Genomic DNA, 57,671 nt, shown 5'->3' with positions numbered 1-57,671 from the left:
GGAAGACTCGGAGCGGAACCCTTTCATCCTCTGCATCACCGCCTTGGAGAGGAGGAACGATCGGTAAGAGCTCGTCATCGCTTGCACGACTCGCCCCATCGCTCGAGCTGCCTATGTTTTGCAGCGGCGGACTTGCGATGAGCTCCTGAAAATCTGCAAATGCATTGAGGACGTCTTCGCTCGATCCGCTCGCAGAAAAGCTTGCTTGACCAAGGGTGACATCAAGGTTGAATGGGACTGTGGCGTCGTTCATGTATGAAAAATACGCCCATCGATACACTCTGTCAATACAAATACAGAAATTCATACAGGAGTATTTGCCAGGGACCGTGACTGGCTGATTAAGCGCCTCATGTGGGTGCGCTGTCCGCGACAAGGCGCTGAATTAACATCGAGCTCATTTGACGGTCCTGGCTACATGGTCTTGCGCACTCGGGAAAGTTACAAAAATTTCTTACGGATAGCAATTTTTGTAACTGCGCTAGATGTCGGTGTTGGAAGATACATTTCTGCCATGACCCATGAAGCGAAGTCCGCCAAGAAGCGCACGGCAGCCGTTCGCCAATGCCCTGTGTGCGGGCACGAATCCTGGCGCATCATCTATGGCATGGTCATGCGTGACACAGTCGAGCAAAACCCAAAGGCGGAATTTGCTGGTTGCGTCATGATGCATGAACAGCGTATCTATCCCGCAACCGGCCGCGTTGAGTGGGGCTTGCCGAAGTGGGCTTGCCAGAGTGCCGAGTGCCGGCACCGCTGGTGGTAGACGGCACCCGGCAATCTATAAGTCGTCGCCGGCTTTACTCTGCCGAGACTGTCGCACGACCTCGGCTTCTCCTGCCCGGCAGAAAATCAACACCAGCTCGCTCACTGTCTGTCCCGTAATGCGCTCCACCATGCGGGCATAGGTGGATAGCTGGCGCCAATAAGACATGAGCCTCTCCTGCGTGACGCTGATGTCCGTCTTGAAGTCGGCGATGACCAACGCCCCATTGTCCTCGCGGTACATCAGGTCGATGATGCCCTCCAACGTCATGCCGTCGACGGACGTGACAACAGGCAGCTCCAGCCAGTGCTCCCTCTCCGCCGCACGCTGAACCGGCGCGCTCCTCAGCGCGGAGCGGGCCCGTTCCGTGAGGCCGGCGGGGTCTTCGAGGCCGGCTGCGCTGGCGATCCTCCCGGCCAGCGCATCGAAGTTTTCAGTCTCCTTGAGGTCGCTCAGTTCGAGCAGTCGGTGCAGTGCAGTACCGAAGTCCGTGCCATGCTCCGCGCCGGGCTCAGCGAAAGACGGTACCTTTCCGGCCTCTTCCAGGCTCACAAACCGAGCAGCGCCTTCCGTGTCCAGGCCTGCCATGTCGCTCTCCGTGCCCTTTGCAGTCGCGGTGACCGAAGTCGAGGAGGCTTTCGCTGAGGACTTCTGCCAGGCCTCGCGATCCTGCTGCCAAACATCGAACTCTTCTACTGGCCGGACCTCATGGGGCGTTCTGGCCTGTCCCGGCATGTCCTCCGGAATTTTCAGATCCGGTGCTGAAGCTCCCTCGGCTGCATCCTTGAGGAGCTGGCCGAGGCTGTTCTTGGCGTTCACGTAGTGGGAGACCACAAGATGGCTTTCCGCGCGCGTGCAGGCAACGTAGAGCAGGCGGCGACGCTCGGCGTCGTCGAACTGCTTCTCCACTTCCTCAGCGGTGCCATATCCAGCCGACCGGATGTCGCCAATGAAGTGCACTTGCAGTTGTGCGCTTTGATCCCAAAGGGCTGCGGCTTTCTGGTTGCTGGGGCCGGACCCGGTACCGGCCAGAATCACCATGGGGAATTCCAGGCCCTTCGATGCATGGATGGTCATGATCCTTACGGCCTGGACATCGGTCTCAGGCACCACAGCTTCCTTAACCCGCGAGTTTTCCTCCTGCTGCACCCCGGCCCATACGAGGTAATCGCGCAGGCCGCCATGCGTGGCCTCCGTCCAGGCCCTGGCCTGGTCGATCACGAAACGTAGCCTGCGCCAGACGTCCCGGTAACGGGGGGCGTCGATTGCCGCCTCCAACATGCGTCGGTCGTTGACCAACCGCTCCATGAGTTCAGCGGGCGTCAGGACTTCGATGTCGCGGCACAGCGTGGCAAGGTACTGAAGGGAATGCGCCACAGTGGACTCTTTGAGCCGATCCGGCGCGGAGGAGAACAGGTTCCACCGGCCGCCCGCCTTCTTCCACTCGAACAGTTCGTCATCGCCGCAGCCAAACATCGCCGACCGCAGGGTTAACACAAGAGCAGCTTCGTCCGCCGTATTTGAGATGGCCCGCAACGCGAGCAGCAAGTCGGTGACCTCCTGTGTCGAGTAGACAAGGGACGATGCCTCCGCCCGGTACTCGATACCGGCGTCGTCCAGCGCATCCTCCAGCGCGGCGAGGGACGTGCGGGTTGGGATCAGTACGCATATGTCCTTCAGTTCGACCGGAGAAGGCTCGAAACCGCCGGACCGCTTGCTTTGCTTTTGCCAGGCTGGCTGTCCTGCGGTCCCGGTCGCGATTCTGATCGCGGCGGCAACGTCGGCTGCCTCCTGCCGGCGCATGCCGTCAGCCGAGACCTTTCCGGACTCGCCAGGCTGGGCACCGGCGCGGCCGATGACTGCGACCGCCGGGCCGTGCTCGAGGTCCCATTCCGGGCGCTGTGGATCGGGCGTCAGCGCGCGGTATTGAGGCTGAATGGTGCCTCTCGCCGTGATGAGCTCACCGAATGTGGCGTTGATCCAATCGAGGAGGCTTCCGGTTGACCGGAAATTGGTCTTAAGCGACGCGATGTTCGAATTTTGGTCGTCGGCGAAGCGTCGCTGGGCCCCCAAGTAGGTGGCGATGTCGGCCCTGCGGAAACGGTAGATCGACTGCTTGGGATCGCCGACGGTGAACAGCCGGCCCGGAGGGATGCTTAGATGCTCCCACCCGTCGGGTCCGCAGACGTCTTCGGCTGTAATCCGGGTGGCCAGTTCGGCCTGGACGGGGTCGGTGTCCTGGAATTCGTCAAGCATGATGCAGCGGTAGCGATTGTGGAGCGCCGCGTGGACGGCCCGTTTGTCGTCGCCGACAAGAAGGTCCCGGGCATGGATGAGGAGGTCGTGATACTCGAGTTCGCCGCTGTGCTGGCGTTCGCGGGCAGCCTCGACGAGTACTTCAGCCATGGCGGCAGTGACCGTTTCTACGGCGGGCTGGACAAAGCTGTTGCGCAGTGCTTTCGCCTGTTCAGCCAGGTCTTTGCACGAGCTCCTCACGTCGGCGACGTTGATGGACCAGTTGCCCTTTTGTCCGCCGCTGAGCCCCTTCTGCGGAACAGAATGCAGGAGCTCGAGAACCAAGCCCAGCTCGCCGGTTTCGGCCTCGGCTAGACGGCCGTGCCAGCTCTGGATCTGTTCGAAGGCGGTAAACAACTTGTCGGCGGGGTCCGTGCAGTGATCAGCGTGTGCGAGGACCTCGGACGTCTGGCGCAGGAGCGGCCCCAGGTCCACGGCCGGGATCCGGCGCTTCCGGGGAGGGTGGCTTTCCAGCCTGTCCCAGTTCGCGTCCAAATCAGCCGCCACGTTCTGCAGGTGGTCCAAGGAAACGCCGACGGCGAGGAGGATGCGGAGGGCGTCGTCGATGGACGGGTCGGTGAAGAGTTTCTGCCGGGCCGCTTCCCATCGTCGTGTGAACGCAATCTGGGACCTCAGCTCGTCCACCACTGTGATCAGGGGCGGAACCCCGGCCTCTATCGGGTGTTCGCTGATGATCCGCGCCGCGAACGAGTGGATGGTGCCGATGGGAGCAGTGTCCAGCTGGTCCAGTGCCCGCCGGCGCAGCTCCGTGGGGCTTGCTTCGTTCAGCTGCCGGCGGACCCGTTCCCGCAGCTCACCCGCCGCTTTCTCCGTGAAGGTGATGGCGGCGACGCTCTTCAGTTCCACTCCGGCGTCCACCATTGCGCAGATGCGCTCCACAAGTTCGTGAGTCTTGCCGCTGCCCGCGCCCGCTTCGACGAAAATGTTCGTGTCGAGGTCTTGCTCAATCAGGGTGCGGTCGGTCTGGTCTACGAGTTCCAGGACTTCGGTTTTCATTTCTCCGCCTTCAGGAGCTGGGCATAGGGCTGAAGTTCGTGGGCGTTTTGAAGCTTAAGCCAGCGCTGGCCAAGCTCCTGGGCCCCCATCATGGTGGTGAAGTTGACGTACCGGTCAGACTCGGGCCGAAGGGGGAATATCCCGTTCCGCAGTGCGGACATAATGAGACCGGCGTCCGCTCGAAGCTGTTCAATGACATCGTCAGTCACGTAGTAGCCGATCCTGGCGAAGTTGCCGGCCTTGGAGATGAACCAGTACTCCGCCGCGACGGGTGAGTGAGGGGCTGCGAGGGTCCGCGCAAACAGGCCGTAGACCGGAAGCTGGTACCGGGTGCCGTCTGCGGTGGGGTGGTCGTTGAGCGGCTTGAACTTGTCGGCCTTGCCGGTTTTGTAATCGATGACCTTGACCGTGCCGTCGACATTCCGGTCGATCCGGTCCACCTTGCCCCGGAACCGGACCACAGTGCCGTCGTCAAGGGTCAGTTCGACCGGCGGGTGGCTGTCGGTGTTCTCCGGCCCGAAGCTGGCCTCCTCAGCGAGGTAGCTCCAGCCCTCGGCGGACCTCGCATCATCGTCGGCCAAAACCCGTTCCAGGTCCTGGCGGATCATGGCCTGGTTCCGCTCCCAGACGTGCCGGAGCCACGCCGGGTTGGCGAATTCCGCAAAGGCAGCAGTGGCAAGCTCCGTTAGGCGGCTCGACGACGTTGGAAGCCCATCCTTGGTGATGCTGCGGACGTAGTCTTCCAGCACCTGGTGGACGAGGATGCCTCGCTGCTGTGGCGAAATCTGAACCTCCAGTTCGACGTCCTCCAGGATGCTCACCTTAAGAACGTGCTTTAGGAAGTAGCTGAATGGACTTGTCACCCAGTCCTCGAGGCGGGTCGGGGACAACGCCTTGTCGGAATCAACGATAGTTCCGGCGTGGGCGCCGAGGTTGCCGTTGAACCTGGAGAAGATGCCGTCGCGCCGGTCGCGGGTGACATCGAGTGCGCGCTGCAGCGCAGCATCGTCGCGAAGCGCCGCTGAGCGGTCCTCCGCACTGAGGATGTGACGCAGCCTCCACTCCTGGGCAGTCGGAGGGAGCGCGGCCGATGTGGGGGCGCCGTTCTCGACGCCGTGGGCAAAGGAATGCAGTTCCTTGTAAGGCTTGGCGGTGATCCATCGGGAGATCTGGTAACTGCCGGATCCGCGCAGATCGCCGCGGGGGCTGGTGATGATCCGCTCGGATCCTGCGGCGAGGGCGTCGAAAAACTGTTCCCTCCTGGCTTCTGCACGCTGCTCCACAGTGGGGAGGTTCCCGCCCATCATGATCCGGACACTGTCCGGGAGGAGCGGGTTTTCCTTGATTCTTGCCGGTGCCAGCCCTTCCGCCGCGCCAAGCAGAAACAGGGAATCCAGGTCCCTGGCGACGGCGTCGGCGTAGCTGCCGATGACGACGCCGGTGCCGCTTTTCCCGGTCCAGCCTCCCTTCGCAGCGATCCCGTCTTCCATTGCGCTGCGGATGAGCGAGGGGGTGGGCGGCAGGCCGACGAGGTCGAGGTGGCTGAGGTCGCGGGCGGTCTGGGCCAACGCGTCGCGGGCAGCAGCCTTTTCCGGTCGTTCGGTGGTTGTCCGCGGGCCCATGAAGCCTTCAAGGAGTCGGACCAGCCCGGCTGATGCTTCGCCCCAGGTCGTGGCAGTCTGGATCTCCCCAAGCCGAGATGCAAGGTCTGCCACAAAGGATCGCAGCGTTCCGAGCTGTTCCCGTTGAATGGCCCGCGTAGTGGATGCCTTCTCCCCGGCGCCTTCATCGGCGTCCTCTTCGGCCGGGGGACTGGCATGAAGCCTCTCGCAGGCGGCGCTGCTGGGCAGCTTTCCCCCCTGCCAGACGAACGTTCCTTCGGCGTGGATGTTCAGGATGGCCCGCATGTCGGGATCCTGTGGGTCGAGCGTCAGCAGTTGCAGGAGTCCGCGCGCAAGCGGTGAGTCCGCGAGACGGTGGGCTGCCGGACCGACGAAAGTTATGCCCGCCTGGCCAAGGCGCTGGGTCAGCAGAGCGGCGTATGGCAGGGAGGCTGAGTGGAATATCCCGATGCGGTGGCCGGCTGTGCCTGCTGCCAGCCTTTCGACGACAAGGCGGACGACGGCGCGGACTTCGTCGTCAGCGTCGGAGGCCGTCATGAGGGTTGTGCGGTCAGCCCCGGTACCTGACGCGGAGATGCCTCGCATTCCGGCTTCTTCGAGGCTCCGTCTGAACAAGGATTCGGAGGGATGCGTATCGGTGCCCAGCATGAAGCCTATGACGGTGCCGAGCCGTCGCATCGCCGCCATGGTTTCAAGTTTGCGGCTAGCGAGAGTGAAAGCTTCGTGGTCGGTGTACCAGCGCGGGCCCAGCAGCTCCCTGGCTTTGCCGTGGATGCGCAGCACTTCATGCATGAGCTCAGGGAGTTCCGAGTCGGAGGAGCAAGGTACGGCGTCCAGCAGCTCCGCCGTCTTGGCGATGGCGCGGGCTGTAGCGGGCTGTTCGGCGACATCTTTGAAGAGACCTGGATTATCGATCAGGACCTTGCTGACTGCTCCAAGCCTGAGGACCGGCAGGAGGGGGCGTTTTCCCGCCAGGGCGGGCTCGTCGGCGATGAGTTCGGTTGCCAGATCCTTTAGGGTGAGTGCCTTGATGCCCGCACTTCCTGCGCCCGAGTTGAGGGTTCTGCCGAGGAACCGGGTCACATCCCTCCCGGACGCGTGGGATGGGACCAGGACGGTGACGGGCGCTAGCGGATCCTTGGCTTGGGCCTGGCTGATCATTGCTGCAAGCCCGGCCAGAGCATCGCTCACCGACGGAAAAGTACTGCAGGTCATGCTGTCCCCCTCATCCTGACATTTCACACAACATAGCAACCGGCAACGACAAAACTGCTACGAAGCTCCCGAGCCGCTGTTTCCGCCTGCTTCTGCGGCGGCCGCAAGCAGCCGGTCAAAGCTCGATATTCCATAATCAGGCGGCGTGACTATGACGACGACTCGCGTCGTCCGGACCACGTTGTTTACCCGTTTCACCACAGGATTCTGGGCCGGGGGCGGCAGCTGTTCGCTGACTGCCTGAAGCTCCAGCCCGGGAACCCCATTGACGATTAACGGGCGGGGCCTGCCGTTTTCGATGAGCGCCCTGAACTGCTGGGCGGATAGATTGTGCGTGGAATTTCCGGTCAGTCCCGCGATTATGTCGTTCACTCTTGAGGTGATGCCTGCCAGGAATCTTCTTTCGGCGGAGGCTCTTCCTTTGATGGACAGAGCCGTGAAGAGGATGGCGAAGATAGCAGTAAACAGCGTCACTGCCCCGAAACTCCGGAGCCCGGGCAAAAAGATCATGAGGATGAGGCACAGCACCGCACCGATCACGGCGAAGCCGATGAACATGTTTCCGCCGCCCTGAGCCGGCCGGCCGCTCCACTGGTCGGACGTAAAGCTGCAGAGGACGCGCTGTTCGGCCTTGGGTTTTGGCATTATCTGTCCCGCTTCGCTTCGAGTAGGGCCTCCGCCAAGATGATGGCGTGCCGCGCGTCCTGGAGGTCGCTACGCAGACCGGGGTCCGGGTTGACCGCTGCGGCCGCGTCCGGCGTCCCCACAAGTTCTCCGATGACCCTGCTGAGGTTTTCGCGCTCTTGCGCGAGCATCCGCGACGATGTCAGCTTCATTCTGCTCTTCTCGAGGCCGGCCAACGATTTGTTGATCTCGTCGCGGCGGGCGCGGACCACAGTTGATCGGTCGCCGATCCGCTGTGTCCGGTTCCTGAAGAGGGGCTCCATCTTCAGCGCAATCTCGTGGAGCTCGCCCAAGGCAGCTTCCCGCTCGGGGACCTTGGCAGAGTCAGCCAAGAGGGCGTCGCAACGGATAAGCCGCTCCTCCCAAAGCTGAAGGCCGGCGTTGTTGTGCCGAAACAGCACAGTCAGGATCTCAAGGGTCGTGTCCAGGCTGTCGCGTCGTACTGTGAGCTTAGCGCTGGCGGCATCGAGGCGTCCGATGAACTCCTCATAGTTGTCCACCTTTGCGGCCGTCCTGGCCGACCATGCTGGCTTCTTTGGCTCCGCCATCAGTCTGAGTCCGATTCGGTGCTGTCCGCGACCGCGAAGCCTCCGCAGTAATCGCGAAGGGACGCGGACCGCTCTGGTTCTTTGAGCAGTGCCATGGTCTTGGATTCGATCTGGCGGATACGTTCACGGGTGACGCCGTAGACTTTCCCGATCGCGTCCAGCGTCTTTTCCTCACCGTCGTCAATGCCGAAGCGCATCGCGATGACGCCGGCCTCCCGCTCTGTCAGGGTGTCCAGCACCGCATGCACCTCGGCCTTCAGCTGTTCACCGGCAATGCGGTCCACCACGTCCACATCAGTTGGGTCCACCAGCTGGTCCGCCAGCGGCTCCAGGCCGCCCTTGCCATCGGGTACCAAATAGTCCAAAGAGTGTGCTGGCCTGGTGAGACTCAGGAGATACTCCACCTTCTCCGCTGAGTGGCCGGTGGCCTTTCCGAGTTCCGCAGGAGTTAGCGCGAGTCCCTGCACAGTCGCTTCACGCTGCGCGGCCAAGACTTTTTGTATCTGCTCCACCATGTGAACAGGCAGACGGATCATGCGCCCCTGGTCAGCCAGGCCCCGCGTCACGGCCTGGCGAATCCACCAAGTCGCATATGTCGAGAACTTGTTGCCCAATGTGTAATCGAACTTGCACACAGCCCGGTGAAGGCCGATGTTGCCCTCCTGAATCAGGTCCAGGAAATCCATGCCGTGGTTCATGTAGCGCTTGGCGATGGACACCACCAGCCGAAGGTTAGCCTCAAGAAGCGCGTTGGCGGCGCGGCTACCCAGGAGGGCCATCTCGCGGAGCTCCCGGGATTCCCGACGCCCGCGGGGAACACCGTCCGTCAGGAGGTGCGACGCATACAGGCCGGCTTCAATCTCCTGGGCGAGCTCCACTTCCTGCTCAGCCGTCAGAAGATCCGCGCGTCCTGCGCGACGTAAGTAGTCCTGCACGGCGTCCTCGCTGAAGCCCTCCAATCCGGCGAGTTCTTCCGGCCAGTCGGAATCTTCCAGATCGAAGTGCGTCGGCGCGCTCTCCTCGCTTTCCTCGCTCTCGTCGACTGCGTCGCGGCCGGGCTCGGCAACCACAACTTCCGGGTCACCAAGCGCTTCACCGTCAGCTTGGTCCGCCTCGCCACCTGACTCCGTCTCAACCACATCCTCGCTGACAAGGAACTCCTGCAGCCGGTCCAGATCCGTCTTGATGTCGAAGAAGTCCACGTTGCGTGCGAAAGGCAGCACCTTGCCGAGGAATTCCTCGCCCTGGACGTTGGGATCCTCAACGGTGCCTGTCGAGTAGAGGACAACGAGCCGGCCAACGCGGCCGTTCGCCTTCTTGCGGATGACTCGGCCGAGCCGCTGCACCATCTGGCGCTGGCTCCGGTTGGCCGCCACGATGATCCCGAGGTCGGCTTCTGGAACGTCGATGCCTTCGTCGAGGAGCCTTGGTGCCGCAAGGATCTGGGAGGCGCCGCTGTGGAAATCCTCCATGCCCTGCCGGCGGTCGTCCTTGGCCATCCCGCTGAACAACGCGGAGGCCTTGGAACCCATAGTGGTGTACAGCTCCTGTGCACGGCGGGCAGATTCTTGGGTCTGGGTGAAGATGAGCGTGCCGTGGGACCCATCGACCGTTTCCTTCAGGGCTGCGAGCGCGTGATACTTCGTCTTTGCCTCGGCCAGGAGGGTGAGCCGGGACGCCATGGCCCTCATGTACTTGCGGGCAATCGTCGCTTCCCTGCTCGGTGAATCCGATCCCGCGAGGGTGGCCACCGCGGCTATGAACTGATGGAAGGGCCGCCTGGGGATTCCGGCGTAGGACTCCAGGTTTCGGGCCGCTTCGAACATCGTGTTCGAGAATTCCTCGTAGTTGATCTGTTCCGACGGGGTCAGATCAACGCCGACCAGCGCGATGTCGAAAGGCGCAATGACCTCGTCCTTCAGAGCACGGTCATACCAAAGCGAGTAGATGACGCCGCCGAAGTAGGGCGTCAAGAGGTTCTCGTGCTCGCCGTCGGACCGTTCGTACGTAGCCGTCAGCCCAAGCCGCCAGGCGTACCCTTCCTGCAGTGCGCCGGTGAACATCGGTGCGGCGTAGCGGTGGCACTCGTCAGCGATGATCAGGCCGGCCTTGTGGGTGCGAAGCGTCTGGCGGTTGGACGCCGAATGGACGATCGCCACCAGGATGTCGACGTGGTCGAGGGAGTCGAGGCGGCCGTCGCCGAGTGCTCCGCGCCGTGCTTTCGGCAGGTCGCGCTGCAGTGACGCCAGCCATTGGCGTTGGAGTTCGGCGGTTGGCACGAGGATGAGTACCTTGATGCCTTGGCGGACTGCCTCGAACGCTGCGGCGATGCCGACGCGTGTCTTGCCGGAACCGGTGACGGCTTCCACCACGCCGCGGCGGGCGTTCGCGTGCCATGCCTTCAATGCCTCCTGCTGCCACGCGTACAGAAGGCGTAGTCGTAAGAAGTCGGCACTGGCGCGGGCGCAGCCTGGGCCGGCACCTGCGGAAGCGTCATGACCGGGCTTGTCCCGGCGTCGACCAGTTCTGGCATTTCATCCCCCATTGGACGGTTCTGAATCTAGTGACTGCAGGCTATGCGGTGGCTCCGACAATTTACGTGGGCCACGTCACCTATCGCTCCTGCAGCATCGGATTCCACGCCTGCGCACGTGACAACGCCACCTTCAACTCCCGGCCTCCGGCTTCCTCCAGCAAGCCCGAGTCGCCAACAACGACCAGCAGGCTCCTTGCCCGGGACAGCCCGACGTAGAGCTGTTCGGCAGCCCGGTCCATGTCCTTGAAGCCGTTGATGCACAGCACCACCACGGACCGTTCCAGCCCCTTGAAGCCCAGAACGTGGCCGTAGAATTCGGCTTCACTGGCGTGGAATTCGCGCCAGTAGTCTTCGGTGGCGCCGCGCTCGAAGAAGTCCCGGTGCACCGGGTGCCGTTCCTTGGTGGTGAGGAGGGCGATCTGGTTGTTGGCCCAGCCTTCGGCGATGAGGGCGTCCACGCAGTCTCCGGCGACGTCGAGGGCCTCGTCGGTGGGGCAATCCACCACCCGGACCGGCAATCCCGTGCTGCCGCGGGGAGTGAAGTGCTCGCCGGCGAAGGGTCTGAACGTTTCGGCGATTTTGCGGGTGTTGCGGAGGTTCTCATCAATGTGGATGGGCACGAAGGCGGCCATGGGGCCGGAGGTGAGGTCCGCCGTCGCGCCGCCCCACCGGCGGTAGACGTCCTGGCGGTCGTCCATGAAGGCGTACACCTCGCCGCCGTCGGGGTCCTTCGTGCAGGCCAGCAGCGCATTCCACCACAGCGGGGCGAAGTCCTGGGCTTCGTCGACGACGACGGCATCCAGCCGCTCGTGTGGCTTCATGGTTGCTGCAAGTTCCTTCAGCAGGCGGGGCATCTCCACGTCGAAGTACTCCTGCCCCGATCCGTCCGGAACCCCCAGCCCGCGCACGTATTCGTGGAACTCGCCGGTGAACACGGGCTTGGCCTGGCGCCAGGTGGAAACGCGGTCCTGCAGATACTGCCCGAGGCCTTTGTTGTAGCAGAAGAGGCCGACGCGTTTGCCCTGCCTGCTGAGCAGGCGGGCCTTCTCCACAGCCAGCCAGGTCTTGCCGCTTCCTGCACCGCCGGTGAACCGGATCCGGGGGAGTGAGCGGGTTGCTTGCAGCAGGACGACCTGGCGCTCCGTGAGGTGGTCCTGGGCGTCTTCATCCTCCTGGGGATTGCCGGAGGGTCCGACGGCGGTGTCGAGGTTTCCGCCCAGTTTGCGGACGATTCGCTCCAGGAAGGCCGGGGCCAGCGGGGCGGTACCTCCGCCTTCGTTTTCGATTGCCTGGCGGACAAGCTCGGCGGGCGACTTGCTGTCCGTCTGGTCGAGGATCAGCGACCGGGGGCAGCCGGCCATGGTCCAGTCCCTCGGTACATCGGTGTAGGGCAGACTCACCATGTAGACGCAGCGGCTGCTGACCCGGGAACCGAGCTGGATCTCCAGCCAATTCTTGAGGGCATGAAGTGAGCTCTGGGACTGCGCCACCGGGCTCAGTATCTTGCGCTTGTTGCTCCTGTCCGACTGATACCACTGGCCGTCTGCGATGGTGACCTGGCCGCCTTTGACCTCGATGGCCGCCATGCCCACTCCGGGCCAGAGGACCAGCAGGTCAATTTCGTATTCCTTCCGGCCGTCGCGGATGTGGACGGAGTGGGCCAGGACAACGTCATCCGGAAGGCTTTTCTTCAGTGCGTCCCAGACGGCCTTTTCTGCCTGCTGCCCCTCGCCGAATTCCGGTTCCTCCGGTATGCACCTCAATGTTTCCCCCAAACTGTTGAACCGGTGGATCGGTTTTGCGCTGATCCAACGTTAGCCGTGGAAGCCGAGTTCGTCGTGGCGACACGAATACGGCCCGCACTTAGTAACGTGTTGGGGCATGCTGTTGGAGAAGTCGCTTGCGCTTTTCTTTCGCAATGTAGGCCATGATCCGGTGAAGTTCCACGTCATATAGTTCCGTGACAAGTGTGATTCGATGGCCTGTGCCCTTTAGCAGCACCATCCGTGCCTCTTCGACGCTCCCCAATCGAAGCGCAACCATGACTTCGTTGATTTGTTTAGCATTGAGTCTTTGATGTCTCCGAACCAGCTTGTTGTGTCCACTATCAAAGACCTCGTACCCGTCTGCCATGACGCTCTCCTGAATGCTTTCCCTTAGGCATCTCTGCGAGGCCTCGAAAGCATTATGAATACGGGGTCGGACAATGCTTGATAAGCATGTCACTTCCTGGCAATACACTGTCTTCCAGCACTCACAATCCGATCGGAGAATTGCCATGGACCACCGCCCGATAATGCTCGGGACGCTGCCTGACGGCCGTCGTCTCCACCTCGGTGATGCGGCTGAATTTTGGTTAGCAGGCGGAGGTGTTCTACTGATCCGCGGTGATGGGCCAGTCACGAGGGGCATGACGTACCTCGACGAGATCATCAGTCAGTTTTGCCGTACGAGTGCTACACACGTCGTAGACCTCGTGGAAGGTGACTACAGCTGGATGTTGGAAGGGATGAGGACACTCTCCAGATCCATGGGGGAAGCCTGCATGACACTTGGTGAAATTCGCGCGGGCATGCACGAGGATCCCCGGGGTACCACTGTCATCATCAATGGCGCCGAGTTTCTCTGCTCTGATGCTCACGAATACTCAAGCTTGCTTGCCGCTAAGCTCAGCGAGCTGATCGTCTCCCAGCCCCGAGGAGGTGTGACCGTGGTGCTGGCTGGTGGCGACTTCGACATGACCGAGCTTTTAGTGACCGGGGTGGACGGTGGTCATCGGATCGAGTTCGGCAGTTGCGACCAGGTGAACGCCCCTCAGTATCTGCTAGGCGACCTGCAAGATGCTGTTATTCCTGCGGGGGCTGCCATTTATGAAGGACCATTTGGGTCCCTGTCAACATTCTTCAGCCCTCGTGTAGGCCCCGATGGCCGGTCTGTGGGGGATGCGTTTCTGGAGCTGCCAATCGGGATTGAAGGAGCCAATTTCTCGACGGCGTGGGAACAAAACCTGGTGGTATGCGGCGGTTCACGTTATGACAGGTCTCGAGTGATTGCAGCGATGGCAAAGGATGCACAGGAATCTGGAGCGCTCATATGGGTCGCCACGTCAGCTCCAGATTCTGATCTCAGTGCCGATTGGCGGCACCATCGAGGAAGTATGGCCACCGGAGTCGTTCAGGCGGCTGAACTCCTGCGGCTCGTCTGCGATCGGGTGTTTCCGCGTATCGATGCCTGCAGGGCCTTGAATACCACTGATGTGAGGGACGTACGGATTCCTGCCAACTTGGCAAGTCCTCTCGTAATCTTCGTTGACGATCTTGATGCCATGAAGAAAGACAGCGCCAACCGGCCCGAACTTGAGGAAGCAGCTGAAGCCGTAGAAACCTTGATCGACTTCATAGCCAAGACCGCCAATCAAACTAACGTCACGCTGGTTGTCGGTACTGCAGTTACTGGCTTGGCGGAATTTGATGGCTTTGAGTCGCTGTGGAACAGCGCCGCGCGGCTACAGCTGGCCCCGTCCGGTACCGATGTCACGTCAGATGAGGCACCGCTGTACTTTGCTGCACCGGGACTTCCTCCCATCCCGCTTGAGGCGGCGAGGGTGCAATAGGCACCCTCAGGGGTAGCGGGTCGATCCTTCGCCGTGTCAGCTCGCATTCCGCAGGGTCTGAACTTCGCCTTCCAGCGCCCGTTCTATTGTGACGCCGCCTTCCGGGCCTGGTCCCGATGGAAACTCGCCAGTGCTCCAGCGCAGGTTTTTTGCGTCCGTGCAACTCCGTCCATGTCTCAACCCGGAAACAATCTCGTGACCGGCAGCGGCCAGCGGTACCCTTGCTTTCAACCAGTTAGGCACCTCGTCATCCGGGGCCACCCAGCCATTGTTCGTTAGAAATCGTCTGTTGATGGGCCACTCAGCTGCGGGTAGGTATTGCTCAGAGACAATCTCGCACCACACGCCGTCGGCGCTTGGTGTTGCTTGAGCATAAGGCCGAGTCGTGATCTCCTCATTTCCGTCATACTCGACGCGCAGAAAGCTGTTCCATGGCATCTTTGCCAAGAGTTGACCAATGAGTTTGCCTGCCTTGTGCCACTCTTCAGCTACGCGTTGGGATTTCGCCTCATTGATGGCCAAGCTTTCATCCTCGAGTCCAAACGGAAAGCCCCAGTAAGACTCATGGCTATACGGTTCCTCGTCGCCTTCCTCCTCCTCTTCCTCCTGAGGAAGAACAGCTTCTATGGCTTCGTCCCAGCTGCCGTAATGGCGGATCACCTCCACTGCGGACGGGCATTCCGTTTTCACGGCGGCTGCGGCAATGATCCACTGATCGTAAAGCTCTACGTTCATGGGAATTCCGAGATCAATGCACTCCTCGGTGAAGTGATCCAGGGTCTCCAGGTAATCCACCCCGCTGAAACGATGGTCACTGGCGATAAGCCGCATGCCCACCGAGCGAAGTGCGCTCTCCCACGATCCGGAACCGTAACGTGTCCTTAGCTTGTCTGCCGGAACGGGCCAAGGTTCAGCAGCATCGTTTGCTATCGAACCAAGACGCCTCGATGTTGCCTCCATGGCATTCTTGTAGTCCGCGTACGAGAGCGTACTGATGGTTCTGGCCCGGATTGCAAGAGCCGTAGTTTCGATAATGGCCAGGATCTCTGCCATTCTCCGATACGGCAAGCGTGAATTCAGCAAGCCTCGGAGCTTGGATACAGCAGCAAGCGACATCTTGCCCAACGCCAACTGGTAATCCGGTTCGATTTTATGGTGGATTCCCGCTATATACAGCAGGCTCAGCTTGTCACCTATCTGCGGGGACGGAACTTCTTCGACTGGTTGGCCACCGGGAATTCCAGGAATGTGCAGAAGCTCCGCGGCGATCTGAATGTCTATTGAGATTCCCAATGCTTTCAAGACTTTAGGTATTTCGTCGCGGTCTATTCCCGAACCGTAAAGCCGCTCGATCATTGCCTCGTTTGCCAACATGATCTCGTTTGTAGAGAGACAGCGCCGCCGGATCGCACGCGAGCGCTCCAGCTCGTCATCGGTGTCTGTTTGGTTCAAGACGAGAAGTGAGACCTCTTCGGTAGAGCACTCCTTTGCTGCAGCGATGAAGCGGAGCGGATCGCCCCTTCTGTAGAGTTCGCGAATGTCAACCGTAGCTGTGCCTTGCGTGGGCGCGTCCTCATGCTGTGCCAACAAGCTTTCCCCCATTTCCAAGCATCTACTCCTGCACTGAGCGGATGGCGTCCATCCATGTGCCGTATATGTTCCGAACTGACGCTACGGATGGCCTTTCGCGCCCAGCAGCGAACTCTTCCTTTACCCAAGCCTCGTAGCCGGAATTCGTTGCCTTCATTTCAGCTGTCGTGGCGAAGAAGCAATAGTCTCGCAGAGCGTGGTCGTATTCTTCACGAGTGAATTTGACGAGGCCTTTCGGGCGGCCCTTTGACGCGAGCCCGATTCCCATGACTTCCAACGCTTCATTCCAGCCGCTGAAGCGCTTCATGACGGTTTGCCGGGTGGGTGGCCAGGGGAAGGATCCTTGCCTGGACACCAGGCCCAGAGCAACGACAAGCTCGTCTCGAAGTTGTTGGTAGCGTGCGCCGGTGATACTGGCGTCAGGGTTCTCCGAGACGAGCTTCTGGGCCGCACCAATGACCCCAAGGATGGTTGCCACGTCATCGGGCGACGCTTCAGCAGACTCCAGCGCGGCTCGCAGCTCGCTGATGAGGGACAGGTCCAGGTTCACTGCTGCCCACTCACGGTCAGGTGAGAGGCTCCGGTCGGAGCCCAACAGGAACCAGATCCCGGCCGCCAACGCCTCCTTCGAGAAGATGTCTTCCACCTGGGATTTGGAGAAGATAATGGACGACCCCTTAAGTGCCTCCTCCGCGACGTCGACGTCGATCGCCGGGTAGAGCGCTTGCAGCTTCAGGACAGCGTCCGGCCGAGGCACGCCGCGCTTGGCCATCTGGCGCGCCAGAGGGCCGTATTCAGCCAGGAACGCGTCGGTGGCGGCCTTCGCGGCCGCTTCCCGTGCCGCCATCCGCTTCTTGCGCGATTCCTCGGCGTTCGTGCCGCCCACCTTCGCGATGATCTGCCGGACACGCTCGCGGGTGATGCCGAAGCTCTCGCCGATGGCATCGAGGGTTTCGCCGTCCGAGTAGCGCTCCACCATCGCGGCGTCGCGCTGCTCCCGACTGAGTTCAGGAGTTGTTGTCATGGTCATATTCCTATCAGCAGCTGCGGACATTATTTGGCAACCGGCGGCGTGGCTCCTAGCCTTCGCAAAACCCGGCTCAGGCTGCCAGATCCAGATTCCCTTGTTCGACTATTCCGGCGACCATACGCAAAGTGTCGTCCGCCGGAAGGTCGGCCTCCTTGTGCCTGCGGGCCATGACCGCCAGCCGGTCAGCAAGAATGTTCAGCCGGTGGTCCGCGTGGCCTTTGACCCAGTCGAACTGGACGTCGGCAAAGGCAACCAGCGTCCGGATCCGCTGCACTTCATCACGGCAGGCCAACGTTGATCGTTCTCGAGGAGAGTCTCCCTCGCTGAGCATCCTGACGGCTGAGAGGCTGTCGGAGCAAACGGTGACGGCGCAGCGTCCATCCAGGACTCCCGTGTACGCGTTCTTGGCTGCGCAAAGGGCCAGCCGGATCGCCCGCAGCTCGCTTTCCAGAATGCTTCCGCCGGTCACGGCCTTCAGGCCCGCTCGAAGCGGCTGCCCCTTTCCGAAATCCAAGACCCAGCCGTGCCCTGCCCATGGAGTGCGATGCCCCACCGAGGCATCGGTGGCAATCTCCAGTCGGGAGAACACCGTATCCAGGCTTTCGGCGATGGCCTTTTCCGTGGCCACCACACCCGCCGCCGGGGGATAGGAATGAACAACCGGAAGCCCAAGCTCCAGCAACCGTTCGGCCGTAGTGTCCACCATGGAAAAGACGGGTTCGCTCCGGTCCGGAACCAGCTCCACAAGCGCATGAACGGCCTCCGCATACGCTTTCCCCCAGCGCGGTCCTGCTGCGGCCTCGGCGATCCAGCCGGAGCGCAATCCAACCACGGTTGATTCGACCGTTCTCGCCACAGCCCACAGGACGAGTCCCCGGCGAGACACGATGAGGACAGTGAGTCCGGAACGCTTGGCAACAACTTCAGCGGCCGACTGGACTCGGCGCAGCGGCGGGGCGGGAAACGGCATGTGGTCCTCCTTGGAGCGGATGAACTGTTGCTGGGAAGGCTACAGACGGCCACTGACATTTTTCGCTGCCACGTCCCCCGCTACGTCAGATCTCGGCTGCAGCAGCGCCTTGTCATCCCTGAGCACCCCCAAAAACAGAGGATTTGGCCGTGCCCCAGGCAGCACCCGCCGCACATCCTCCAGCGCCTGCAACGGAGACGCGCCGGCAACCGAAGCCCCATAAAGAGCAGCCACCGTGGGCGTCCGGGACTCCGCCCGCACACAGTGCAGCAGCACCGTCATGCCCTCCGACCGGTAACGCTCGACGGCGGCCGCCGCCTCCTGCAGCACAAAGCGGGGATGAGCGTTGTCCTCCGCACCAGGAGAGTCAACCACCCAGAACGTCGCGTGGTTCTCCGCCGCGACAGCAGGAACATCCTGCGTACCGAGCCGGCACAATGACGCCACCGCATCGATCCCCAGCTCACGCACCCGCGCAAGGGAGCCGACCCCGCCCAGCCACACGCCGTCGTCGTGCGGGTGCCGGACCAGCGCGTCGGTGCGGCTCCACATGCTGTAGTCGTGGCGATCGGCGCGCGGCCATGAGGCGGGCCGGCGGCCCTCGCCGCGGCCAAGCTCCATGCCGAGGGTCATCAGGTCGCGGGCACGGAGGCCCGGCCAGCCATGCAGGCGCCGGCGCCACTCGAAAGGCACCGCGGTGTAGCCGTACGCGCCGCCCAGCAGCCCGCCGGCGATCGCGGCCACCGTATCGGTATCCCGGCCGCCGCGCACAGCCTCCTCCAACGCCGCCCGCAAGTGGGCCGGACCCGACGCCGACTGGCCCGCATAGTGGATGGCGCTCCAGGCGCCCTGAAACGCCTCCACCACCCAGCTGTTGCGGGTGAAGTCCCTGGGCCGGGACCGCTCCGCAACATCGACCCGCTCCAGCCACACCGAAGCACGCTCGGCGGGCAGCAGCGGCAGACCGGCACGGACGTCGAGCCGCCCGGTGAGCACCGCGTTGCGGATGGCAACGCACCACAGACCGCAGGCTTCCTGGGCGTCGGGGTCGGCGTGGGTCAGGGCGCTCATCACGCCAGCCGCGGCCATCAGTTCGGCCGGATCCCGGTGCAGGTATGCGAGGGCCAGCGGGGCCGTGCGCATCAGCGAGCCGTTGCCGGCGCTGCGGCCGGTGCGGGCGTGGAAGTCCGCGGCGGCGGCGCTGAAGTCGGCCGCGTGAACCTTGCTCCGCCCGTCAGCGGAAGCCAGCAGTCGGGCCGTCGCGATGACAGAGCTGGTTTGCGCGCCCACGTCCTTCGCCTCCGCCGCCCAGGAAGCCCAGGCCCGGACCACCATGGTCAGCGCCGCGGGGGAGGAGGACCCGGCACCGGAGGCGGATTCCACCAGCGCCTGGGCGATCGGGATGGCCATGGACGTGTCGTCCGTCCACTCGGCCGGCGCGAACCCGAACGGGCCGCCGCCCTTCATGGTCACTTCCGCGCCGTCCGGCAGCGGCGCGCCGAACTCGTAGCCGGCTCCGAGGGCGTCGCCCGCGGCCAGGGCGACGAGGACGCCGGCCGCGCGGTCATTCTGCAGGGGGTTCAGTTTCATGCCATCTCCATCAGGGGGTGTTTGGTGTTCCAGCCGGTCAGGTGGGCCAGCTGGGGGCGGCGCCGGGGAAGTTCGACGGCGATCCCGGCGGCGGTGACCGCTCCGGCGGCGCGGGAGACGTTGCGGCTGCGGAGCGCGCCGTGGTCACGGACCTCCACGGCCGCCGGCCCGTCGTCGAACGTTCCGAAGTCCATCGCCTGGACGTGGGCGGCGAAATCGCGGGCGCGCTGGCCGGGCATGGCACCGGATGCCAGTGCCTGGGGTGGCAGGAGCTCGAGGTCCAGCAGTGCCGACTCGATGAGCTGGCGGTAGTGGCGCAGGAAGAGCGTGCTGGTGCCGAAGACCTCCAGGAGCAGCGGCTGCTGGCCGAGGCCGATCACCACGCCGCGCTGGCCTTCGAGCGGCTTCGGTGCGTCCGCGGCGCTGAAGCGGTTGCGTTCCTCCTTGTCGTCCCTGAACCAGTCCATGTGCTGGAGGAGGGAGCTGGTCGCGGAAGCGCCCCGGGCGTTGTCGAAACGGCTGACCCGCTCCCAGATGCGGCCCTGGCGGTTTCCGCCGTGCTGGCCGTCGGGGCCGTTGGCCAGCTCGGACCAGACGTTGAGGGGAGCGCGCCGGGCCTGCCGGCGGTGGGTGGTCTGGCCGGCTTCCCAGCGGCCAGCCTCGACGCAGAAGGTGTCGATGTCGCGGGTTTCGCCCGGGCCGAGGACGACGTCGCGGGCGCAGGTCCGGTGCTGCTGTCCGCCTTCCAGGAGTTCGCCTTCCAGCAGCAGCGCGGGATTCGGGCCGTTGTTGGTGACGGTGAGGCGGGCCACCTGGGCGCCACCGGCGAGTTCGGTGACGGCGACGTCGGCGTGGGTACCGGTGCTGATTCCGAGGCTGCCGGAGCCGGAGGTCCAGACGGGAAAGATGCTGAGGGGGCCGAGCCTGCTGCCGGCGCCGACGTGGAGCTGCGGGACTTTCATGGTGACCTCCGGTTGATTTAATGCATTTTTGCGCTAATTGATTTCAGTATGCACCACTTGCGTATTTAGCGCAATACTGCGATAAATAATGATGTGAAGGATTCCAAGAACAGCCCTGCCCCGTCACTGCTCGACTACCCGCGGCCGTCGGTGGCGGTGGACACGGCGGTGCTGACCGTCGCGGACGGGAGCGTGTGCGTGCTGCTGGTGCGCCGCGCGGAGGATCATCAGCACGGAAAGTGGGCCCTCCCGGGAACGTTCCTGCGCGAACGCGAAACCCTGGCGGATGCGGTGCTGCGCTGCTTGCGCGAGAAGGCAGGGATCTCAGGGCGGGTGCCTCGGCAGCTGCAGGTGTTTGACGAGCCGGGGCGCGATGACCGCGGCTGGGTGTTGTCGGTGGCGCACGTGGACGTGGTGCCGCTGGCGGCTTTAGAGGAAGCGTTAAAGTCCGACGGCGTCAGGCTGGCTTCCGTGACTGGGGAACCGGAGGTAATCGCCGGACTGCCGTACGGGCATGCCGACATCGTGGCCAAGGCGGTTGAGTGGCTGCGGGCCGCTTATGTCGAGGCGCCGGACCCTGGAGCGCTGCTGGATGAACCGTTCACATTGAAGGATCTAAGAGAGCTGCATGAGGCGGTGGCCGGGCAGACGCTGATGCGGGACACGTTCCGGCGGTTCATGGAGCCGAAACTGGCGGGGACGGGGCAGATGTCCGACGGGACGCGGGGGAGGCCTTCGCGGTTGTGGGTGCGGGACAGCGTGTAGCGCGCCTTGGTCTTCAATACGTCCGGTCTGCCTACACTCGGTCAAACTCCACAATTCGCAAGTGAAGGAAAAATGCCAACTCGAGAATTTGAGTCCGAAATCGCAGTTCGGATTGCCCTCTTGGAGCCCTCAGATATCTATAAGCTCGGCGAGCTGGAGAAACTGGCGAATTTTGTTGCGGGTAACGCTGCCGAAAGAGTTCCGAAATCCTTGGCTCACCTTCTCGCCAGTCAGCTTGCCGGGTTTATGTGTGAATCGTTGGGATTAGATCCAGCTACTGAGTACCTGCCAGTGGAAAGAGATTCCGCGTGCGGATACCAAGAAGTGAGATCTGCAGACGCGGCCGTCGTCGTTCACCGTTTGCTGGCTCTTACAGGTAGCTCTGCGCTGACGGATGTGAGGGTACGGCATGAGCTCTTTGAGCAGTTGAAACTGCTGCTCGCGCGCTTTGGTCAGGTGGTCAGGTCCGTGCACACAGCACGGGAGCTGAGCGAATATGGATGGCAGTGGACCGATTTTAACGCGGGTTGGGAAAGCGGGCTGCGAAACTCTGAATACGAGCTTCCGATGGTCTGGAGAGCGCTAAGGTCCCACGACGAGGATTGGCTACCTCCGTCCGATCCAGCGGGGTCCGGGGTTCATGCGGATTTCATCACTTATTGGTTTTCCCTCTCAGCCGTCGTCTTAGGTCACTTAGCTTGGGCCAACCCCGCTCGTGGCATGGCCCGATGGATCAATTCCGGAATGCCCGGGGATGACGGGATTCTTGCCGGACTGAAACGCCTGTATGGAGCAGATGCCGCCGCTCTGATACTTAACGCGCAAGTTACTGACGTGGCCAATAAAATAACTGTCAGAACTGTGGACGGTGGAGGCGAGATTATGGGCACCTTCGATCCCTCGCAATTCTTGCTCGAGCGTCCGGACATTCATATTGCCGTCGACGCGAATCGTAGATGGCGCGCGATGTCACTTGAGGGGTCCGACTCATTGCACTTGAGCGTCCATTTGCAGAGGCTCCTACTTGGGCCAAGCCGTCACCCTGTTCGGCTTGCAGGTGGCCATGATCTTACCACCACCAATCACACCCAATTCCTCCTCGCTGACGGGTACGGATGGTACGAGATTCTTCAGCAAAATGGCGACCTGTTGCCCAATCGTCCAATTAGGCGCTCGTGGAGAGTCGATGTTACATCAGCAACGCTCGGCTACATTGGCGAATTCCGAAAATCACGGGAGACTGGCCGTTGGTTTGCAGGAAAACACTCGTCGCACATGTTGGGAAACTGAGACCGATATATGTTGCTAACTACACATCTGCTAAATCCGATTATCCTGGCGACATGAAGCGCATCTTTCCCGAGGCTCCCGTTAGCGCAGGGCCCCACCTGAGCACAAGTGAAGTGGCTGTCATGATTGGCCGCCACCAAAGCACGGCGGCTGATTATGTGCAGCGCGGCGTATTTCCAAACGTGTACCTCGACACGGCCAGAGGTGCCCGTGGCGCATTTCGGGTGCCCAAGGCCGATGTTCTCCGATATTTGGAGGGTCCCTCCGATTCGCTGGATTCTCGTCTCCGACGAGCAGCGCATTCCTGGTTGGCCGTCCGCACCAATGACGGTCAGGATTCCATCGGCTATCTAGATCTGGAGGATTTTGAATTCGAAGGTACCAGGCTGCCGTTGAAAAGTAGACAGCGGGGGATCTGGAAACCTCGCCAGCTGGATGCAGCACTATCGATCTCTACAACTTTTCGACGCCCCGGCCAGGAAAGGCCTTACGAGGACGAAGTCGGATTGGACGGGATGCTGCGCTACAAGTGGCAGGGGGATGATGCCGACGCTTCCGACAACCGGGCATTGCGCAGAGCCATGGACGAGGGACTCCCGCTGATCTGGTTTTTCGGAGTCGCGCCTGGTTTATTTCAGCCGGTATTCCCGGTCTTCTTGATGGACGAGGAGGTGGACAAGCAGCAGTTTGTCGTGGACATTGACCCACAGCGGGCATTTTTAGGGGGTGACGCGGACCTGGACTCTCCGCTGGAGGTCGACGCCATAAGACGCTATGGGACTCGGATTGCCCGCACTCGACTTCACCAGCGTCTATTTCGATCAACGGTTATCAACGCATATGGAACGCGCTGCGCCATCTGTAACCTCCGGCACAAGGTGCTGCTGGATGCCGCTCACATCATCCCGGACTCGCACGACGGCGGTGTTCCGACCGTCGTCAATGGCATGGCAATGTGCAAAATTCACCATGCGGCGTTTGATTCGAAAATCTTAGGAGTCCGGCCCGACCTAATAGTCGAAATACGGACCGACATTCTGGCCGAGGTTGACGGTCCGATGCTGAAGTATGGTCTCCAAGAGCGGCACGGGCAGCCGCTCATGAGTGTTCCACCGAAGCGGGCCGAGCGTCCCAGTAGATCGCTTCTGGAAGCTGCCTATGCGCGCTTCAGGGAGGCATAACGTGCCTGCCGGAGCTTGGCTTCAAGTCAGGCAGCCGACTATGGCTGTTGTACGCGCTCCCGCAGTAGTTTCCTAGCGAGCGGCCGAATCTGGTCGATAGCGGCAACGTCTACCCAGCTGCGGTTACTCTTTGCCGGCGATCCGACCACCCGCAACATGTCCAGGACATGCGCGCTCGTTACGTGAAATCTGGCTGCGACTTCGTTGACACGAAGTTGTTGCTGAGTCAGGTGACCGAGTTCGCCAATGACGCGTTCTATATGCGTTGGATTGGCGCGCGTCTTTCGCACGACGCTAAACGACATCCAACCGCCGGACTCCACGGAGGAGCGTTCTAGCTGAAGCTGCCCCCGGCCCTGTGAACTGGCCAGCGGATTTCCCTCCGCTGTTCCGAGGATAACGTCCGGCTCTCCTTCGGTGTATCGCCAACCTGAAACTGATTCCCGGTAGCTGCCCCCAGCAAACATGTTGAAGACCTCGATTCCCGTCATCGAGTAGTCACGGGCGATCATAACCTTGGGTATGTTCCAGGACCTGAACAGCGGAGAAGCATTGAGCTGGCAGACGACCAGGCTGCGCTGTGCCAGGTCGAATACGAGCGATGGAATTTCAGCAATCTCGAAATATGTGCCGGGTTTCCTTTGCCGCTCAGCCGCTTTGCGTGCCGAAGTCGCATTGGTGAAGATAGCGGAGCTGGTCTTGTACTGATTGATCGTTGTGCTGTTCCACGCGTTTCGTCTCGCTGTCAGGAGGTGGACCTCCGACCTGCGGACGCACGTTATTTCGCCTTCTAGGAGATACAGGTCCCGAGGAAGCGACAACGAACTAATGAGCATGGACTGGCCTCCAAAATCGTAATTCGGGCACCGCGCAGGAGGATAAATCTATCGAGGTGTGGGCTCCTCTTGTCCTCTTCGCAAAAGGTGCACCTTCGGTTAGAGGCTGCTTGAGGGCCGCAGGTTGCATGTTACCCGCTGCTGCATTATCAGGGCAGGAATTTGGCCACATTACAGCTGAGGGTAGACGTTTTGTGCCACACTACTCCTCCAACTTTCCCGTATTTTGAATCTGTAAACAGCGCAAAAGATCCATCCCGTTCAAGTCTTATGGCCGCAAATTCAGCGGCTTGATCTCCGCCCCATCTTTGATCAGCCCCAACAGATCGTCCTGCCGGGCCTGCCCCAGCGTCAGCCGATACTTCGCTAACCCGGCAAGCATGTAATTTGTCCTCGGCACATCACGGCTCAGCGGATGGTCCAGTAGTCGTCGCTCGATCTTGTGCTCTCCCGGGTGAATCCAGTGCGGGGCGAACTCTGTGCTGGAATCCTCTGGCCGTGCAGCGATCTCAGAGGTGGCAACCGAGAACAGCGTCTCCCATGGATCCATCACCCCAGGTTTCAGCACGGCAGCACCGTGGGCATCTGCGACGTTCTTCCGCACTGCATGCCCCAGATACCGGTGCACCCGCCCCTCCCGCTGTTCAAAATCAACCGGGTTGCCCGGCACGTTCCAGTGGATGACGGAGTGCGCCCACCAGTGAAAGTCGATGCCTTCCTGCCCCACGGAAGTCGACGCCAGAACGAACGGCCAGAACGGACTGTTGAAGGCGCGCCGGACATCGGGCATGCGGTTGCTGTCGCCGTCGTCCGTCTTGGCATTGCTGTACCGGACGGCGAAGCGGACGCCCATTCGGAGATCTTCATGGGATCCGTCCGGATACTTGGCGAGCATCTGCGCAGGCTTCAGGGACAGCGAGCGGCGGATGTCATCTGCCAGGGCCCACAGCTGCTCGTTTGTGATCTCCCCAGGTGCCTGCTGGCTTCGGAGCTGGAATACGTACTCGTCCAGGACAGCCTGCAGGTTCCCGGCTTCGCAGTAGCGTAGGACCTTCTGCCAGTAATCGCCCTCGGGGTATAGCTTGTCCAGGAGCTCCGTGGCGTCGAGCCGGTTGAAGAGTGTTCGCAGACCGGTTGCCGCGAACACTGCGGCCTTCCACAGCTCAGCAGGGTCGAACTCATCCGGAACCACACGCCGCAAGGCGCGGTAGAGGCAGTTGGCCGGAGAATTGACGGCCAGGTCTTCTATCCCGTCCTCCCAGCCCGCAGGCACGCCGCCGGCCACCTCCAACATGCGCTCAATGTGGGCAAGGTAGAGCCCGGCCTCGGAGCCGCCTTCCTGGTCGGTCTCCCCGCTGTCGGGTGTTTTGCCTTGCTGCTGCGTGTACTCGTCCAGCTGCCTCAGCTCCCGCGTCGCCAGCTTGGCATCGCTCCTCCACTCTGCCGGCAGGGCGCCAGGGACTGAGAAATAGGAAGCCCATGCGCCCAGACGGCTTGCAGGGTCGACGGCGATACCGCCCACCAAGGTGCTGCCCGCCGCGGCCGCGGCATCCCGCACTACGTCGGCGGGCACCACAAAACCACTCATTGACGCGCTCAGCAAAGGATCCCCCGCGAGGGCCAGGGCGGCGTGCGGGATGAAGAGCGCCAAAGTAGACATGGCCTGCGGCTCGCCGACACGAACACGGAAACGCAAGCGGCCGCGGAAGCGCTTGCGGGCCTCCGCCGAGTTCTCACCGTGGAGCGCCGAGCCTTCCAGGATCTGCCGCTCGGCCTCGTAGGAGAGCAAGGTGGTGATAGCCGTCGGGGCTGCGTTCCACGCTGAGAAGACCAGCTGCTTGGTGACATCCGGCCCCACTTCGGCGAACGCGCCGGAAGGCTCAACGTAGGGGAGCGAAGGCGGCATCCACAGCAGCTTCCACCAATCCTGGCCCACAGTGTGGTCGCGCACCGCCCGGAACTTGGCATTGTCGGTCTCCACGGCGCCGTAGCGTCGGTACGCATCGGCGTCGATCGTGGCCAAGGCCGGCAGTACGGGGTCAACAGCCTCTCGGTCGCAGTGGATCCGGCCGTCCAACATCCTGCCGACTTTGTAGTCGGTGAGGAAATGCGCGAACATCGGCACGGACTTCCAATACTCCATCGGACTGCCGGCGCGCGTGGCGCTGAACAGGGCGGACAGCGATCTGTAACTGGTGAGGTCCCCGGCCCGAACATCCGTGGGCGCCATCTCGATCACGGATAGCATGTCGTCCTTGCCGAGCTGCGGCCGCTCGGTCCGGCTCATAAACATCTTCAGACCGTCCTCGGTGCGATGTGTCAGCGCTTCGTCAGGAACCTGCTTCAGAAGCTGTGTCCGCCGGTCATCCAGATCGGTTTCGAGACTTTCCATATACCCCGCCCGCTCGCTGCTGAGGAAACGCAGCAGCTGCCGGAAGTCTGCGGCGTGGTCGTCGCCGTCGGCCTCGTTCGCTCCCGTGTGCGCCTTGTACGGCGTGGCCGAGAGCAGGATGAGCTTGGCTCCCTTGTAGTTCAGGAACTGCCGGGCGAGCTCCGCCGCGGGATCCTCGTCGTCGGGTGCGGTGCCGGGGGAGTAGAGCAGATCGCGGAAGCGCTGGAACTCGTCCAGGATGATCAGGTCAGGTTCCAGGCAATCCAGTCCGGCCTGGGCGAGGTCTCCCCGCAGCCCGCCGATGATAGCGCTCATGCGCAGCCGGACATCGTCAGTTCCGTCGGTCAAGACGTCGTACATGGCAGCTTCGAAGGCTGCAAGATGTCCGCTTTTCGTGGCGAGCTCGCTGAATTTGTCGCACACGGACGTGACGAACCCTTCGGGGTGTAGTTCAGTGAGTCGTTTGACTTCCCAACTGAAGCCGGGGACGCCGGCGCCCGACCTCAGCAGCTCGACGGCGTCATCCCTTCGTTCCGGACTAATCGCTCCGAGCTGTTCAAGGATCCGGAAGAGCACTCCGCGCTCTCTGGCCTGGCCTGGAGCTTTGCTGACGTTGAACGAGGTGCCCGGAGTCAGCGAGATGAAGTTGACGCGCTTCCGGGTTCCGGGGGCGGCGGGAGCATTGAGCTTGTCCAGCTCGGTGGGCAACAATGTCAGCCGCCCGGACTCAATGATGTCCTTCTGCCCGGTGACGTTCAGCCGGCCGAGGTTCTGCTTGGCCAGGTCGGCATTGGAGCAGACGTAGACGACGTCGATCCGGTCCACTCCTGAATCGGAGCGGTCCAGCCGCTCAATCGCTTTGGCAATGACGCCGCGGGCCACCATGCTCTTGCCCAGACCAGTCTCGTCGGCGACGAGGAAGCGATCCGCCGGCTGGTCATCCAGATACAGGCGCTTGAAAACATGTTCCACGGTCCGGCGCTGAAAGCCCCGGAGCCCATCAAGCGCGGGCGTTGCGTCAAACCCCATGAAGTTCCCCCATGTCTAGTGCCTCCGTGGCTGCCGTCCATAGTGCGTGCAGCTGCTGAATCTCCGGATTATCGCTTTGAAGGGCGAGCAGCCGGTCCATCACGACCTTCAGGTCCGGGAACACTGAGTTGGCGTCCGGACCGGCCATGGCGCCCACCATCGCCTCAAAGAGCCCGGCGGTGGATCCGTCCCCGAATCCGGACCCGGTGAACCAGCCGGTGCCGGTTCCCGACCCCAGCAGCGCATCTTCAGGGGTGAGGAACAACAGGAGGAACTGGCGGAGCTTCTGCGGGTCATCCAGCTGGCGGGCGATGATCTCGTCCAGCCGCCCCGCAGGGTCGGTGCGCAGGCTGCCCTGGATCACAGTGCTCTTGGACATCCCGGCTTCCGCGTCCTCCAGCGTCAGCACCAGGTACGGGGTCACGTCTGCGAGCGGTATGGCATGGAAGGAATGTTCGTGCTGTCCTCCGGAAGGCTCGACGACGGAGCTCGGCTGGGGGAGTGAGAGGAGCCGCAGCTTCGCGGTGAACTCGGGCTTCGGTGACCAGTCGTGTGAGACGGTCACCGTGAACGTGTTCTTGGCTGCGTCTTCGGGGACGGCGTCGAGGAGGAACCGCTGTGCGGCAGCGCCCCGCAGGGCGTTCTCCAGCCGGAAGGCAGCCTCGTCCTCTTTGGTTCGGTCTTGGCCGCCGGTGCCGTCATAGACCGCGAAGGGAACGTCCTTCAGGCTTTCCCTGATCCGCTGAACCCCGAGGCGCTTTTTGGCTCCGCGCATTTCCAGCAGGAACTCCACGTTCCGTGTGAACCCTGCTTCTGTGGCGTTGGCGGATCCCAGGAGGGCGTAGGTGAAGTGGTCGTAGTCGCAGAAGTAGGCCTTGGCATGCAGGCCGGTTAGGTCGTCGGCAACGCGCTGGACGCCGGACTCGTCCGTCTCACTCAATCCTGAGTCTGCCGATTCGGGGATGCCGAGCTCGTCGAAGGCTTTGAAGGACGTCCGGGTGTCAGCCACGGTCTTCTCGTTCAGGAGGTCAAGCTGGTCTCCCCGTGAGTAGACGTAAAGGTTCTCGGTCCAGCGGTCCTGCAGCCGGCCAATCAGCCTGTCGTCGAGGAAGGGCGAGATGACCAGCTTGTCCCGGCCCAGGAAGGCGGCGTCTCCGGTCTTGTTGTTGAGCGCCATGAACTTCTCGGGATCGCGGAGGTGAGCCACGATCGAGCCCGGCTCGAACTCTTCGCCCATGCCCATCGGCCGGAACGCTAGCCGATGGATGTCCTCCGGCAGGTCCCAGCGGACGTCTGCCAGGCGGGAGGCGAGGCCGCGCACGCGGCCCAGCCTCTCGGCGTCGGGCTTAACGGTGCAGAGGTCAGGGAGCGCGGCGACGAAGCGCGCCAGGGGTCCGCTGTCCGGGCCGGCGGCTTCGGAGCCCTGCACGGGTTCGCCGTCCAGCCGGACGAGGAGGTCCCAGCTGGCGTCAGTGGTGAGGTTCCGGCTGCTGCACAGGAAGCGGTAGCGGCGCTCGGTGTCGTTCTCGAATTCAAGGAGCCAGAGCTTGGGGTGGAACAGCCCGCGCGTGACGCTGACCTGATGGACCATCGGCTCGAGCAGCGCGAGCAGGTCCGAGGCGTCCGAGGGCGCCTTGATATGGCCTGCTTGGCAGAAGATGTCCACGCGGTCGGAGACCTTGCGCAGTGCGCTGAGGATCGCCACCGGATTGGTGAATTCCTCTCCAGAGCCGGCCACGAAGCTCAGCGGAACCGACAACGCGCTGGTCATGTCCAGCGTGAAAGTGGTGCCGACGGCGTGGGCGAGCCGGAATCCTGCCGGTGGGCGCAGCTGCTGGGTGAGTGCCTGCCTGTTGGCTGCCTCAAGCATGTGACTGACCTTCCAGTGCGAGTCCTGCGTGGATGTCCAGGACGTTCCTGCGGACTTGGGCCCAGCGGAAGGTCAGGGACGCGACCTGATTGGGCGGTTGCCAGGCGCGGAGCCGGCGTTCGTTGCGGAACCGCGAGTTGGACTTCTTCATCAGCTTCTCCCGGGTTTCGACGGCGGGACGGAAGTCTGTGTTGTCGATCAGCCTTCCTGGGCTTAGGGCTGCCGCAAGCATGGCCCGTGCGAAGTCGGCGGCGCTGATATTGATGCTGTGGTTCAGTGCTTTGGCGCGGCTGAGGTAATCGTCCACGTCCCAGCTGGCGAGGAGGTCGCGTTTGGTGCCGCGCTGGTCCTCCCATGCTTCCAGGAGCTTATTCGTTGGCTCGAGGGTGCCCTCGCCGGAGGAGAACTTCCTCATAGACAGCTCGCCCAAGAGGTGCTGGTAGAGGATGGTGGCGCCGTTGTGGATGAAAGAGAATGCTTCCGCATCCTTCAGCCACTGCGCAGGTTCGCCATTTGCGCTACGGCACGCCGGGTCAAGCCAGGGAGCCCAGAGGCTGCGCTCGGGACTGACTTCGGACCCGACAACGTGAGCCAGCATCGTGCCCGGGCAGGTGGTGAGGATGCGTTCCTGAAGCCAACGGGCCTCGTCGTGGGACAGGGTCAATCCGCGTTCGTCTGTCTGAGGGAAGCCTTCCGGGGGCTTCGGGAGGCTCTGGTTCCAGATGTAGTAGGCGTTGTCGCCATCCTCGGGGGAAGGGGTGTCTGTGCACATGAGCTGGGCGACGGAGGAACGGTCTGTCTCGGGGTTCACGATCCCGTAGCGGCGAAGCGCCGACCAGTAGGCCGCCGAAGGAAGCTGCCGAACGTTCCTGCCGGCGTCCCGGCCGATGAAGCTGTCCTCTCCTCGCTCCTTAAGTCGTACGATCAATTGTCGCTCAGACTCCTCGGACCGCTTCCTCAGATCATCCGGGTTCCGAGTACTGCGATGGGCAACTTGATAAGCCCACGGAACGAGGAGCATATACCGTGCGCCCAGGTGCAGCACAGAAGTACCCGGGAACAAGCTGTTGCTGATCGCGTCGCGCAGCTGGCCCATGCCGAGGTCATCAGTGGTTTCCGGCGTGCCGAAGAGCTTCACGAGCTCGCGCATCTTCGAGTTTTCCTCGGTGGACGCGTCGAGCCAGGAGATGAGGGAAGTCATTTGGCTATTTCTCTCGCTTCTATTCAGAACGCGGCCTTACCCACGGTGTGGACCGACAGAGTTACCGCACCACCGCTTCACCTCATTTGAGATCAGATCAGCTCGCATCGCCCGCTGTAGCGAATTCCGTTTGTGCAGCCACCGGTGCGTTCGGACCTACGAGCTGCATGAGCTCGCTGTAGTCCGTGATTACGTCGTACGTGACGTCGTCACCGTTCTTCTCGTTGAGCGATGCGAAGAACCTGCGAGCGCATTCGATCTTGGCGTCTTCGACGCCTTTGAGCTGGAGGGTCGAGAGGGAGCCCTTGGTCTCGGCGACGAAATAGACGTGCTTGACACTGCCCTCGGTGAACGCAATTGCCCAGTCCGGGTTGTAGTCGCCCACGGGGGTTGGGATGAAGAAACCGCGTGGAAGCTTTGCGTAGACCGCGACTTCCTGGCTGGTGTCCAGCTCCTTAACGAACGCGCGCTCGATCTTCGAGTCGGTGATGACGTAGTCGTAGATGTGCTTCGTCAGCTTGCTGCCCGCATGAGTGAAATCCTGCTTCGTCTGATTCTCGGTAAAGATCGCCGAGTCGAAGCGGTCCTCCAGCGCATCGTAGGTCAGGTGCTCGACGATGACCGTCGCTTTCTGTTCGTTGATGAGGCGGGCGGCCTCAGTGATGAACTGCTCCGGGTTGAGCCGGAATTTCGCGAAAGTTCCTGGGGCAACCCCGCCGAGGATCTCGGCGACAGTTCGTCGCGTGAGCTGCGTTTTATCGGTAATCTCCCCAAGCAGGTCGTACTTCACCTGCGAACCGGCGCTGACGTTTTCGGTATGGGTCTGCGTGCTCGACACTGTGAACCCGCCCCCGCTGGTAAGGTCGTCGGCCTCCAGCGACGCACGTTGTTGGCCAGCCTGCACAACGTACTGCAAGGCGGCCACGTTCAGGTGCTTGTTGAGCACCGTGATGCATTTACGGATCAACTCCTGAGAGCTGAACTCGACTTGGTAGACGGCCTTGTGGTTGATCTGACTCCAGAGTGCCTGGAACTCTTTCTTCGCGAAATTCGCCTGGTTGAGCGGAATCTTCTTCGGCTTACGGTCGTCGATCGGTAGTGGCACGTCGAGATACAGCATTTCCACGAGCGGCCAAACGAAGTCGATGACCGGCCGCAATACCTCCGAGGTTGGCTCGGCAAGAGTTCCGGTCTCCTTCGCCTGCTTGTAGGCCTCGGAAACGGTGTCGTCGTCGTTAAGGTAGTCGTTCTTGATGAGGTACTTGTACAGGGCCTGAGCAAGTGCCTCCTCGACGACAGACTCGCCGCTGGGTGTCTGCATCGTCTTACCAGTGAAGAACTTGATGCTCGCCTTGCGCGGCCGCGCGGTCAGGGACTCTGCAATCTCCTGCTGAAGGCCGGCGACGAAGTGGGTGTAGGATTCGTCGGTAACCACGGTCAACTCGTTGATGTCGTGTACCGTCACTGGGTTGTCCATGCGCTCCCCATGTTGATCGACCGCCAAGCGCAGACCACGCCCGATCTCTTGGCGACGGGAGACTGTGTTGTCGCTCTTCTTGAGCATGCCCATGACGAATACGTTGGGGTTGTCCCAGCCCTCCCGCAGAGCAGAGTGCGAGAAAATGAACCGCACCCGCTCTCCAAACGACAGCAGACGTTCCTTTTGTTTGAGGATCAGGTCGTATGCGTCCGAGTCGGTCGACTGGCCCTTGTCATCCCCGCGACCGCTCACCTTACCCTCGACCTGACGCTTGGTCTTCTTGTCGATGGAGAAGTAACCCTCGTGCACGGCTCGGACGTCATCTCGGCGGAGATACTCCTGATAGGCAGAGGTTGTCTCATCGAGGCCGAGCTCACCTAGCACATCGTCGCGGACGGCGGCGTACTCTTCCTCGAATACGCGAGCATAGTCTCCGAGCGTGTCCTCGCGGTCATAGTCGCGATACTTCGTGACCTCGTCGATGAAGAAGAGGGAGAGTACCTTGATCCCTTGGCTGAAGAGCTCCCGCTCTTTGTCGAGGTGGGCGCGGATCACTTCACGAATCTGGATGCGCCGCTTCGTCTCCTGGGTCACGTCGCGGTCGGCAAGCTGACCGGCGATGACGACGTCACCATTGCTCAGCTCGATCACGTCGCGGTTGGCATCGATCTCGGTAACAAAGAGGCCCTTGTAGGCTTCAATTCCATTTGATAGATCGTGCAGGTTAGTGCCCACATCGAGGCGCTTCACCTGACGCTTGATGGGGCCACCCTTCGTCTGCACTTCGATCTCAACCCTGGCCCTGGGCTTGGCGCCCTTGGCGATCTCGACCGCGTCCAAATATAGGTATGCGGTGGAACCGGCCAGGCCTTTCACGGTGATCCCGCGGACCGCGATCTTCTTGACCAGCTTCTGGTTGTAGGCGTCCAGCGCGTCAAGCCGATGGACTTTGGTGTGCTCGATCTTATGGGTGGCCGAGTAGCGCAGCATCATCAGCGCGTCGAACTGCGCCAGCGCCTTAAGTGAGTTGTCTGCGCCGATTTTCTGGGGTTCATCGATGATGACAATCGGGCGATTGGCCTTGATGACATCAATCGGGCGGCGGGACTGGAAGTCGTCGAGCTCGTCATAGATGCGCCGCTGGTCTTTCCCAGTGGCGTTGAAGGCCTGGATGTTGATGATCATTACCTGCACGCCGGCGTCCGAGCTGAACCGCTCCAGCTCGTGGAGCTGTGAGGAGTTGTAGACGAACGAGCGTGGCTTCGTCCCGTAGACCTGCTGGAAGTGCTCGGCCGTCACTTCGAAAGTCTTCTTCACACCCTCGCGGATCGCAATCGAAGGGACAACAATAATGAATTTCGACCAGCCATACCGCTTGTGCAGTTCCATGATCGTTTTTATGTAGACGTAGGTCTTGCCCGTACCCGTCTCCATCTCCACGTCAAGATTAGGGGCTCCTGGGGCGGCCTTGCTGTCGACGAGCTTGGCCGAGAGCGGCAGGTTCCGGGACCGCTGCACTTTGTGCACGTTCTCCATCAGCTGCACACCTGTGAGCGCGATCTCCGCGTTTCGCAGACCCGAGTCAGGTGTCTGGCTTGTCTCGAAGAGCGTGGGGTTAACGGCGGGCCTCCCATTGCCGGGGTCGATTCGGTATGAGATGCCGTCGTGTTTGGGCTGACCTGCGAAGACTTGGACTACGGAGTCGACGGCGTCTGTCTGGTATTGCTGGACCTTAAACTGAAGTTTCATCGGGATCAGAGGGCCTTTACTTCTGTCGCCGGAGACATCTCGTGGAAAATCTGCTCGGCATTTATGCGGGCATCGTCGGAGGCGAATCCCGCATCACGGAAAACAGCCCGCAGGGGCTCGCGCTTAGCGATTGTGCGCACAAGATTTGGTGTGATGCCCGACCCGAAGCAGGCAGCCAGCGCACCGTCTTCGACGATGAAGACTTCGTGACCTTCAATCTGCTCAATGGCGATGGGCATTGTCAGTTCGAGGCCCCAATCGAGAAGGACCTGGAATAGCAAATCCTCTCCCGAACGATCCGCCTTCACGCTGCTTTCCAACTCACCGAGCATGAGCTGACCAGTCTCGTCCGGCGAGCGCAACACGTCAGCCATATTGGTGGTGTCGACCTTGAGCGCCCGGAACCCAATATCGAAGGCGTCCTCGATGAGACCGGCCTTGTCACTCGCTAGTGCACCTGATCTGCGGATCCGCTCTCGCGCTACGTCGGCGATCGTTTCGTACCCTGCTTTCGCCGCCGGCGTTGCAGGGTCAACCTTCTCCGGGTACTGAACGACGATGAATCGACGTGAGCCTCCATCGCGCAGGTTTAGCTGCATGACTGCATCGGCGGTCGTACCGGAGCCAGCAAAGAAGTCAAGCACGGTGCAGTCTTTCGCGCCAGAAGCGCCGTAACCGACAAGCCGGGTTAGGAGGGAGACAGGCTTTGGGTAATCGAATATCTTCTTGCCCCCGAGGATCTTCGCGACTTCTTCGCTTCCGTCCTTCGTGGTACCGGCATTGAGGAGCAGAGAGCTAGGGGTGCGCGTATCGCCGCGTTGGATTCGCTCGTTCAAGTACAGCTTGCGTTTGGGCGCGCTGTCCCCTTTGAGACCAAACTTCACACGGTTGTCTGCGATCAACTCCTGCATGGAACGCGGGTTGATCGCCCACGAACGTCCAGCCGGCGGCCAGAATCCCTGTCCTGTATCAGGATTGACAACTTCATAGTTCGTGTCGCCTCCCGGCTTGTTAGCATCCAGAGGCACAAGTTTCCAAGGCCCACGAGAGTCGTTGTCGGAGTTTGAGTACTCGTCAGAGCGAAGGGGCTCTCCCCAGAAGCTCAGCTTGCCGCGATCCCGAGCATAGGCGAGAACATAGTTGTGGTTAGCGGAGATTTCCTGATCGTCTGAGATCGAAGTTCGGGATTGCCAAACAATCGTGGCTATGAAGTTTGCAACGCCGAAAATCTCATCCATCAGAACGCGAAGATTCGCGCCCTCTTGATCCCCGATGGTGACAAAAATAACCCCGTCATCAGAGAGCAGTGTCCGCGCGAGACGCAGCCGCGGGTACATCATCGTCAACCAGTCAGAATGAAAGCGACCATTGGTCAACGGATTCGCGTTTAGCCGTCCCCTTTCGTCGAGCTCTCCTGATCGCAAGAGGTAGTCCCCGGTCGACGTGGAAAAGTCATCCTCATACACAAGGTCCGACCCGGTGTTATAAGGCGGATCAGCGAAGATTACCTTTATCTTGCCGAGGTACGACTCTTGGAGCAGCTTAAGCGCGTCGAGATTGTCGCCTTCGATGAAGAGGTTCTTTGTGGTGTCGAAGTCGACAGACTCCTGACGGACGGGACGCAGGGTCTTAGCGATGGGGGCGTTTGCGGCGAACGCGGCTGCGCGCTTACCGGGCCAGTCGAGCCGGTAACGTTCCTGCGGCCCGTCGACGACGTGGTCGGAGAGTTCTTGGCGCAAGAGGTCGAAGTCGACGGCCTGCGTCGGGTTGCCATCGTCGTCAGTCGTCTCGGTGACAACGCTGGGGAACAGCTCGGCGAGCTTCTCAATGTTTGCGTCGGTCAGGTTCGGTGACGTCATGCGTAGTTTCTCCAATTGCTTACCTCTGTTGCTCTAGCTCTAATTGCTTTGTCCTGAGGGCCCGGCGCAGTTCGATCTTGCGGTTGAGCTGCTGCTCGGTGCGGATCATGCGTTCCAGGGCCGCGACCTCGCGTTCGAGCTTGCGAACGGATTGAAGTCTGGCCGCCACGTCTGATATTTCCTCGCCCGTCCGCACAGTAACCGGCGTCAGCGGACTCAGAAGCGCAGTATAGAGGGCGGGCAGTGAGATCGCGGTCGGGAGCGGCTGTCGCTCGGAATCCGCGGGCTGCCAGTCGGTTGAGTAGTAGGCGCTGAGTCGGGGGAGTTCGGTACCCATATGCTTGGGCGTCGCGACCATGCGGACGCCTCGATCTTTGTCGTCGCTGCGGGTGATCTCGAAGATGATGGGGAACGGGATGGCCTTGTCGATCGCAGTCAACACCGGTTCGGACACGTCGTCCATTTTAGAGTCGAGTTGGAAGACCTGGACCTCGGGCACCGCAGGACTGCCGGGGAGGTTGACCGTGGCCTCTGCGAGCTTGTAGGCCCAGACGATGCGCTGGACCTCGGTGACAAACTTCTCCCGGACGGCGTTGGTGACGGTGCTGTGCTCGTAGAACTTCTCCTTCGGCACGCGGCTGCCGAACTTCGCCGCAACAGGCCATCGGTACAGCAGATCAGCCATTGGCGGGCACACCCCGGGCGGGGTCGACGACGGCGATAAAAGCGATCAATTCGAAGTCGTCCAGACCCGCGATGGTCTGGGTCAGGGCCGTGGTGTGGCCTCCAGTGAAGAGGCTGTCGATGTCGCGCTCCTCGGTGACGTCGATCATCGAGCGGATCGCATCTGTGAGAAGTTCGGAGTACTTGCCCATCTCGGCTCCCTCACTCGTAGCTGCATTGAAAGCGTGCACGACGTCCGTGACGGGTTCGTCGTAGGGGCGGCAGCCCCCGCGTATGAGGTCGAGCAGATGCTTGGCCTCGGTGTGGTCGGCGATGACGTTCCCCTCGTCGTCGAGGTAGACGAGGTAGTGCGGGTGGAGCCGGTTTCCGCGGTTGATGTTCTCGTCGGTTTTAATGTTCCGCAACACGAAGATCACCCCAGGTTTCAGCCCGTTGGCGGGGTCGGCGGGGATGACGGCGTGGAGACCTTTGGGGGCGGTGGCGAGGTCGCCGTACTCCTTGATGTAGCCGAGCAGGTCCATTCGGAAGTCGTTGAGGCCCAGATCGGTGATGGAGACACCGGCGCGGACGTCCTCCAATTCGATGACCTCGTCCTGGAGCTTGCGGAGCTGTTCTTTGCGGAACGCGGCGTCGGAGTCTTCGAGAGTGAGGACGTTGTCGTTCGCGGTGCCCGCGAGGTCGGCGATGACCATGCGGTTTTCGACGCGTTCTTTGAGGTTGATGTACTCGTCGAGGGAGATGTCGGGCCAGAAGTTCACCAGCTGAATATGAGCGTTGATAGAGCCGATGCGGTCGATACGGCCAAAGCGCTGGATGATTCGGACCGGGTTCCAGTGGATGTCGTAGTTGATCAGGTAATCACAGTCCTGAAGGTTCTGGCCCTCACTGATCACGTCAGTGCCGATGAGCACATCCAGCTCGCGCGTCTCTTTCGGCATGGTCAGGTGACGCTGCTTCGAGCGCGGGGAGAACAGCGCCATCACCTGCTGGAAGTCGAACCCGGTACCCAAGCTCGTCTTAGAGCCGTGGCTTCCGCCCGTAATTACGGCGGCCTCGAGCCCAGCCTTCTGAAGGGTAGGGGCAAGTTCGCGGTAGAGATAGTTGGCGGTGTCAGCAAAAGCGGAGAAAACCAGCACCTTGCGGTTACCCGCATTGATTGGATGTGCGGCCTTGTCGGTGATGAGCTGTTTGAGCCTCTGCAGCTTCAAGTCGTGGGCCGGGACGACCTTGCGCATCTCGTCGAGCAGCTCGCGCAGAGTCTCGCGGTCGTTCCACAGGTCGCGCTGCCAGGACTCGATGTCGAGATCGTCGAGGTCGATCTTGATCTTCTCGCCGAACGAGAGCGCCTCGACGTTCGCGTCGTCTTCGTCATCCACATCAAGGTCGAGACCCGCTAGGTCAGCGCTCACTTCCGTGAGCGGGCCTGCATGGGAGTCAAGGCGCTGCAGGGTCCGGTTTACGGAGCCCTCGATCTTCGCCAGCGTTAGCCGGAATGCATCAACCGAGCTCTCCAGCCGCTTAAGGAGGTTCACGGTCATGAGCTTCTTCAGACCCTGCTCGCGCCCCCGCTGGCCGAGGTTAGAACGGGCGCTGCCTGCAGTGACGTTGTAGAGGTCCTCGTACTTGCTGATCCTGCTAGGAAAAACGTAAGCCAGCGGAGTGTAGACGGCGAGGGTGAGGGCCTGGAGCTGCTCGAAGATGTCATTGAAGCTCGGTGTTTCCACCAGGTCGGTCAGTGGTTCACGGACTGACCTTGGTGCCAGCCTTTCGGGGAATGCACCAATCTCTGTAGTGTCGTAAAACGCTTGGATATGCTTGCGTGATCGAGCGATCGTCACGGAATCGAGGAGTTCGAAGAAGTCGAAGTCGAGCATCTGAAGGATACGCTCGCTTGTGCGGTCCTCCGGGGAGAGCTTGGACCACTCGTTGAAGACGCGTTGGGCGTCGCTGAAGACTTTCTCGACCGATGTCGAGATGTTCAAGTGTTGGGCAAGGTTCTTCGACTCACCCTCGTAGGCGAGCTGCAGTTGATTCTTCAGGTCGTTGAATCGGTTGTTCACCGGGGTCGCCGACAGCATCAGCACCTTGGTCTTCACGCCTTCGCGGATGACCCGCCGCATTAGCCGCTGGTAGCGGGACTCTTTCTCCTCGGCGTAGTCGGCGTTGCGGAAGTTGTGTGACTCGTCGATGACGACCAGGTCGTAGTTGCCCCAGTTGATCCGGTCAAGTCGTAAGCCCAGAGACTCGCCGCCGGTGCGCGAGAGGTCGGTATGGGCGAGGACGTCGTAGTTAAACCGGTCTTCGGCAAAGATGTTAGTCGTGAGATTGGCGTTGTAGTTCGTCCAGTTCTCCGCGAGCTTCTTCGGGCAGAGCACTAGCACGGACTTGTTGCGCAGCTCGTAGTACTTGATCACCGCTAAAGCGGTAAACGTTTTGCCCAGGCCGACGCTGTCGGCGAGGATGCAGCCGTTGTAGGTCTCCAGCTTGTTGATGATCCCCGTCGCCGCGTCGCGCTGGAAGTTGTAGAGACTCTGCCAGACCTTCGTTTCCTGGTAACCGGTGCGGTCGTTCGGCAACACGTCCTCGTTGATCTCATCGAGGAACTCTGCGAACAAGTTGTAGAGAATCAAGAAATATATGCGCGCGGGGGAGTTCTCTTCGTACACGCTGGCGATATGGTCGTAAACCGCCAAGGTGACGTCGTCGAGCTGTTCCGAGTTGTGCCAGATTTGGTCGAACAGCTGGATGTACTGCGCCGTCATCGGGGCCTCGTCGATGCGCTGCACCATGTTCGAGACCGCGTTGCCGCGCTCGTAGCCAAGGTCGGCGGTGGTGAAGCCCTGGAGCGGCATGTACGCGGCTTTGTCGTCGACGACAGCGAACTGCTGCATCGGGTTTCCAGTAGCGTTTGACCGGAAGGTGACCTTGCGGCGCACCCAGTCGGCGCACTCCTTCGCGATTGCTCGCTGGGTGAGCTTGTTCCTGAGCCGAACCTCGAATTCGGAGCCGTGCAGGTTCGACTCAGCTCGACCGTCGGCGGGAATGAAGAACTCGCGCCGCTCTTTGGGGAGTTTGCCGGTGACCTGAGTCGTCAAGAATGATGGCGAAGTGAAAATGAACTCCAGCTCATTGACTTGCTCGAGTTCTTTGCGAAGAGCCTCGAAAGCGAAGATCGAGAAGGTCGAAGCGGCAATGCGCACCTTGGACCCGGATGTGACCTCGGCCTTGAGATCGTCACCTAGCAGGTCGTTGACGTTGTCGATGATCTTCACGAGCCCCCCGGCGGAATCAAGAACCTCTGCTAGTTCAGGGCTCACTCAGCCGAAATTTACCACGTAATGCGGACTAGCATCGGCATGGTCGACGAGGCAGCCGTCATCCGTCAATATAAAGTAGGCCCGCATGGCAGTGTCAACGCGAATACGGCCGCCCGTTTGTCATAGCCCAGATTATGGACCGGTTGTCGCCTAAAGCCAGCTGCAGCTGACGAAACAATAGCGGCGCGCTTCGAAAAGCCCTAATACTGAGGGACTCTACCGCGCCACCAGCCCCGGCATCGCGCCCTGGATCGAGAAGAGGTCTTCGTGGTGACGAGGAGACCGACGTCCTCATGTTGTCGAGGATGCGGAACTCGGCGGGGAGCACGTCCTGGTGATCTTGGATTCACGTCGCGGCTGAAACGTAGCAGAAACTTCAGGCGTTCACGTCCACGCAACTCTCCGGCGACTCCACCGCAACAGCCGGCCGCCGGACAGCCTGCCGGGACGCGCGAACGGGAAAAGCGGCACCCACGGCCATCCCGCCGTCGGGCGTTCCCAGCAAGGCTTCCGCCACCCGGACAGCGCAACGCACCATCCGCAGTGTGTCCATGCTGAGGGTGTTAAGCGGACCGGAGACGTCGAGCACGCCCAACGGCCGGCCCAGCAGCCGGCCCGTGGCCGGGTCCGTGATGGGCGCCGCCGTACAGGCCCACTCGTGGTGTGCGGACTAGGTGCCCGGCGGAGAACAGCTGCACCGGCCGGCCGGTGACCAGCGCCTCGCTGATGGCGTTGGTGCCGATGCCGGCCTCGGACCAGTCCGCCCCTTCGGCGAACTCCAGCCGGTCCGCCCGCCGCATCACGTCCGCGCTGCCCACCCGCCACAGGATCTCGCCGTGGGCGTCGGTCAGCACCAGCAGGTGCCGGCCGGAAGTGGAATCGTCGGCCAGCAGGTCGTGGAGCGCCGGCATGACCTGCTGCAGCCGGTGCTCCCGCCGCTGCTCCAGGACGTCGGCGACGTCGTGCAGGTGCCGCGGGTTGTGCTGATCCGGGCTGATACCCAGGCCATGGAGCGGCGCCACGAATGCGCCAGGCCGGTGGGGCTCTCCGGGCGCGGGACACTGGAAATGACCAGTTCGTGGGCGCGGCGCAGGGCACGCCTCGTCCTGGATCTGGACTCAAGCCCGTCGGGGCAGCCCGCGGAGGTATTGTTGGCGAGGGGGGACCGTACACGGTCAAGTCCTACACCGGTGTTCAGGTTGACCGCGGCGGGCCGCACAGCAGCACGTCACCGGTGTCCGAGTTGACGGTGGAGGCGCCGTCCGGAATTACTGAGGAGCGTGACTGGTGGGCAACGCCAGTGATTGGGCATTGGGGCTCAAGAATATCCATGAGAAACAACTGGACCGTCCCCGCCGTGTACACCGGCTGGGCCGGACCAAAATTCTCTTCACAACCGGCCACGCGGCATGCACGGTGGGCGCAGCGGTCGGGGCAGTGTCGGTCGATGCTCCCGACCTTGTTTTCTGGATTGCAACGGTGGCGGGGTTTTTCGGCGGAAGGTACTTTTACCCGGTGCCCCGCAGCAGTGTCGCGAGCCCCTACGGCGTCAGGGAGTTCGCCAAGAAATCCCCGGCCGACCTGGACTTTATGACCCCGGCGGAGATCCGGGCCTACCAATTCAACGCAGAATTCGCCCAAAAGGGCGTGACACCATTGGCTCTGGGGACCGAGGACGCCCTGGGCCGCCAGCGTGAGGCAGTCCGAACAGCGTCGCAGGCCGCGGGCGTGGACGGCGTGTTGCTGGCGGATTTTTCCCTGGCGGATCTGAAGGAATACGGAAGGACCGCGGACCGCCACGATCTGCTGAAGCGGCGGTGGCTCACCTATGAGGTGGACCCGCAGCTGCAGTTCGACTATCCCGCGATGTCAGATACGTCCCTTCCGGCCACTTCGGCCATGCTCAGGGCCATGCGCGCCGCCGACCACGAGAGAACCGCTGGTAACCCGGGCGAGTACAAGCTCGCGGTGGACAGGTTTTCCCAGGCCTTGGCGGCGGCTGAAGCAGCAGCGGGAGTACCCTGACCACGGAGCCGTCGACGCGGTGACCTGGCTGGCGGCGGGGGAGGGCTGAGCGAGAAGATTCCGGTGGACGCGCATCACGGGCCGGATCCAGCTGGAGGACCTGGTGGAGCACGGCTTCGATACCCTCATCAACCCCAAGGACGCCGCGGTTAAGGGTGCTGGTGCACCCGTAGGTTCTGGTGGGCGGGCATCTGGAAGGACGACGGCGGGAGGCGAGTGCCGCCGTCGTCCCTCCACGCCTGCCCTTGGTCGGACAATCAGGCCAACGTTTGCACGGTCCCAGTGGTTACTTCTCAGCATTAGCGCAGGAACCCGGAAGCATTGCATCAAGACCGGTTTTGCCAGTGGGTTCGCATGAGACGATTCACGCACTACGCGCACGATGCACGATTTGGGGGTCTCCAACAGTGAAGTACAAAAGGTTACTGCCGGCGCTTGCTCATATAGCGCCTACTGAAGTGGCCGCCAGGCACGCGAAGCAACCACGGCACGCCCAGACTGGTGAAAGTCACAGCCGTGGAATCCACATCGAATTCGAAGGACACCGATGACCTTCGACTTCCACTCCGATACCCCGGACGGCAAGGACCCTGACTCCTTCAGCCCCGCCCTACGGAAGTACCACCAGCTGCTGTGGAGCAAGGAGTTGCCCACCGGCCAGCACTTCCACCTGACTATGGAACCCCGCGCGTACCTCGTGCACCGATCCTCGTCCGGTGTTTACTTCCTCGCCAGCGACGCCATCACCACCAGGCTGCGAAAGAAGGCTCGGAACGTCATCCGTGACATACCGGAAGACGACCTACCCAAGTACCGCGGCTACACCCCCGGAAGCACGCTCGTGTTTCCAGGCAACAGGGTCGGCAGAAAACCGACGATCAATGGTGCACGCGGACTCCATCCCAGGATCGCCGATCGCTTCGACCTGACTCTTGAGTGCATCCGCCGCCACTATCTCGGTGAGCCGAGCCCCCTCGCAGCGGTCCTGCTCAGGTATGCGGACTTCTTCGCACTGTTCGGGGATTTCGCCGGGTACGTCAAATTCTTCTTACTGGAAGACCTCGTGGAGGATGACGCCGAGACAATCCGGTTCTTCCACCCGTTCGCCGACTTCAGCACACCAGCCGTTCCGAAGGACCGTGACGAATACCTCGAGTATTTACGGCTTAGCAACGCTTTCATCTCTGCACGCAATCGTAGGATCGACGAAGAACTTCAAGGGCGGATCGCACAGTAAGCCGGAAGTCCACTTGGTCGCAGCCCCACCGGTCCTGCCGAACGGCGTCGTCCGCGGTCAAAGCTCGCTGCGCCGGCCGGACGGCTCTTTCTCCGTGTCCGCAGCGTCGGGAGGGCCGAAAGGGCCGCAAACTATCGGTTCAATTGTTCCGGGCCGTAACTTACCGGTTTTCCGGACCGCTGAGCGGCGCCGGAACCAGCAGACACGCAGGATTGTCAGCGCCGGATGCCATGATTGGTTGCATTGACTGAATGACGGTGCTGATGCCGGTGCCGTAGATGGGGGAATCCGATGAGTCTGTCCAACCGCGAGTACGTGGGCCGGGCCCTTGACGCCTTGGCGGTTGGCCTTGAGCCCTACATCGCAGGAGTGGTCGCTGAGATAGCCCCGGGCGTGGTCTGGACCAAGATCCTTCAGCACAAGGACGAGAACGCCGGACGCGCTGCGCAAACCTACGCCCCCACGGATCTCAGCGTGCAGATGCGCATTATGACCGAATCCATGGGGTCCCTAGGCTACCCCTTCAACCTCCCGCATGATGCGCGCAGCCACACCTCCGAGCTGCGTCAGGCACGCAACCGCTGGGCCCACAATGAGAGCTTCGACGACGCCGATACCTTCCGTGCCCTGGACACCGCCGGTCGGCTGGCCAAAGTGATCGGGCTGGACCAAACTCACAGCGAGTTGGCTGCGCTTCTCACCGAGTACCAGAACCGGTTTTCTCTGAACCGGGAACAATCGGAAGAAGAACAGCAGGCTCTGCCCGCGGCCGTCGCGGAATCCGCCCTCCAGGAGCTAGATTCTTCAGCGGAACCTGGGATTCACGAACCGGCGGCATCCGCTCCTCATGTTGTGGTCGAGGTGACCACTGCAGACGCACTGAGCTACGCGATGGCGCATAACGGCTTCCGCTTCGTCAGGCAGGTCAAGATCACCAACATTGGCGCGGAAATCCGTGGTGCCGTGGTCCAAGTGGAGGCCTCCGCGCAGTCGGGCCGGATCTCCGGCGACTTCCAGCAGTACGTGGACCTAGCCGCAGGTCAAACCATCACGCTCGATGACCTCAACGTTCCAGTTCAGGCCACCACCATGTATGAACTGGCTGACCGGCAGATGGGAAAGGTGCTGGTGACCGTCCAATCGGCGGGCGCCGATGCCGCCGTGGCGGAGCTGGGCCGCGCAGAGACGGACCTGACGCTCCTGCCCGCCCAGTTGTGGATCGCGGGACGGGGACTCGTCTCCTACGAGTTCCTGGCCGCGTATGTCCAACCGCACCATCCCAGCATTGCCAAGCTCATGTCCGAGGCCGCCGACATCCTCATGCAAACAACGGGCAGCGGCAGCTTCGACGGGTACCTGGAAGATGGGGACCGGGTTGATCAGATCGTGTTTGCCATCGCCCAGGCCATGAGCGCCCGTGACATCCGCTACAGCATGCCACCCGCCAGCTGGGGACTGGAAGGCCAGCAGGTACGCACCCCGGCGCAGGTCCTTGACGACCGTCTGGGCACGTGCCTCGACACCACGCTGGTCCTGGCCGCCGCCCTGGAATTCTGCGGCATCAGGCCTCTGCTCTGGCTGGTGGAGGGCCACGCCTTCCTCGGCTACTGGCGCGAGGAAGGCAGCCTCAGCACTGCTGCGTCCGACGACGTGTCCGAGCTGGTCAGCCTTGTACAGCGGGGCTTCATCGGCCTCGTGGAAACCACGCTCCTCACCGGCAGTCAGCCGATCTCGGCGGCCGCACTCCGCAGCAGCCCGCTGAACCGTTATGTGGAAGGCGGCAATGACGAGATCAACGCGGTGACTGACATCCGGCGTGCCCGCCTCGATGGCATCTACCCGCTGCCGGCCCGGACCACGTCCGACGCCGGAACCTACACCGTGGTCAACTACGTCCCGGAAACCAAGACTGCGCCGGCACTGCCCGAGAAGGCAACTTCCAGCGGAGAACCCGCCCGGACCACCTCCAACGTTCCACCCAGAGTGGTTCAGTGGAAGAACGCCCTGCTGGACCTGAGCCTGCGGAACAGGCTCATCAACTTCACTGACACCGCCCGGTTCCCACTCGCGGTGCCCACCGCATGGATGGGCGCCTTCGAGGACCTCATCAGCAAGGGCACGTCCGTCAGCCTGCTACCCTCCAACCAGATCAGTGCCATCCACCAGGAGCGCGGCATCCGGTTCGGCAGGGACCTTCCCCAGGATGAACTCGCCGACCTGCTCAGCTCCAAAAAAGCCGTGTTTGCCGAGGTCAGCGAAGACGGCTACAGCGCCAAGATGCGCGGTCTCGCCTACAAGGCGAAGACCCAGCTGGAGGAAACCGGAGCCAACAACCTCTACCTGGCCATTGGCAGCCTGATGTGGGAGCTGGACGGCCGGGCGCTTCGGTCCCCGCTGGTTCTGGTCCCGGTGAAGCTGACTTCTGCAGGGAAAAACGGTCTGTACCGCGTCACACTCGATGAGACCGGCCAGTCCACGCCGAACTATTGCCTCCTCGAGAAGCTGGCGCAGTCCCATGACCTGCGCATTCCGGGCCTCGCGGAGCCGGAGGAAGATGGATCCGGAATCGATCTGGACGCCGCGTTCGCTGCTGTGCGGGCCGCCGTTTCGGCCAAGGGCCTGGCTTTCCGCGTGGAAAACACCGTGGACCTGTCCATGTTGCAGTTCGCCAAATTCCGCCTGTGGAAGGATCTTGACGAGAACTGGAAGGAATTCACCGCCAACAGCCTGGTCAAACACCTCATCAGCACCCCCACGGAACTATATTCAGACAACGTTCCCGTCACCCCCGACGTCGACCTGGACGCCCTGGCGGCACAATGTCCAATACCAGCGGACTCGTCGCAGTTGGAGGCAGTCGCGTCTGCGGTCGCCGGCCAGACGCTTGTCCTGGAAGGCCCTCCGGGCACTGGAAAGTCACAGACGATCACCAACCTCCTGACCCGAGCCATTGTCGACGGCAAACGGGTCCTGTTCGTCGCCGAGAAGCGGGCAGCACTCGACGTTGTCCAGAAGCGGCTCGACGACGTAGGGATGGGGCCGTTCTCCCTGGACCTGCACGACAAGGGCAGCAAGCCGGCAGTGGTTCGGGCCCAGATCAAACATGCCCTGGAGCTGAGCCTGTCTGCGAACAAGCAGCAGCTTGAGACTGCCTCGACGGATCTTGCATCAGCCCGGCGTGGACTGATCCGCTACGCCAAGAACATCCATGAGGAGAATGGTGCGCAGCTGTCTCTCTACAGCGCGCGAACCAAGGCGCTGACCTATGAACCTGATCATGCGACAGTTCCGCTCAGCCCGGAACTGACAGCGTCCTTGAATGACTCCACCCTCGCCTCCATTCGGCAGGTGTTCAGGGAACTTCCGGAGTTCACCGACCCTGTCCGTCCTGGGCCTAATCACCCGTGGCGGTTTGCCTCCGTTGCCGGCGGTGAGCAGCAGGAGAAGCAGTTGCTGGCTCTGGGACGTCGACTCAACGAGGCCCTGAACGCCTTGCGGCCAACCCCTGGGCTTCCGTCGGTTCTGGACGCAGCGCAGACGCCGGCCGACGTCGGAACTCTCGCCACGCTGTTGCAGGACCGGAACGTTCCGTTGGGGACCCTGGATGTGGTCCGCTCCGGCGACTGGTCGGTTAATGCTGAACAGTTGGACAAGCTGGTTACGGCCTTTGCGTCCGTCCAGCACCCGGGCCTTGAGCACGTAGCGCCGGAGGCCATGGATCTTCCTCTGCCAGAAATCCTCGGCCGTGCGCAGCAGGCCGCAGCTTCCGGGGTCTGGGGACGCAAGAAGCGGTTGCTGGCAGTGGCCGCCGAACTGTACCCCGTGCTTGTTTCCGGAGCTGAAGTCCGCCACAAGGAGCTGGTGCCGCTGCTGGAGAAACTGGTGGCCGTCCAGCACGAAGTCTCTGGCCTGCGGGCAACGAGGGGCTCGCTGCCGGGGCTTCCTGCGGATCAGCAATGGAACCCGCTGATACCGGACGCCCAAGCCGACCTGCGACATCGCATTTCCTGGCTGCGCTGGGCCGCGCAGGCGGTGCAGCCGTCTCCGGAGCCCGCCGTCGTGAGCTTCCAGAGCGAGCTCCGTACGTTCCTGAAGGACGCCCCGGACGTCCACCAGAACGTTGTCGGCTGGCTGCGGGAGCTTTCCCAGGCCTGGGAAGAATTCCTTCAGATCCGGGGCGTGGGTACCGCTGACCTGCGTACGTGGACCGGTGAGCGGGGCTTCCTGGCCCGCTGGTGGGAAACGTCCGTGGCGCGTCGACTGGATACGGCGGGGTCGGTGCCCCTGACGCGGTGGCTCGAGCTGGTCCGCCATGTCGAGCCGCTGCGTACTGCGGGGCTGGTGGACGCCCGTAGTGCCATCCTTGACGGGGAACTGGACGCCGATGACGCCGCGGCAGCCTTTGAACGCGGCTTGGCTGAAGGGTCGCTGGCCGAACGGCGCATCGCTACCGGGTTCAGCGATTTTGACACCATGGTGCATGAGCGCACCATCGAGCGGTTCACCAGCCGAGCGGAAACGGTACGCGAGCTGCTCAAAACGAACCTCGCCGCCGGGGTCCTGCACTCCCGGACGGTCTCGTCGTCGTCGACCTCCGGGCGCATGGGCGAGCTGCAACGGCAACTGACCAGGCAGCGGGGTGGCATGTCCGTCCGCAAACTGATGGAACACTACGCAGACCTCATCACAGGGATCATGCCCTGCACGCTGGTCAGCCCGGATTCGGTGGCGCGGTTCTTCCCTGCCAAGGCCGGGCTGTTCGACATCGTGGTGTTCGACGAAGCCTCACAGATCCGGGTAGCCGACGCGGTGGGTGCCATGGGCCGCGGTGCGTCAGTGGTGGTGGTGGGTGACAGCAAGCAGATGCCGCCGACGTCGTTCGCGGAGATTTCCTCCGACGCGGGCAGCGACGGGGACGCCGAGATCTCGGTGGTGGAGGACATGGAGTCGATCCTTTCCGAATGCGTGGAAGCGCGGGTGCCGCGGCAGTGGCTGTCCTGGCACTACCGGAGCCAGGACGAATCGCTGATTGCTTTCAGCAACCAGCAGTACTACGACAGCAAGCTTTCCTCGTTCCCGGGTCCGTCCCACGGTGCTGCGAATGCGGGTGTCCGCGGACACGGCGTGAACTTCGTCCGGGTTGATGGCCAGTTCCACCGCTCGGGACCATCCAAGGTCCTCCGTACCAATCCTGTGGAGGCTGCCGCGGTGGTCGCCGAGATCCGCCGCAGGTTTGATGCTGATCCCGCAGGAACTCCCTCCGTGGGGGTGGTGACATTCAACCTGCAGCAACGCGCGCTGATCGAAGGTCTGCTGCGTGATACGGAGGAGCCGCGTATCGTCGCTGCCCTTGATGAGGATGCAGAAGGGCTGTTCGTCAAAAACCTTGAGAACGTGCAGGGTGATGAGCGGGACGTCATCCTGTTCTCCACGGGGTTCAGCAAGAATGACAAGGGATATCTGCCGCTGAACTTTGGCCCCTTGAACCGGTCCGGTGGAGAACGGCGCCTCAACGTTGCTGTCACCCGTGCACGCCGACAAGTTATTGTTTTCTCCAGCTTCAACCCGGCCGATCTGCGCTCCGAGGAAACCAGCTCCGTTGGCATCAAGCACCTGCGGTCCTACCTCGATCTGGCCGAGCAGGGCACCGCGGCGCTGCCTTATGACGGGCGTCGCACGGCCAGCATTGACCTGCACCGGGAAGAGATAGCCGACGCGCTGCGGGACCGCGGCTTTGTTGTTTCTTCAGATGTGGGATTGTCCGATTTCAAGGTGGACCTGAGTGTTGCGTCGGCGGAAGATCCTTCGCGCCAGCTGATGGCCATCTTGATGGACGGCCCGGCCTGGGCTGCCCGTCGGACGGCGGGGGACAGGGACGGGCTGCCCCGGGATGTTCTGACGCGGATGATGCGGTGGCCTTCAGTGGAGCGGGTATGGTTGCCGGCGTGGCTGGCGGACAGCGAGGCCGTCCTCGATCGGCTGGAACTGTCTTTGCGGGAAGCTGCCGAGGACGCTTCGGTAGAGGTTGTCGCTGAGCCTGAGACGCGGGTGATCGCCGGCCCGGGAATCCCTGACGAATCTCATCCCACTGATGCGGACGAAAGCCTCACGGACGTCTCGGGGACATGGCCACTTTTCGAGGAGATCCGGAAACCAATTGCCTCGCTGTCGACAGAACGTGTTGACGCCGGAGTTCAGACTTACGAGCCCTGGACCGTCCAAAAATTCGGAACCACAGACGTTCTTGACAGTCTGAACTCACGACGTTCCATTGTAGCCGTCCGAGATGCCATAGGTGTTGTTGTTGCGGCTGAGGGGCCTGTACATCAGGACCGTTTAGCAAAACTGGTATGTGCTGCATTCGGCCTCAACAAAGTCAACGGTTCCCGTGCAAACTCCGTGCTTCGTCTGGTCGATCCGTCGGCTCACGTTATCGACGACGATGGGTTCGTTTGGGATGCCACGGTAGATAGGCGCACTTGGAGCATCTTCCGGCCTAATGGCGATGACATCGTTCGCAAACCGGAGCACATCAGCGTTGTCGAGCTACGGAATGCCATGGTGGATATCGTCAGTGCGACCGGCGGCATTGCTGTAGATGAGCTGCATCGGGAAACGATTCAGACGTTCGGCGGGAAGCGCAGGACTGCAGGCATCACGGCTCGCCTGAATGAGGGGCTGCAGCATGGAGTGGACACTGGACATCTGGAACTGCGCGGCGACACAGTGCGGCTAGTCACTTAGTCAAGAGGACCGGACGCGTACCATGCGGTTTTCCAGATGCTGCAACAGATTTACGAAACTTAATTTCATTTTTTGATCGGAGCTCCAATGTCCCAAGAACCCCTCCTGCTCTTTCTGCACGGCGTCGGAGACGGAAACAGAGACCGTGCCTGGCTGACTGGCCTTGAGGCGGCGTTATCGCGCCTGGGGTATCCGGGCATAAACCCTGAACGCATACTTGCGCCCAGATATGCTCACGCGCTCAGGGACAGTGATGAATCCTTCCCTCTTCCGAAGATCAACGTCAAGCAGCCTGCGAGGGACAAGGTCCGCCAGAATCGCCGGGATTTTGAGCGACGCACAGCTGCGCTGGAGTTTCGGTTAGGAAGACATGACCACGGAACCGGTTGGGGTGGCGCCGAACTAGTGGTTAACGGCGCGGCGAACCTTCCCGGTTTCGCGCAAGTCCGAAAGTACCTCGGTGACGCTGACGTCAGAGCACAGGTTCTGCGGCTAATCCTAAGCAAACTGCCCGCAGCCGGCCGGATAGTAATTGTTGGTCATAGCCTAGGGTCAGTAATTGCTGCAGACCTGATTCAGCGGTTACCAGAAGAGCTCGAGGTGGTCGGCTTGGTCACCATCGGTAGCCCACTAGCGAGTGGCAGATTCAATGTCGACAAACTGCGCGAAAATATGCAGGAGCCACCCACCAACTTGGCTTGGTGGGCAAATTTCTGGAACGTGCTGGACCCAGTAGCGGCCCACAGGGGCCTGTCGTCGGTGTACAACTGGATGCTTGACTTCCGAATTGGAACTGGATTCAACCACCATGTACACGACGCCGAAACGTACCTTTCACACGATGCCGTCGCCGAAGCCGTGGGGTTTGGGCTCTTCGGATCAAAGTCCAAAGAAATCGTCCCCGTGGAGCGAGGTCTCGATATTCCACTGGATGCGTCTGAAATGACCGCCTTGGTGGCACTGCGTTATGCCCATCTGCTCAAGGAACGGCTTGACGGCGAACAGGGTATTCGATTTGCTGGAGCGCTGCGGCAAGTGCAGGCCACAGTCGTCGATGAAATTCGGCAAAGGAATAAGGAAGCGGGGAGGCCGCTGCCCTCTCAAGTTGCAAGGCTGGCCTTCGACGCTTCAGACTCGAATGCGAGCGTCCCTGAGCCCCTGCCGAGCCGTCATCTCACTAAAGAGGACGCAGTAACGCTACTAACAGTTCTGGCATCCGAAAATGTAATCCGGCCGTTTGATATCAATGTAGACCGCGGTAAATGGCCCGGCGCAATGCGGGAGCTCACCTCGGAGATGGGGTTGGGTAGCCAGTACGGTACTCACGTTTTTGAGGCTGCCAAAGAGGCCCAAGATGTCCTCAGTGGAGCGCTCGTTATTGATTGGAAGAAATGGGGAGCACTTGGAGCGGGTGCCGTTGCACTAGTCGTTGCTACCGGCGGCCTGGCCCTGGCTGCGGCACCTGGGGTAGTCGGGGCCGCAGTCATCACGAGTGCCCTGGCCGGATTCGGTCCTGGAGGAATGATTGGTGGACTTCTAACTGCGGGAACGCTGGTGGGTGCGGGTGGTGGTGGCATCGCCTTTAGCCTTGCCAGCCCCGGCACTACAGCCGAAACTGTCGAAGCAGTGATCCAGCGCCGCTTGGCGGCCGCCATACTGCGCAAGCGGCAAAACCTTGAACCCGACTACACGTTGTGGAGCATCCTAACTTCAAATGAGATAACAGTCCGCCGGGAATATGAGCGCCTGGACGAGTTCTCCGATGAGTCATCTCAGGCACTGAAAGAGCTGAAGAAGAAGCTTGAAACAATTGGAAGGGCAATGAAGTACTTGTCCGAGAACGGCCTTGAGCCGAAGCTGGTTGAGGGTCTAGCGGAAGATGCAGAGGAACTGGCGGAGAGCCAGGACACTGCTGAACACCAGCCCTCACCGCTTCGCTAGGCGCTTTGCATACGGCAGTCAGGAACGCTCGGCTGTAGCCGCATGTCCGGGGCCGGGTGGCGCGTCATAAGCGGCCAGCTCTTGCTTTTCTACATGCGGTCACACCTCGGAATTCTGAGGGCCTCTCATCGTCGAACGAAACTGGAGACTCAATACTCATGAACTTCTTCAAAGCAATAACCAACTTTTTCAAAGTGCGTGTTCCGCTTTGGCTTGTTTTGCTGATCATAGTGCTGCTTGGTGCGGGATCGGGCGCTGTATTCGCATCCGGTGCACTCAACGCGCTCGCACTCAGTTCGCTGTTCACCAGCAGCTCGCACGAACGCGATTCGCAGGTGATTCAGTCAGTTACACGCTTGGAAGAGGTCGCGCTGCTCAGCCTTCACATCGAGGGTATCTCGAAGCACGAAAGCAATGGAGAGATTTTCGGTGTGGCCGTACCCGCGAGCGAGAAAACGACCCTGATCCAGTACAAGTTCGACGCGAAATTAGGCATCGACGGATCACGGGTGACGATCGAGCCCACCGGCTCAGAGTCGTTTCGGGTAACTATCCCTCAATTTATTGGCATCGGCTTCGACAAGCCCACGTTCGAGGACCCCCTCGAAAGCAGCAACGCGCTTGGCTGGCTGGCAGCGCCAGCCGTTGAAACTCGCATGATGAACAACATCCTCAGTGACGAGAACAAGCAGAAGTACATCTCCCAAAACGAAGCAGCGCTGAAGGAGCAGGCCAAGGTTTTCTACTCCGGACTCATTGCAAACGTTGATCCTGAAGTCACCATCGACTTTGAGTTCGCAGGATAGGTGCCGGCACTCTGCATGAAGAGCAGCCGTCGTCGGCTTAACAGCGAACACCTCCGAGCACGTCGCAGCGTTTAATCCCGGATACAGGATAGGGCGCGTGGGATAAGACTCAAGCCCCCAGCTGTTTGAGCGCCCAGCGCCAATTGATAAGTTCCTGCTCCAGACGAATATTCGAGCCATAGAAGCTGTTCCCCAGCGATTCGTATAGCGCCGTTTCTGCCGCCGTCAGCCTCGCGAGCGCCGCCCGCGAGGGCGATTCTTCCCTGCCCCAAGCATCCCTGTGTGCAAGCAGGGTTCGCTCATCCATCAGCACACTCTCCACGTGCGGATGGACCGCCCGGAGCTGGTCGAGGATCCGGAAGCCGTGGGTGTCAATGTCGCCCCAGTAGAGGACCTGGCAGCCCCGGAGCCAGGCGGCGTCCCGCAGGGAAGAGAATCCGTACCCGCCCCCATAAAGTGCCAGCGTCCCCGGGCGGTCCGGAAGTGCCAGGAAATTCACCTGGTTTTCCGTTGCAATGACGGTATCCACCGGCAGCCGCAACCTGCTGAACGCTTCGGCTGTCAATGTGATGTCCCGGGCCCCACCGAACTGGTCAATTTCAGGATCCAACAGACGAAACCTTACTAACTCCGGAGGGTGCAGGAACCCGTGCCGACGCGCGAATCTCGCCGCAGGTGTCCGTCCCGCGCTGTCCTCGAGCCCCGCATCATTGCCCGGGGACTCCAGCTCGTCGTCACCTGCGGACATTTCCTGGTCACGGGTGGAAGACTCGACGGAGGCCAGCATTTGGTCAATAACCTGCCGGTGCCGCTCGATGAACTTCGTGTGCACGCCGGGCAGGCCTAACTGGCGGACGTAGATAGCCGGCGCTGGGTTGTCCCGCAGCCACAACGCTACGCGCGCTGCAGTCAAGGCAGCCGGCCCCAGTTCGAGAAGCTTCATCGGCCGCCTCGCTGCCCAGTCAACCAGCTGGGGATCCATTCCGCCCAGGCCCTCGGTCAGAGACCGGAACACGCCGGCCTCCCGCGTCTTCCCAACAAAGCCGATCTCGTCCTCAACAGTGGCAAAGACAGCCGTGGCGGGAAGGGAATTGGCCCCCGCAGTCCGGCGCCCGGTCTCCACGGTCTCCAATGAGTAGGCACCTGCCCCGGAAAATAGCTCACTGGCCCACGCACGGGCCGCAGCGTAGTCACTGAGGAGGGCCGCCGCCGTCGGACGCTTCAACGAACGACGCCGGGGGTACAGTCCGGTGGGTTCCAGAAGCTCGCGGAGAAGGGAACCGCTGCTCCACGCCTTCAGCGAAAGGACCCTCAGGCCCGCCAGCGTGGTCCAGGACTCAGCCGGCATGCCGCTCCTTCTCCTCGCGGTACTCCTGGATGGTCATGTTGCGCAGCTGCGAATCGTCGCCGTTGGTGTTCGCCACGAACCCCACGTGCGAGACGAACGGCTCGATCACGTGGATTTTCTGCAGGGGAGTGACGATGAGCAGCTGCAGTTTCATCCGCTGGAACAGCTCCAGCCCGTACCGGGCGGACTCGTCCGAGCCCCGGCCGAACGCCTCGTCAATCACCACGAACCGGAAACTCCTGCCGCTGCCGGCATTCCGGCCCGCCCCCTTGCCGGACCCCAGCCCGAACTGGAACGCCAGGGCCGCCGCCAGGATGGTGTACGCCAGCTTCTCCTTCTGCCCGCCGGACTTGCCGCCGGAATCCGTGAAGTGCTCGTACTCCTCGCCAGTCTCCGTCCATTTCTCCGACGCCGAGAACGTGAACCAGTTCCGCACATCGGTCACCTTCGCCGTCCACTTCCGGTCGAGGTCCGTCAGTCCTTCGCGGCCCCGGAACCGGTCGATCAGCCGCTCCACCTGCAGGTACTTCTGCTCGGAGTACTGGTCCGTCTCACCGATGGTCCCCTCCGAACACGCCCGCAGGTCGCTGCCGAACTCGCGCACGTCCTGGTCCGACGTGGCCTGGTGCTCCAGCTGGATGTGCCGGGCTGTGTTGTACGGAATACCCGACAGCGACTGGTTGATCTCCCCGATCCGGTCCATGATGTTCTGCCGCCGGCTGTCCAGGAACGCGTTGAACGCCACCACCTCGCGGATGGTGTTCTGGTTCAGCAGGTCCTTGAACTGATTCTCGAACCGTGGCAGGTCGTTGCCCACCAGCTGCTCGAGCATCCGGTTGTAGTCCGCCGCGGCCTCCAGCGAGGCATCGACATCGGTGGTTTCGTTCGGGTACTTGTTGCGGAAGTCCGCCATCTGCCGGACCGTGCTCTCCGCTGCCCGGGCGATCCGCTTTGACAGCGCGTCGATGGTGTCCGTCAGCCCGTTCCGCACGGCGCTTTCCACGGTGGCCGTGTTCTTGTAAGTGAGCGTCTTGTCCCCGAGCGCCTCGTCGGCGAGGCGTCCGACGGCGGCCAGCACCCCGGCGTCGTCCGTCACCGGCGATTCACCCAGGACGGCCCGGCACTCCTCGATTGTCTCGGCGATGTCCCGGGCGTCCTTCTCGTTGGCGCCCAGCCGCTCCCGAAGCTTGCCCGCCTTGTCCTCCAGCCGCTCCAGCCCGTCCGTGACCTGCTGTTGCTTGGCCATGAGCTGCTGCAGGACGTCGCTGGTGGTTTCCAGGGCCCGCTTCTCCGCCTTCAGGTCCTCAATGCTGCGGGCCGTGGCCTGCCAGCTGATTTCGCCGAATTCAATGACGGAGCGTACGATGCCGAGCTGCTGGTTGTGCCGGCCCAGCGCCCCCAGCTTTTGGTTGATGCGGTCCAGCTGCCCGGCCACGACCTTCAGCGTGCCCTGCACCTCGTCCCGTTCGGCGCGGAACCCGGCGATCTTGTCGTGGTTGTCCCAGCCCAGAACGTAGTTGCGCCGGTCCGCCAGGTCCTTGCGGTCGTCCTTCTCATGCCGGCCCCGGCCGCCCTTGAGCTGGCCGTTGGCCGTCAGCGCCTTGGGGTAGCGGCGGAAGTCGGCCAGGTTGTCGCAGCAGAAGAAATCGAACCGGCTGCTGAGCTCATCCTGCAGGAAGTTCCGGAACGGCGTGCCCTGCTTGATGGCGATCTTCGCCGCCAGCGTCCCCGGCTCGGCGGCCCTGGGCGCGTAGGACTCACCGATTCGCAGATACACCAGCCGGCCGCGCAGGTTGTTCGCGTCCACCCAGCTGCTGACCGCGGCGTAGTGCTCCGCGGGCACCATGAGCGAGAGGGCGAACCCGTGGAGGGTCCGTTCCGCGGCGCCCTCCCATGCTGCCTCGCCGTCGCGGATCTTGAGCAGTTCGCCGGCGAACGGAAGTTCGCTGTCCGCTATACCGGTTCCTTCGCAGAGCCTGCCGCGGATATCTAGCTGGGGGAGGGGGATGAGGTTGCGCCGGGCCTGCAGGCTGGTGAGCTCGGCCTTGAGCTCCGCTGACCTGGCCGAGCGTTCAGCCTGCTGCATGGACAGCGTGGTGCGTTGTTCGTGCAATACGTTGGACCGGTCCGTCAACTCCTGTTCCACCGTGGCGAGCCTGGCCCGGTTCGCGTCAAAGCGGACACGGTCCCCCGGGGCCTGCAGGCCAAGCTCCGCTGCTGCATCCGAGTAGGCCTCGAACCGCTGCCGCTGCTCGGCGGACTTGACGGCCAAAGCGGCCAGCTCGGCGTCGATCGCTGTGAGCCGTCCACCGCCATTCGTTCTGATGTCCTCTTCCACCCCGGCCAGATCCCGGCGCAGCTGCTTGACCTCGCCGTTCAGCCGGGCCGAGTCCTCCCTGAGCCGGACGCCCGTCTGCTCCAGCTCCGTTTGGTGTTCCAGGCTCAGCTGCAGCTTCCGGTCCGTGAACCAGGGGTGCAGCTGGCCACGCTGTTTCCGGGCCAGGTCGTCGTCCGCGGTCAGCCCGGCGTGCAGCGCGGCGCCGTCCTTGATGGGTGTGAGCAGGGCGATCTGGTCCTTGGCGCGGAGGACGGCGTCGTGGGCTTTCTTCAGGTCGTCGAAATGGTGGATCAGGTTGGTGATCCGGGTGGCGACGTCGTCCTCCTCCAGCATGTTGCTGCGCACGAACGAGGTGATGTTCTCCACCTGCTTCATGGACACCGTGCGGTGGAAGAGCTCCATGGCCTGGTTGCCGCTGATCCCGAACTGGCGCTTGAACGCGGCCGCGTAGGGGTCGAAGGTGTCATGGACCGATGCCCCGGCGGCGCGGAGCTTCTTCTTCAGCTTCAGCGGGTCTTGGCCGAAGTTGCTGAAGTCCGCAGCGATGGACTGGTCCGCCTCCGCGAGCGAGTAGAAGCGGTTGGGCTGCCCCGCCTCCTGCGTGGCCCACAGCGTAATCCCCAGGCTGACCCACTTGCCGAGCACCGCGTTGTGGAACACGCCCAGCACCACGGTCAGCTGTCCGGTACGACGCAAAGGCACCGGCTTGGAGTACTCCCCGCCGGCGCTCCGGGCGCTCTTGTGGAAGCCCCGGACGTACGACATCAGGGAGCGTTCCTTCTTCTGCGCCCCTGCGGCCTTGTTGTATTCGATTTTGTGAGCCGGCAGCAGCAGCGTGGTGATCGCATCCACCACGGTGGACTTGCCCGAACCGATGTCGCCGGTGAGCAGGCTGTTCGCCCCGTCCAGCCGGAACGTGCGCACCCCCTGGTGGAAGGTACCCCAGTTCAGCAGCTCCAGGCGGTGCAGCCGGAAACCCGGGGGAGTGCCGGCGTCTGCTGCGGTGTCGTCTAGGCTGAACAGGCTCTCCTGCAGGTCCGCCGTCATTGGTCATCCCCGTTCCCGCGCCCGGACGTCGCCTCCGCAGTAGGCGGCGCTGTGCTGGGCGGCTCACCGGCGAGCGTCGCCCGGTAGTCAGCCA

At 62.0% G+C, this 57,671-nt stretch carries 35 protein-coding genes (2 of these 35 only partly in view); 10 read left to right on the top strand and 25 right to left on the bottom strand.

The features are described from left to right. Positions 1–253 carry the start of a hypothetical protein gene (locus JOE31_RS17830; RefSeq protein WP_209746879.1) on the bottom strand. Its footprint begins 269 nt before the window's first position, so only the first 253 of its 522 coding nucleotides appear in the window; its start codon is at positions 251–253; the stop codon falls past the left edge of the window. Positions 254–514: 261 nt separating this feature from the next. Here JOE31_RS17830 and JOE31_RS17825 point away from each other — a divergent pair, with 261 nt between their 5' ends. Continuing rightward, a complete protein-coding gene (locus tag JOE31_RS17825) occupies positions 515–766 on the top strand; it encodes a hypothetical protein (protein WP_209746877.1) in 252 nt (83 codons plus the stop codon). Positions 767–781: 15 nt separating this feature from the next. On the opposite strand, the gene JOE31_RS17820 is transcribed toward JOE31_RS17825, so the two are convergent. The 6 genes from JOE31_RS17820 to JOE31_RS17795 form a co-directional block, all read right to left on the bottom strand. Continuing rightward, positions 782–4,078, bottom strand: a complete 3,297-nt coding sequence (locus tag JOE31_RS17820; protein WP_209746875.1) for an exodeoxyribonuclease V subunit beta — start codon at positions 4,076–4,078, stop codon at positions 782–784. Further along, positions 4,075–6,915, bottom strand: coding sequence for a PD-(D/E)XK nuclease family protein (locus JOE31_RS17815; protein ID WP_209746873.1), 2,841 nt, complete (start codon positions 6,913–6,915; stop codon positions 4,075–4,077). Before JOE31_RS17815 ends, JOE31_RS17820 begins: the two co-directional genes overlap by 4 nt. A gap of 57 nt (positions 6,916–6,972) precedes the next feature. After that, positions 6,973–7,560, bottom strand: coding sequence for a hypothetical protein (locus tag JOE31_RS17810; protein ID WP_209746871.1), 588 nt, complete (start codon positions 7,558–7,560; stop codon positions 6,973–6,975). Continuing rightward, positions 7,560–8,147 carry a hypothetical protein gene (locus JOE31_RS17805; protein ID WP_209746869.1) on the bottom strand — a complete coding sequence of 196 codons (588 nt, stop codon included), beginning with the start codon at positions 8,145–8,147 and terminating at the stop codon, positions 7,560–7,562. The genes JOE31_RS17810 and JOE31_RS17805 overlap by 1 nt, the downstream gene beginning before the upstream one ends. Further along, positions 8,147–10,576: a sigma-70 family RNA polymerase sigma factor gene (locus tag JOE31_RS17800; protein ID WP_280873198.1), complete on the bottom strand. Its 2,430-nt coding sequence runs from the start codon at positions 10,574–10,576 to the stop codon at positions 8,147–8,149. The genes JOE31_RS17805 and JOE31_RS17800 overlap by 1 nt, the downstream gene beginning before the upstream one ends. A gap of 184 nt (positions 10,577–10,760) precedes the next feature. Continuing rightward, positions 10,761–12,446 (bottom strand): nuclease-related domain-containing DEAD/DEAH box helicase, encoded by a 1,686-nt coding sequence (locus tag JOE31_RS17795; RefSeq protein WP_209746865.1) that lies wholly within the window; start codon positions 12,444–12,446, stop codon positions 10,761–10,763. A 782-nt stretch (positions 12,447–13,228) separates the two neighbouring features. Between JOE31_RS17795 and JOE31_RS17790 the strand changes: the two genes are divergently transcribed. Next, positions 13,229–14,296, top strand: coding sequence for an AAA family ATPase (locus tag JOE31_RS17790; protein ID WP_209746863.1), 1,068 nt, complete (start codon positions 13,229–13,231; stop codon positions 14,294–14,296). 36 nt (positions 14,297–14,332) lie between these two features. Here the strand turns inward: JOE31_RS17790 and JOE31_RS17785 are convergent, their stop codons facing one another. From JOE31_RS17785 to JOE31_RS17765, 5 genes are all read right to left on the bottom strand, one after another. Further along, complete coding sequence (locus JOE31_RS17785) at positions 14,333–15,898, bottom strand: hypothetical protein (RefSeq protein WP_374100886.1); 1,566 nt, start codon at positions 15,896–15,898, stop codon at positions 14,333–14,335. Positions 15,899–15,908: 10 nt separating this feature from the next. Next, positions 15,909–16,910 (bottom strand): sigma factor-like helix-turn-helix DNA-binding protein, encoded by a 1,002-nt coding sequence (locus tag JOE31_RS17780; protein ID WP_209746859.1) that lies wholly within the window; start codon positions 16,908–16,910, stop codon positions 15,909–15,911. A gap of 76 nt (positions 16,911–16,986) precedes the next feature. Beyond that, positions 16,987–17,886: a ribonuclease HI gene (locus JOE31_RS17775; protein ID WP_209746857.1), complete on the bottom strand. Its 900-nt coding sequence runs from the start codon at positions 17,884–17,886 to the stop codon at positions 16,987–16,989. A 39-nt stretch (positions 17,887–17,925) separates the two neighbouring features. Further along, positions 17,926–19,476, bottom strand: coding sequence for an ADP-ribosylglycohydrolase family protein (locus tag JOE31_RS17770; RefSeq protein ID WP_209746855.1), 1,551 nt, complete (start codon positions 19,474–19,476; stop codon positions 17,926–17,928). Continuing rightward, a complete protein-coding gene (locus JOE31_RS17765; protein ID WP_209746853.1) occupies positions 19,473–20,438 on the bottom strand; it encodes an ARPP-1 family domain-containing protein in 966 nt (321 codons plus the stop codon). The genes JOE31_RS17770 and JOE31_RS17765 overlap by 4 nt, the downstream gene beginning before the upstream one ends. Positions 20,439–20,531: 93 nt before the next feature. Between JOE31_RS17765 and JOE31_RS17760 the strand changes: the two genes are divergently transcribed. The 3 genes from JOE31_RS17760 to JOE31_RS21630 all read left to right on the top strand — a co-directional run bounded on the left by JOE31_RS17760 (position 20,532) and on the right by JOE31_RS21630 (position 23,674). After that, on the top strand, positions 20,532–21,203 hold the full coding sequence (locus JOE31_RS17760; protein ID WP_209746851.1) for an NUDIX hydrolase: 672 nt from the start codon (positions 20,532–20,534) through the stop codon (positions 21,201–21,203). A 72-nt stretch (positions 21,204–21,275) separates the two neighbouring features. After that, a complete protein-coding gene (locus tag JOE31_RS17755; protein ID WP_209746850.1) occupies positions 21,276–22,493 on the top strand; it encodes a hypothetical protein in 1,218 nt (405 codons plus the stop codon). Between the two features lie 53 nt (positions 22,494–22,546). Further along, positions 22,547–23,674, top strand: a complete 1,128-nt coding sequence (locus tag JOE31_RS21630; protein WP_245199245.1) for an HNH endonuclease — start codon at positions 22,547–22,549, stop codon at positions 23,672–23,674. Between the two features lie 38 nt (positions 23,675–23,712). On the opposite strand, the gene JOE31_RS17745 is transcribed toward JOE31_RS21630, so the two are convergent. From JOE31_RS17745 to JOE31_RS17705, 10 genes are all read right to left on the bottom strand, one after another. Beyond that, complete coding sequence (locus tag JOE31_RS17745; protein WP_209746848.1) at positions 23,713–24,510, bottom strand: hypothetical protein; 798 nt, start codon at positions 24,508–24,510, stop codon at positions 23,713–23,715. 268 nt (positions 24,511–24,778) lie between these two features. Beyond that, positions 24,779–27,931, bottom strand: coding sequence for a DEAD/DEAH box helicase (locus tag JOE31_RS17740; RefSeq protein ID WP_209746846.1), 3,153 nt, complete (start codon positions 27,929–27,931; stop codon positions 24,779–24,781). Beyond that, on the bottom strand, positions 27,921–29,801 hold the full coding sequence (locus tag JOE31_RS17735) for a phospholipase D family protein (RefSeq protein ID WP_209746844.1): 1,881 nt from the start codon (positions 29,799–29,801) through the stop codon (positions 27,921–27,923). Before JOE31_RS17735 ends, JOE31_RS17740 begins: the two co-directional genes overlap by 11 nt. After that, entirely contained in the window at positions 29,794–31,002 is a 1,209-nt protein-coding gene (locus JOE31_RS17730; RefSeq protein WP_209746842.1) for a DUF6361 family protein, read from the bottom strand. The genes JOE31_RS17735 and JOE31_RS17730 overlap by 8 nt, the downstream gene beginning before the upstream one ends. A 97-nt stretch (positions 31,003–31,099) precedes the next feature. Continuing rightward, entirely contained in the window at positions 31,100–34,231 is a 3,132-nt protein-coding gene (locus tag JOE31_RS17725; RefSeq protein WP_209746840.1) for a type III restriction-modification system endonuclease, read from the bottom strand. A 5-nt stretch (positions 34,232–34,236) separates the two neighbouring features. Further along, positions 34,237–36,090 (bottom strand): site-specific DNA-methyltransferase, encoded by a 1,854-nt coding sequence (locus JOE31_RS17720; protein ID WP_245199244.1) that lies wholly within the window; start codon positions 36,088–36,090, stop codon positions 34,237–34,239. A gap of 19 nt (positions 36,091–36,109) precedes the next feature. Continuing rightward, positions 36,110–36,775, bottom strand: a complete 666-nt coding sequence (locus JOE31_RS17715; RefSeq protein WP_209746837.1) for a DUF4391 domain-containing protein — start codon at positions 36,773–36,775, stop codon at positions 36,110–36,112. Further along, positions 36,768–40,046, bottom strand: coding sequence for a helicase-related protein (locus tag JOE31_RS17710; RefSeq protein WP_209746835.1), 3,279 nt, complete (start codon positions 40,044–40,046; stop codon positions 36,768–36,770). Before JOE31_RS17710 ends, JOE31_RS17715 begins: the two co-directional genes overlap by 8 nt. Before the next feature lie 421 nt (positions 40,047–40,467). Further along, entirely contained in the window at positions 40,468–40,644 is a 177-nt protein-coding gene (locus JOE31_RS21875) for a hypothetical protein (protein WP_307864444.1), read from the bottom strand. Between the two features lie 10 nt (positions 40,645–40,654). After that, a complete protein-coding gene (locus JOE31_RS17705; protein WP_307864443.1) occupies positions 40,655–41,113 on the bottom strand; it encodes a hypothetical protein in 459 nt (152 codons plus the stop codon). Positions 41,114–41,378: 265 nt separating this feature from the next. On the opposite strand from JOE31_RS17705, the gene JOE31_RS17700 reads away from it, so the two are divergent. From JOE31_RS17700 to JOE31_RS17680, 5 genes are all read left to right on the top strand, one after another. Next, positions 41,379–42,116 carry a hypothetical protein gene (locus JOE31_RS17700; RefSeq protein WP_209746833.1) on the top strand — a complete coding sequence of 246 codons (738 nt, stop codon included), beginning with the start codon at positions 41,379–41,381 and terminating at the stop codon, positions 42,114–42,116. A 547-nt stretch (positions 42,117–42,663) separates the two neighbouring features. Beyond that, the gene (locus JOE31_RS17695) at positions 42,664–43,353 is read left to right on the top strand and encodes a hypothetical protein (protein WP_209746831.1); all 690 of its coding nucleotides are present in this window, start codon (positions 42,664–42,666) and stop codon (positions 43,351–43,353) included. A 291-nt stretch (positions 43,354–43,644) separates the two neighbouring features. Beyond that, on the top strand, positions 43,645–50,097 hold the full coding sequence (locus JOE31_RS17690; RefSeq protein ID WP_209746829.1) for a DUF3320 domain-containing protein: 6,453 nt from the start codon (positions 43,645–43,647) through the stop codon (positions 50,095–50,097). A gap of 609 nt (positions 50,098–50,706) precedes the next feature. Next, the gene (locus JOE31_RS17685) at positions 50,707–52,038 is read left to right on the top strand and encodes a hypothetical protein (RefSeq protein ID WP_209746827.1); all 1,332 of its coding nucleotides are present in this window, start codon (positions 50,707–50,709) and stop codon (positions 52,036–52,038) included. A 158-nt stretch (positions 52,039–52,196) separates the two neighbouring features. Continuing rightward, complete coding sequence (locus tag JOE31_RS17680; protein WP_209746825.1) at positions 52,197–52,844, top strand: DUF4230 domain-containing protein; 648 nt, start codon at positions 52,197–52,199, stop codon at positions 52,842–52,844. 109 nt (positions 52,845–52,953) lie between these two features. Here the strand turns inward: JOE31_RS17680 and JOE31_RS17675 are convergent, their stop codons facing one another. The 3 genes in view from JOE31_RS17675 to JOE31_RS17665 are tightly spaced (each overlapping or abutting the next) and all read right to left on the bottom strand, a layout consistent with a single transcriptional unit that may run on beyond the window. After that, the gene (locus JOE31_RS17675; RefSeq protein ID WP_209746822.1) at positions 52,954–54,192 is read right to left on the bottom strand and encodes a Wadjet anti-phage system protein JetD domain-containing protein; all 1,239 of its coding nucleotides are present in this window, start codon (positions 54,190–54,192) and stop codon (positions 52,954–52,956) included. Next, positions 54,182–57,577 (bottom strand): ATP-binding protein, encoded by a 3,396-nt coding sequence (locus JOE31_RS17670; RefSeq protein WP_209746820.1) that lies wholly within the window; start codon positions 57,575–57,577, stop codon positions 54,182–54,184. The genes JOE31_RS17675 and JOE31_RS17670 overlap by 11 nt, the downstream gene beginning before the upstream one ends. Then, positions 57,574–57,671: the end of a DUF4194 domain-containing protein gene (locus JOE31_RS17665; protein ID WP_209746818.1), read on the bottom strand. 571 nt of this gene lie beyond the right edge of the window; the window shows 98 of its 669 coding nt (coding positions 572–669); its start codon lies beyond the right edge, outside the window; its stop codon occupies positions 57,574–57,576. Before JOE31_RS17665 ends, JOE31_RS17670 begins: the two co-directional genes overlap by 4 nt.

Origin of the sequence: Arthrobacter sp. PvP023 (assembly GCF_017832975.1) — a bacterium.
Taxonomy (GTDB): Bacteria; Actinomycetota; Actinomycetes; order Actinomycetales; family Micrococcaceae; genus Arthrobacter.
Note: the sequence above shows the minus strand (reverse complement) of the source record. Positions and strands in the feature narration are given on the sequence as shown.

Bases quoted from the DNA above. Each gene is read 5' to 3' on its own strand.
- JOE31_RS17825 (WP_209746877.1), top strand. From the start codon at position 515: ATGACCCATGAAGCGAAGTCCGCCAAGAAGCGCACGGCAGCCGTTCGC.
- JOE31_RS17820 (WP_209746875.1), bottom strand. From the start codon at position 4,078: ATGAAAACCGAAGTCCTGGAACTCGTAGACCAGACCGACCGCACCCTG.
- JOE31_RS17815 (WP_209746873.1), bottom strand. From the start codon at position 6,915: ATGACCTGCAGTACTTTTCCGTCGGTGAGCGATGCTCTGGCCGGGCTT.
- JOE31_RS17810 (WP_209746871.1), bottom strand. From the start codon at position 7,560: ATGCCAAAACCCAAGGCCGAACAGCGCGTCCTCTGCAGCTTTACGTCC.
- JOE31_RS17805 (WP_209746869.1), bottom strand. From the start codon at position 8,147: ATGGCGGAGCCAAAGAAGCCAGCATGGTCGGCCAGGACGGCCGCAAAG.
- JOE31_RS17790 (WP_209746863.1), top strand. From the start codon at position 13,229: ATGACACTTGGTGAAATTCGCGCGGGCATGCACGAGGATCCCCGGGGT.
- JOE31_RS17785 (WP_374100886.1), bottom strand. From the start codon at position 15,898: ATGGGGGAAAGCTTGTTGGCACAGCATGAGGACGCGCCCACGCAAGGC.
- JOE31_RS17780 (WP_209746859.1), bottom strand. From the start codon at position 16,910: ATGACAACAACTCCTGAACTCAGTCGGGAGCAGCGCGACGCCGCGATG.
- JOE31_RS17775 (WP_209746857.1), bottom strand. From the start codon at position 17,886: ATGCCGTTTCCCGCCCCGCCGCTGCGCCGAGTCCAGTCGGCCGCTGAA.
- JOE31_RS17770 (WP_209746855.1), bottom strand. From the start codon at position 19,476: ATGAAACTGAACCCCCTGCAGAATGACCGCGCGGCCGGCGTCCTCGTC.
- JOE31_RS17765 (WP_209746853.1), bottom strand. From the start codon at position 20,438: ATGAAAGTCCCGCAGCTCCACGTCGGCGCCGGCAGCAGGCTCGGCCCC.
- JOE31_RS17755 (WP_209746850.1), top strand. From the start codon at position 21,276: ATGCCAACTCGAGAATTTGAGTCCGAAATCGCAGTTCGGATTGCCCTC.
- JOE31_RS21630 (WP_245199245.1), top strand. From the start codon at position 22,547: ATGAAGCGCATCTTTCCCGAGGCTCCCGTTAGCGCAGGGCCCCACCTG.
- JOE31_RS17745 (WP_209746848.1), bottom strand. From the start codon at position 24,510: ATGCTCATTAGTTCGTTGTCGCTTCCTCGGGACCTGTATCTCCTAGAA.
- JOE31_RS17740 (WP_209746846.1), bottom strand. From the start codon at position 27,931: ATGGGGTTTGACGCAACGCCCGCGCTTGATGGGCTCCGGGGCTTTCAG.
- JOE31_RS17735 (WP_209746844.1), bottom strand. From the start codon at position 29,801: ATGCTTGAGGCAGCCAACAGGCAGGCACTCACCCAGCAGCTGCGCCCA.
- JOE31_RS17730 (WP_209746842.1), bottom strand. From the start codon at position 31,002: ATGACTTCCCTCATCTCCTGGCTCGACGCGTCCACCGAGGAAAACTCG.
- JOE31_RS17725 (WP_209746840.1), bottom strand. From the start codon at position 34,231: ATGAAACTTCAGTTTAAGGTCCAGCAATACCAGACAGACGCCGTCGAC.
- JOE31_RS17720 (WP_245199244.1), bottom strand. From the start codon at position 36,090: ATGACGTCACCGAACCTGACCGACGCAAACATTGAGAAGCTCGCCGAG.
- JOE31_RS17715 (WP_209746837.1), bottom strand. From the start codon at position 36,775: ATGGCTGATCTGCTGTACCGATGGCCTGTTGCGGCGAAGTTCGGCAGC.
- JOE31_RS21875 (WP_307864444.1), bottom strand. From the start codon at position 40,644: ATGGACACACTGCGGATGGTGCGTTGCGCTGTCCGGGTGGCGGAAGCC.
- JOE31_RS17695 (WP_209746831.1), top strand. From the start codon at position 42,664: ATGACCTTCGACTTCCACTCCGATACCCCGGACGGCAAGGACCCTGAC.
- JOE31_RS17690 (WP_209746829.1), top strand. From the start codon at position 43,645: ATGAGTCTGTCCAACCGCGAGTACGTGGGCCGGGCCCTTGACGCCTTG.
- JOE31_RS17680 (WP_209746825.1), top strand. From the start codon at position 52,197: ATGAACTTCTTCAAAGCAATAACCAACTTTTTCAAAGTGCGTGTTCCG.
- JOE31_RS17675 (WP_209746822.1), bottom strand. From the start codon at position 54,192: ATGCCGGCTGAGTCCTGGACCACGCTGGCGGGCCTGAGGGTCCTTTCG.
- JOE31_RS17670 (WP_209746820.1), bottom strand. From the start codon at position 57,577: ATGACGGCGGACCTGCAGGAGAGCCTGTTCAGCCTAGACGACACCGCA.